We start from the raw sequence: 57,671 nt of genomic DNA, 5'->3' as shown, positions 1-57,671 counted from the left end.
ATCCTCACCAAGCACTGGATGAGAAACGATTTTTCTCAGATAGTGCGATCGCGTTTGCTAAAAATCAGGTGGATATTATTCGAAAGCTTGCACCAAATCAGTGGATTACGACCAATGGACTTTTTGGTCATTTGGATAGTCATAAGCTGGCTGATGACTGTCTTGATTTTATTTCTTATGACTCTTATCCACAGTTTAGCTCAATCTATCCAGACAAAGGACCCAATCCATTGTTAGACCGAAAATGGAGTTGGAATTTAAGTGTAGCACGAAGCATCTCTTCCAATTTTTGTATTATGGAACAGCAATCAGGTCCTGGCGGCTGGGTGAATCGGATGGATATGCCGGCTCCAAAACCAGGTCAGCTCAGGTTGTGGACCTATCAATCTATCGCACACGGGGTTGATATGCTGCTTTATTTTAGATGGCGTACGGCAGCTTTCGGGACCGAAATCTATTGGCATGGGATTCATAATTACGACAATCGTATAAATCGCCGTGTTTTAGAAGCTGAACAAGTGGGGAAAGAATTGAAAATGATCGGGAATGAGATCGTTGGCTCCAAATATCAAGCGGATGTAGCGATTGTTAAAGATTATGACAATGAATGGGATGGGGAGTTAGATCGGTGGTATGGTCCTTTCAATTCTCAGAGTGAGATGGCATGGTTTAAAGTCCTTCAACGTCGACATATTCCTGTTGATGCGTTATTCCTAACTAAAAGCTCCACTATAGAGGACCTTTTAAAATATAAGCTCCTTGTTTACCCTCATCCAGCTGTTATGCCGGAAGAGAAGGCGAACTTACTAAAAGATTATGTTAATAGAGGCGGCCAGAGTGTATTTGGCTGCAGGACAGGTTATAAGGATAATTCTGGTCATTGTTATTTAACACCAATGCCAGGGCCCGTTGCCGAGCTTTGTGGAGTGACAGTCGATGACTTTACGATGATTGGTCCTAACGAGGAACCACCGAAAATCTCTATTCAAGGTGTAGAGGAACATCAGGAAATTATAGCAGAATCTTTCAACGATATATTACATGTTGAATCAGATCAGGCCGAGGTGCTGGGGACTTATAAGAATGCATATTATGATGGACAGCCTGCACTTGTAAAAAATACTCTTGGGAATGGTGATGTCTACTATTACGGAGCTGTTTTTAACCAGGAGATCGTAAATCTTTTGGTAGATAGAACGCAGTTGAATTCACCTGTTTCAGATTTACTGAAGCTTCCAGAAGACGTTGAACTCTCTATACGTAAGCATATTGATACTGAAAAGGCCCTAATTTATTTGCTAAACTACAACAAAGACCCAAAAGAAATCAATTTGAGCAAACCTATAAAAGAAAAATTAACAGGGCAAACTCTTAACGGAAAAATAGCTATTGAAGGCTATGGGGTTATGATACTTGAAGGGTAAGCAAGGGGACGGTCCTCTTGCTTTTTTTTTGTGGAAACAAAAGTTGAATTATTGAGGTTTCCAAGCTTACACCATTTGACAAAAGCTCAATTAATCAATAGTATCACTATTAATTCGAACTTCATTACAGGAGAGATTCAGATGAAAGTTTATGTAGATGCAGATGCCTGTCCGGTAAAGGATATTATTATTGCTGAAGGAAGGAATGCAAACATCCCTGTGATCCTAGTAACAAGCTTTTCCCATTTTTCCAATGTGGAACAGCCATCAGGGGTAGAAACTATTTATGTGGATTCTGGTGCGGATGCTGCTGATTACCGAATTATGAAATTAGCAGAAACGGGAGATATTATTGTGACGCAAGATTATGGTCTTGCATCGCTAGGATTAGCAAAAAGATGTATAGTCCTTCATCATAAAGGGTTCAGCTATACAAATGAAAACATTGACCAATTATTACAAACACGGTATTTAAGTGCAATGGCTCGAAAAAGCGGCAAGCGAACAAAGGGGCCCAAGCCTTTAACTGAAGAAGATCGGGAGCAATTTAGGAGGCTTTTTAAACAAGTTATCCCGCATTATGAATGAAACATGGAAACATGGGGACGGTTCTCATGCTTAAAAATAAGCATGAGAACCGTCCCTATGTTATGTGGAGCAGTAGAAAAGCCGGAGATTACATCAATCGCTTACCTATTGCTAGTTTACTTTATCGTATGCTTCGGCACTATGAGAAAAAAAAACAGGGAGAAATGTCTATCGTCAATCTCCATCAATTTAAAAATAATTTATATTCACCTTTTTCGGATCCCATTTTGCCTGTTTTTAAGGCTAAGCCAACCGATTTCATATATGATGGAACTGCTATTTTTAAGGATGACTATTTTAAAGTCATTGCCCATGGGATAGATGATGAAATCTTTCAGCTCATCGACAACGATCATTACCTTAAATATCTTTCAATACCAAAATACTCTGTAGTTTTTGGTCATGTTCGTTCACATGTACATAAAAAATTGGATTAAAACAATTCTAAACTATCCATTAAAATTGATGTAAATGGCCGCATCGAAGAGTACAGCGGTGATAAAAATATACAAGATCAAATTGTTTTAGAAGATTCAATAAAAAGATCGAAACATTTTTAGAAAAAAAGACATTGGAGCTTATTAATAACCTGCAGCAATTAGAAGTGGATCCCTTTAAAATCGGTACTCTTACACTTGGCCCTTTTACCAAACCAATGAGTGAAAAAGAGTGGTTAAAACATTGGAAGACATTAGTGGTAAATGTTGATTATAATATCAAAATCCAACCCTTAACAAGTGTTCATGAATGAAAAGAAAAATGTTAATATTATAAGACAAAATATTAAAAGTGCATTAAAAAAGCTTATCGACGAGTCTATTTCTTAGACTTAATCGACAAGCTTTTTTTGAACTTTTATGTTACCAGAGTATAAATATTTATACCTTTTACGATATTACCTTGTATAACATGACAATATTCTTATCTCGATCTTATGTGATGACAAGATCAGTCATTCCGACAAATAATCCATTTTCTAAAACTCCCGGAATCATGTTAAGCTTTTGTTCTAATTTTTCAGGTTGAACATTATCTGGAAAATGGCAGTCAAAAATATAGTTACCATTTTCTGTGATAAATGGAGAAATTGGTTAGACGAATTTCTGGAACTAAGCCAATTGCTCTAATATGTCTTTCCGTCATTTCAAAGCCAAACGGTATAACTTCAACTGGAAGTCGAAACGCCCCTAATTTCTCTACCATTTTTGATGTATCTGCTACAACAATAAATGTCTTGGCCGCTTTCGCTATGATTTTCTCTCTTAATAGTGCACCGCCTCCACCTTTAATTAGTTCCAATTTGGAATTGACTTCATCTGCCCCATCAATAGCAATATCTATCCTTTCGATCTCACTGAATCTCGTAAGTGGAATGCCCAATTCTTTTGCCACTTCTTTCGTTTGAACGGAAGTTGGAATACCTTTAATGGAAAGACCCTCCTTAACTAGCTGTCCAAGCTTTTGAATTGTATAGAAAACGGTCGAGCCCGTACCAAGCCCCACAATCATTCCATCTTTTACAAACTCTGCTGCTATTTCACCGACAATTTGTTTTTCATACATATTGACACGTACCTGTGTATTTATTTAACATTACATAATTAGTTTGTGCAGTACTGGGGGTTTCGTTTTTTTACATAATAGTAATTTTCTTCAAAATGAATGATCAAAAAAGAGGCAATGTGAATGATCACCTTGCCTCTTTTTTATATGGTTTGTTATGGTCTATATAATAGAGAGTTTTACTTAATTGACTCCTGTTGTTCTGAATGATTCAACCCGATCGTCTCCATATAATCTTTACCCCATTTATACATTGCATCAAGAATCGGCATCAAAGTTCTTCCTTGTTCAGTGAGGGAATATTCCACTTTTGGCGGAACCACTGGGTAGACTTCTCGTTTAACAATCAAGTCTTCTTCCAGTTCACGCAATTGGTTAACAAGCATTCTTTGAGTGATCCCTGGCATTAGAGCCTTCAATTCACCAAATCGCTTTGTTCCTTCTTTGCCTAGATGCCACAAAATAAGCATTTTCCATTTACCACCGATAACGGAAAGGGTTAATTCCTTTTCACAGTTAAACATCTTATCCTGCATTCGTGACATTCCAGTTCACCTCCAAGGCTATTATAACCCATAGTATACTTTTTAGCACTATGTAAAATAAAAGTGCGTACTTTTAATATAATACCATACATTGTATACTTGCAATTGTTCAGCGACAAGGAGCATCATCAATCCCTACTGCTGGTACAGATAATATCCAATAAGAAAATATTACTGTAAAGGTACTTTTACACTTTCGAGATATTATTACTGTACGACAATCTATAAAAATTATTAGGAGTGAATATAGATGGAATTACAATTAGCTTTAGATTTAGTAAATATTCCAGAAGCAATTGCGTTGGTAAAAGAAGTGGAGGAGCACATTGATATCGTAGAAATCGGTACGCCGGTTGTGATCAATGAAGGTCTCCATGCAGTAAAGGCTATAAAAGAAGCATTCCCTAATTTAAAAGTATTAGCAGATATTAAGATCATGGATGCTGCTGGTTATGAAGTGATGAAAGCTTCTGAAGCAGGTGCAGATATCATCACTATTCTTGGAACTGCTGAAGATATGTCTATTAAAGGTGCTGTAGAAGAAGCGAAAAAACAAGGTAAAAAAATCCTTGTCGATATGATTGCAGTAAAAGACCTTGCTGGACGTGCTAAAGAAGTGGATGCAATGGGCGTAGATTATATTTGTGTGCACACTGGCTACGATCTTCAAGCAATTGGCAAAAACTCTTTTGAGGATCTTCAAACCATCAAAAGTGTTGTAAAAAATGCAAAAACGGCCATCGCAGGCGGTATTAAATTAGAAACACTTCCTGAAGTCGTTAAAGTACAACCAGACCTTGTCATTGTAGGTGGCGGTATTACTGGACAAGCTGATAAAAAAGCTGCTGCTGCTAAAATGCAACAAATGATCAATTAAGGGTAATGAACAGCATGAATACGACTCAATATTTAGCTGAAATTATAAAAGAGTTATATCGATCCGTAAACTTAATTTCGGACGATGAAGCTGAAAAATTAGTAAATGGGATACTTGAATCAAAGAAAGTCTTTGTTGCCGGCGCAGGTAGATCTGGATTTATGGCTAAATCTTTCGCAATGCGAATGATGCACATGGGTATAGATGCCTATATTATAGGCGAAACAGTAACCTCTAACTTTGAAAAAGATGACATATTGATCATCGGATCTGGTTCTGGAGAAACAAAAAGCTTAGTTTCCATGGCTGAAAAAGCAAAAAGTATAGGTGGGACGATAGCAGCTGTAACTATTTTCCCTGAGTCAACTATTGGAAAATTAGCTGATATCACCATTAAATTACCTGGATCACCAAAAGATCAGTCCAAAGGTGATTATACAACCATTCAGCCAATGGGCTCATTATTTGAGCAAACTCTTTTAGTATTCTACGACGCAGTCATTCTGAGGTTCATGGAGAAAAAGGGTTTGGATACCGATAAGATGTATGGTAGACATGCCAATTTAGAATAAAGAAATCTAAATAGGAAAGACCGCAAACTATTCCAATGAAAGATTGCGGTCTTTCTGTTAGTATTCAATTACTTCAATTTGTTATTATTTAAATGCTTTTTATTTTTTATAGGAGTGATAAAATGAGTTCTTTAAATGGAAAAACTGCTCTAATTACTGGAGCAGGAAGAGGTATTGGACGAGCTACTGCTATCGCCTTAGCAAAAGAAGGAGTTAATATCGGAATGATTGGATTGAACATGACCAATCTTGAAAAGGTATCTGCTGAACTAGAACAATATGACGTAATAGTATCAGCTGCAACAGCAGATGTTACTGACCTCGAATCAGTTACTCATGCTCTTGAACATATCAAATCGGACCTAGGACCGATTGATATCTTAATCAACAATGCAGGTACTGCTAAATTTGGCGGTTTTCTTGATTTAACTCCTGAAGAATGGGAGAAAATCATCCAAGTAAACTTAATGGGTGTATATAATGTAACAAGAGTTTTATTACCTGGCATGATTGAAAGAAAATCAGGTGATATCATCAATATCTCTTCATCTGCTGGCCAAAAAGGTGCTCCTGTAACAAGTGCTTATAGTGCTTCTAAATTTGCTGTTATAGGACTAACAGAATCACTCATGCTGGAAGTAAGAAAGCATAATATCCGTGTAACAGCTTTAACACCAAGTACGGTCGTAACAGATTTGGCAATTGATACAAACCTTGTTAGTGGCAATGAAGAAAATGTTATGCACCCAGAAGACCTGGCTGAATTAATCGTAGCCGGATTAAAACTTAATCCAAGAGTATTCGTAAAAACTGCAGGACTATGGTCAACAAATCCATAAAGAAACATAAGCAGATCCATTGGATCTGCTTGCTTTTTGTAAAGACCTTATTTACCTTCAATTATACATGGACATTACTCTCTCTAAATCACAAATTAACTGGTTAATTTCCTTTTGAGATATTCGTATAGGCATTTGATCGTATAGGGTAATAACTTGCCCATCATCTTCATGCTGATGTTCTTTTAAATAATGATAGATATTATTTATTTGGTTATCTTTAAGGACCGATTCTGTGTTGAAATTTTTAACTTTCTGTAAGGAAAATTCATTCATACTTGAATCAAATTCACCTGTAATAATGGTCCCTTGCAAGAACATAATCTCACTCCTCCAAGTCAGTATATGTCAGTTTAACCCTAAAACAAGGTACAAATTGCACGATCTTTATACATTGAAACCACATTGCTTATTTTGATGCCAACATTAGTCCTCTTTGAATCAAAACTGGGTATTCCTCATTCAATTTCTTCGAGTTGATTTAAAAGAATCTCTTGTTTTTCTAGTAAAAGATTATGTTTTATTAATAGCTCTAGGATTTCAATTATTAATAACCAATCCTCATGAAATTCACTTGTTAAAGTATTGATTACATCTAGGAAACATGGAAAACAAATAGTAGTTCCGGAAACACAATTTTCATCTTGTATTTGGGGCTACTTGTCGTTTACTTTTCTTTAAAGTCGATAAGGCGGTCAAGTACTTGGTTACAGCAACCTTATTCAATTATTTTGCTTCTGGTTTCTCTTTTCCCATAGAGTCAAATAATTGTGTAGATGATAAGGCATTGAATGGTAAAGTTACATTGTGTTTAAGCCCTTCGTTATAAGCTGCCTTTAAGTCTTTAAGTAAAACAGCCAAGGCAGTGTCTGCTGTCCATTCAGAAACATCGCTCCAATTTCTAACTACCCAGCTATCACCTGTACTAACTTGTAACAAGTTTAATACCTCTTGTTGAGGTAAGTTATAGTGTTTTCCTAATTTAAGTCCTTCAGCTAGAGCATTCATGTTAATACCTAGAATCATATTATTAACTAATTTTGCTACTTGGCTGTTGCCTGGCTCCCCGCCATAGTAGAAAATATTGGACCCAATCGCATCAAAGTATGGTTGGAAAGATTTCACAATGTCTTCTGAACCGGATGTCATTATCGATAATGTTCCAGCTTGGGCACCTGAAGCACCACCACTTACCGCAGCGCTAATTAATTTCAAATCACTTTCTTCTTCGACTTTTTTGCCTAATTGATTCATGGTATCAGGGTCAAGTGTACTCATGACAATGATTGTTTTATCTTTAGGTTGAGCAGATAATAGACCGTTTTCACCAAAAATAACGTCAACATTTTGGGCATAGTCACGAACCATTGAGATAATCGCTTCGTCAGCTTGTTCCGACACTTCTTTTAAAGTTTCTACCATTGTTATTCCAGAAGCTTTTGCCTTCTCATAACCACTTTTAAAGGCATCATAACCGATTACTTCAAAACCAGCTTTCTTTAAATTAACTGCCATCGGGAAACCCATTGTTCCTAATCCTACAAATCCAATTTTTTTACTCATGATTAATTCCTCCTATAATACCTTGTTGTTTGTAATTTTTATATTTTTGTTCACATTTTGTTCACACTTAGTATACATCGCCTTTTTATATGAGTAAAATGAATAATATGAATAAAACATATGTATATAATTCATAGATTGAAGAATTCATTCATGGAGCGTAAGGGGATCGCTAAATGATTTATCTAGCCCACCTATATGAATGAATGAACTTAAAAAAGGAAAAATTTCAGTTGAATTACCTCTTGAACCATGAAAAAAAGGAATGCACCTTATGAGTTATATGTATTTTACGAATAACTAAAACAGCGTTATAGTTATTTCTGTCAAATACAAATGATGTTTTAGGAGGAAAATAACATGGAAAAAACTCGATACCAACAAGGTTTAGATATTATAAAGGAGTATACTTTAACAGATAATAAGGAAATTGGAACACACATGAATATTGTAGACGAATTTAAAGAACTTGCACCTGATTTAGAGAGTTATATTGTTGAATTTGCTTTTGGAGATATTTATTCACGAGAGGGCTTAACTAATCAGCAGCGTACGATTGCCACAATCGCTTCTCTTGTAAGTCTAGGTACAGAGCCGCAATTGGAATTGCATATCAACACAGGACTTACAATTGGATTAACTCCAAAGGAAATTGTTGGGACTGTTGTGCACTTGATTCCTTATACAGGCTTCCCACGTGTCTTGAATGCTCTAAAGGTGGTAAAAAAGGTTTTTGCTCAAAGAAATGTAAAAATTAACAATTAAGAAAAGCAGCCACATTAATAAAACTGTTCACACGCCTTAAACGCCACCTGCTAACGCAGGTGGATTTATTTTTTTGAGATTGTGAATAAATGCACATAGATTTAGAAAATACAGCAGAATTTAATTAAGAGATCAGGAGGATATTAAGTGAGGAATCCAAGTGAAAAACTATGGACAAAAGATTTTATTATTATGTCCATCATTAACTTCATCATTATGATTATTTTTTATTTATTAATGGTTACAATGGCATCATATGCTGTAAAAGAGTTTCATGCTTCTGTTTCACAAGCTGGTCTTGTAGCCGGTATTTATATTGTCGGAACATTATTAGGTAGAATCGTTACAGGCCGGATTATTAATAAAGTCGGCACGAAAAAAATATTAATGATTGGTTTAATTCTATTCCCTATAACAATGTCATTATATTTGATTCAAGCGGGGATTATCGTATTGATCATGAGCCGCCTGGTAAATGGTTTTGCAGTTGGGATTGCTTCTACCGCTACAAGTACAGTCGTAGCGCAACTTTTACCAGTTTCTCGTAAAGGTGAAGGAATTGGTTACTTCAGTATGAGTTCAACACTTGGAACAGCCATTGGACCGTTCTTCGGTTTGTTGTTGAGCCAACATACTACTTATTTTGTTATTTTCATGTTGTGTATGGTTTTTGCCATTTTAGCGCTAGTCAGCACCTTATTTACAAAAATATCGAAAATCCAAGCACATATCGTTCAAGAAGAAAAAGGCTTTCATATTTCTCAATTTATTGATAGAAAAGCACTTCCTATCGCAATTTTGATGTTATTATTTGCATTAGGCTATGCAAGCCTTATTGCTTTCCTAAATTTCTTTGCAGGAGAACGTCATTTACTTAGTGCATCCAGCTTTTTCTTCTTAGCATACTCTATAGCAGTTCTTCTCACACGTCCATTTACAGGTCGTATTATGGATACAAAAGGTGCTAACTATATCGTATATCCATGTGCCATTTTCTTTGGAGCAGGTTTACTTCTTTTAAGTATCTCGCATAGTGACTTCCTTCTATTACTTTCAGGCGTTATCATTGGTATTGGTTTTGGTAATATTTCTTCTGCCTTTCAAGCTCTTGCAATTAAAGTCACAACTCCAGAAAAAATGGGATTAGCTACCTCCACATACTTTATTGGTTTAGATATAGGTCTTGGCTTCGGCCCTTATTTCTTAGGATATTTAGTACCGGTCCTTGGCTACAGCAATTTGTATGTATGGTTAGGTATTTTAATGTTTGTCCTCATTATTTTTTATCTATTCTTACATGGTCGGAAAGACCATTTAGTATTAAATAAGAATGAAATTCGTTTAAAAGAGATAGCGCCTAATTAATCGCAAAAGTTAATTTGGAATAAAGTTTGATTAAAAATAGATCCCTAGTCGCGATTTACTTTCACATTGAAAGCTCCCGTTTTGAATAATCTTTATTCAAACGAGAGCTTTTTCGATCTATTATTGAATAGATTTTTATAAAAAGTTTACTGACGGATAGAATGCACCACCGAAAAACTAGTAATACATTTATGATTTTCATGATTCAGGAGGTAATTCAGCTGAAATATACTGGATAAATTCACGAACTGCAGGTGAAGCGTACTTCTTTTTTTTGGAAATAAATCCTAAATCCCAAGGGAAGCTTGGATTGACGATGGGAATTGCCTTGATTAAATCTTGATTGACTTTTTTGGCAATGGGTCTTGGGAAAATCGAAATCCCTAAGTTTTCGCCAATCATTCCACTAATAAAATCCCACTCAGAACTTTCATAAGCAATATCCGGACGAAAACCAGCTCGTTCGCATTCTTGAATAATGAGTTCATGAATAGCAAACTCTTTCTTGAATAGAATGAAGGTTTCATTTTGTAACTCTTTCATTTCAACTTTTTCCCTCTGCGCTAATGGATGGGAATGATGGACGAAGAGAGACAGTTCATCATAAACTAAGGGAACAACATCAAACTCCTTTTCATCCACCGGCAGCATAACCACACCAAGGTCTAATATTCCATCTCTGACTTCCTGTTTAACCTTTCTTGAATCATCTTCAAAGAGTTTTATTTTGATATCGGGGTAAAGATTATTGAACCCTTTAATGATTCTTGGGAAAAATAAAAAACCAATTATTGGCGGTATGCCGATTTTTATTTTGCCTTTTTTTAAGTTCATTAAATCATATAGGTGGATAGATAAATCATTTAGTGATTCCATTATCTTTTCCCCCTCCGCTAAAACGATTTCGCCTGCTTCCGTTAACTCAATGTACTTTGCGGAACGGTCAATCAGTTCTACATTTAATTCTTCTTCTAAACTTTTGACTACTTTACTTAGTGTAGACTGTGACAAATGGAGGGATCTCGAAGCATTAGTAAAACTTTTGTATTTGGCTACTTCAATATAGTAAGTGAGGTGACGTATGTCCACGAATGTAATCTCCAATCTATGAAATATATACATATGTTGTATTCATATAATTCATTTTACTCATATAAATAGACGCTGTATACTAAGTGTGACAAAACGATAAATTATAGGAGCGAGTTCAATGTTAAATAAATACTACCGGGCAACTTATAAAATGGTTTTGTAGGCTTAGGTAAACAGGATTACCTATGGCTTTAAATTTACAATTAACTGAAGTAAGAGATGTAATTTTACAATCTTGGAATCGGAGTAAGCAATATAAGGATCTGAATCCGATGATTCAAGGGTCAGTAAAAATATCTCGGATGAAGAACTCAATGAAATAAAGGGAAAAAATGAAGTTTTTCATCTAGCGCAGCCAGTACTTAAACAGGTGGGGCAAGAACTTTCTGATGATAAACATGTACTCATGTTTTGTGACAGTGATGGCATAATTTTAGATCATTATGGGGATCCGCCTGTAGCTCGTCAGATAGTAAATGCGAATAAGGGGGCTCAGTGGTCAGAGCGATGGGCCGGAACTAATGCAATTGGTACCTCAATCATTTTAAAACAGACTGCTCAAATTTTTTCTTCCGAACATTTTTCTCATAGTTGCCATGAATGGGTATGCTCAGCAGCCCCTATTTTGGATCCGCTTACAAGTGAGTTGTTAGGAATAATCAACCTCTCTACAACTAGTGATAGTTACCATACTCTTAGCATGATGAAAACTGTCGGAATCGTGAATCAAATAGAAAGGCTCCTATTTCACAATTACTACCAAGCTGATGCAAAACATTTATATTGAAGCGATTAGTAAATGGAAAAACCAGATCGTTATTTTATGTAACTCAAAAGGGGAAATTTTAAGGATCAACAGTGATTCTCAGGTCGAAGAGTTATCAATATTAATGTCACGTACAGTAGAAAACAATGAATTAACATGAAAAAGGAATGGGAGGATGAAGTAACGGTTCATGGCAGTCCATATCGGGCAATATACAAAAAATGCTTTGGTACGATAGATTCATAGGTTTAATTTGTATTTTAGAGAAAAAGAATAGAATAAGTCATTCAACTGCTAACCATAATCACTATGCAAAGTACTCTTTACAAAGCTTAGTTGGCAAATCAGAAGCATTTAAGAGACCATTCAATTAGCTCGAGTTGCGGCCTCAAGTGATTCTAATGTTTTGATTACTGGAGACAGCGGCACGGGGAAAGAGTTAGTTGCCCGTGCTATATATCAAGCAAGTAACAGATCTGATTATCCTTTTATTGCTTTGAATTGTGCTGCTATACCAAAGGATTTGCTTCCTAGTGAGCTTTTTGGATATGTGGCTGGTGCCTTTACAGGTGCTAATCCGAAAGGAAGCATAGGGAAGTTTGAATTGGCGAATAAGGGAAGACTTTTCCTGGATGAATTAGGTGATATGCCTCTGGATTCACAAGTACAACTGCTTCGTGTGATTCAGGAGCAAGAAATTATCCGAATCGGGGATAAAACACGTATCCCTAGAGATGTTCGCGTCATTGCGCGACCAATAAAAATCTTCCTGAAGAAATATCAGCGGGAAAATTTCGTAAGGATCTTTATTACCGGCTTATTGTTTTTCACATTGAATTACCAGCATTACGTCATCGTTCAGAAGATGTTCCATTACTAGATGAAAATTTTGTGCAAAAGTTTACCATTAAGAAACACCACGGTCCATACCATCTAACTGACGAAGCTATGGGAATATTAAGAAATTATTCTTGGCCTGGAAATATCGTGAGTTGGAGAATGCGATGGAATATGCAGTCAATTTTTCAGCCAACGGTATCATTCCCCCTGAGAGTCTACCAAAACATATCCATAAACAACAGACCTTACTTATTAATACGGTGAAAATAAATCCCGTCAATCAGGCTGAATTAGACTGGATTAAACAAGCGTTAAAACGCTCACAGATGAACGTCACGGATGCAGCGAAAGAATTAAACATGAGCCGCAGCACCCTTTATCGAAAATTAAAAAAATTGGGTTTTGATATCAAAAATCTAAATTAACAAAAAGGAGGCCTTTCTAAAGCCTCCTTTTTGTTATTGTATGAAATTTTTCTTATACAGAATCTACCACTTCAAACAGCCCGCAATTAGGTCAAAGTTTAATATAATACTGGTATCGGAACTCTAGGGAACATATGATTTAAAAAGGGAATTGGACGAATCCAATTCCCTTAGTGTGGTACCGTAATATATTTGCAGAAATTAATTTCGAATCAGATAATCAAACGCACCTAATGCTGCGGTAGCACCAGAACCCATCGAAATAATGATCTGCTTATACGGGCTATTCGTACAGTCTCCTGCAGCAAATACTCCAGGGATGCTTGTTGCAGCATGATTATCTACAACAATCTCACCCATGCGAGTACGTTCAAGTGTTCCCTCTAACCAATCTGTATTTGGTACAAGACCAATCTGAACAAACACACCTTGCAATTCAACGTGATGCTCTGCTCCAGTTTCACGGTCAATATAAGAAATGCCGTTTACCTTGTCAGTACCAGTAATTTCTTTTGTTTGAGCATTCTTAATAACTGTCACGTTAGGAAGGCTGTTTAGACGGTCTTGAAGAACAGAATCGGCTTTCAATTCTGGCGCAAACTCAAGAACAGTTACGTGATTTACTATACCTGCAAGATCAATCGCTGCTTCAATACCGGAATTACCACCGCCAATAACAGCAACGTCTTTTCCGGCAAACAATGGACCATCACAGTGCGGGCAGTAGGCAACCCCTTTGTTCTTGAACTCTGCTTCGCCAGGGACACCAACATTACGCCAACGGGCACCTGTTGAAAGAATGACCGTTTTACTTTTTAAAATCGCACCGTTTTCGAGTTCGACAGCAATAAGTTCCTTTTTCTCTAAACGTTTCGCACGCTGTAAATTCATGACATCGACATTGTATTCTTTTACATGTTCTTCAAGACTTGCAGCAAGTTTAGGGCCTTCTGTATATTTCGTACCGATAAAGTTCTCAATGCCCAGGGTGTCCATGATCTGGCCGCCAAAGCGTTCGGCCACAATACCCGTACGAATTCCTTTACGTGCCGCATAGATCGCTGCACTTGCACCAGCAGGGCCGCCCCCGATAACAAGTACATCAAATGGTTCCTTATCAGATAGCTCTGATGCATCGGAACCACTGCCCATCTTGGCGAGGATTTCTTCAAGCGTCATCCGGCCGCTGCCGAAGGATTCACCATTTAGGAATACAGTTGGTACGGCCATGATGCCTTTGCTTTCAACTTCTTCCTTAAATGCACCACCATCAATCATCGTATGTGTGATGTTAGGGTTCAGAGTACTCATTACGTTTAAAGCTTGTACCACATCTGGACAGTTGTGGCAGGTTAAGCTGATGTAAGACTCGAAATGATATTCGCCTTTGATGTTTTTGACTTGATCAATCAGCTTTTGATCCACCTTAGGAGCTCTTCCGCTCACCTGCAACAGAGCTAAAACCAATGAAGTGAATTCGTGTCCAAGAGGAACACCTGCGAAAGTGATCCCAGTGTCTTCACCAATGCGGTTCACACTAAAGCTTGGAGTTCTTTCTAATTCAGTCTTCTCTACTTTAATGTGGGAAGACATGTTGGCTAATTCGTCTACTAAAGCTAGTGTGTCACGAGAAACGTCATCGGAACCTGCGCTGACTTTAAGCAGTACATCGCCCTCCATCAATTGAAGATATTGGGCTAACTGTGCTTTTATATCTTTATCTAATATCATTAATCTCTCACTCCTTAAATTTTTCCTGCGAGTCAGTTGATAATTCCATTAATAATAATAATTCTAATTCAATAATTATTATCATATAAAATTTATTATCAGTCAAGTGAAAAATACCTATAACTTTGGGCTTAAAAAGAAGAGTGATGCCGTAAGATTCAAAATAGTCGTTTTCATTATGTACTGAAAAAGGGAATTGGAAGCTTCCAATTCCCTTAGAATGTTAAAAGTACTGCTTAGATTTTACCTACAAGGTCAAGGCTTGGCTTAAGTGTTTCTCCACCTTCTTGCCATTTAGCTGGGCAAACTTCACCTGGATTGTTACGAACATATTGTGCTGCTTTAATCTTGTTAACGATAGTGCTAGCGTCACGACCGATGCCATCTGCATTGATTTCCATAGCTTGGACTTTACCGTCTGGATCGATGATGAAAGTACCACGCTGTGCAAGACCTTCTTCTTCATCTAATACATCAAAGATGCGAGAAATCTTTTGATTAGGGTCACCAACCATAATGTATTCAATTTTGCTGATCGCTGGTGAGTGATCGTGCCATGCTTTGTGAGTGAAATGAGTATCTGTTGATACAGAGTAAACTTCTACGCCAAGATCTTTTAATGTTGCGTATTGGTTTTGAAGATCTTCTAACTCAGTAGGGCATACGAATGTAAAATCTGCTGGATAAAAGCAAACAACATTCCATTTACCTTTGAAGTTTTGTTCAGATACAGTGATAAAATCACCGTTATGGTAAGCTTGTGCTGTGAATGCTTGTACTTCTTTTCCGATTAATGACATAATCAAAATTCCTCCTAGATATGATTTGATAGTTTTTGGTAAACTATAATAATTCTAATTCAATAAGTATTATCATATACAACTTATTGTATTGTCAAGTAGAACGACTCAACTTCTTTACTTTGTTATTAATAGCAATACAAGAACGTTTGTGAAGTTGATTAAATTGGAATCACCAATTAAATTTCAGTGTGATGAAAGTTACTTTATCAATAAGATTCTCTATTATTCATTATAATTCTCATTTAGGTATTTGTCTGCATCTTTGAACTATCCTTAAATGAAATCTCATTATTTATTCTCTAGATCCACATTGTTTCTTTTTCCACATAATCGCTTTAAATATTCTCAAAAAATAAATAAATCTATATCAGTAAGGTATATTTAAACATTTACGGAAGAAAATAATTGTAAATGGGGGATATGGAATATGCGATTTTTTTTGAAAGCAGAACAATGATATGACCCTACCTCTTGATTGTAATGTAAGTTTTCCCTCTCTGAGGATAGATTCCATCCGTTTGAAACCAATTCCAAGTTAAATCTATGCTTTTCTTAGCAATAATGCCGCTCATGATCATTCCTATTTCAATTAATTTATAAGGAAGGCCCCTTATATAATAAGTATAGTTGGTTTCAAATTCACTCAATAAAAACGTGTCCTCAATGATACTCGTAACTTCGAATATACTATTAAGTCGATCCGTGCATTGTTTAAATTTGTGATTTATCTTGTCAATGTCTTGCTCTGGATCCCAGTCAGTTTGGTATATGCATGGAAAGTCGTTTAAAAAGAGGCCATTAAGCAGGTGTTCACAAGCTTTAAGTTCTGAACTGGCAATAAAGGTATATTCCTCAACGATCAGATACCAGTAGGTGCCAACTCGTTTATCAAGCCACTTTACAAAGTATCTTAACTGTGACAAAAAGGTTTCTACTTCTTTTTCTTCTGTTGAGATATGCATGCAATGAGGATAAAAGGTAAAGATGAGTTCTTCCCAAAAAGAGGGCCGACATTGTTGCCAAGAGGATGGACAATTGTCTTCTAAAAATTCTGTCATAAACTTTGAAATAATACGAAGAAATTCATTGCGGTTTTTGTCTGTGGGTTTTTGCTTTTAATAGTCGATAAACTCTTTTCCATAGTAATCTAAGGTAAACCGCGGTATCTCATCTCAAATTCAGAACTAATCGCCAATTACTTCAAAAATTCCTGACGTTCATTGGGACTTTCGAAATGATGTACCCGCATTCGAACCTCGGGCTGGGTTTCTATAGGACGAGGCTTGGTATGACTTCTTTTTTTCATAAATCAACCTGCTTTCATTTTTTTGAGGGTGTTGGAAATAACAAATGAGGTTGAGAGAAGATTATGTCTTATACTATTCGTAGTATACAGCCTAAAAGAAGAGAAAAATGTATTATTTATGGAATATTTGTGAAATATGGAAAATATTTGAGTGGTGAGAGTTTTATATCATTCGTGAAGCTTCTCACCGATAGGATTTGCAATATATAGATTTATTTAAATAAAGATTATCCATGCTATACTTGTGGAACGGATTGGCGTTCTGAAAGGAGGTAATTATTTTGAAGTATTTGAAATCGCAAATGCAGCAGCTAATTAAGGATAATAAAGAATTGCATACACGTTTAAAAGAGTTGAAGGCAGAGCACGGTCTTGAAAAAAACAATGCCCTCAAGGCTTTATACCATTCAGAGGTGGCTGATGGAGGAAAGTACCAGTTAGCTTACCAAGCACTTGATCAACCCAAAAAGTAGTATAAATACTCCAAATTTCTACCACTATGTTAGAGGATCGCTTGGTTCTCTTCCTTTACTCCCCCCAAGCAACTTTATACCAAAATTTAAAAATCCTTTATTAAAGTATTATTCCGTTAAAAAGGAAGTCTTCATCTGTAATAAAGGGCACTGGCTTCGATACTTCTAAATGATCTTCGTTAACACAAAATTCACCACATTTATCGCAGCTGATAAAAGTATCATTTAAATGATAATCAACATACCCATGGGTGCATTCCTGAATGGCCCATATCATTTCCCACTCAACTTCTAACTTGTAATTACATTAGGCACAGTAAAATCTGCACTGCCGAAATCTTCTTTTTTCTTCTGTTTAGATTTTTTCTTCTTCATTTATTAAAGTAAAGGAACTGGCGACCTTATCCGCGGTGAAAATGCTGTTAGATTTTCTTACGGAAAAGTTAACAGCAAGTTTACAATGCTGTATAGTCGATTCATAGAAGTCCCAAATGCTAATCAATTTGCTAATTCAAGGAGGTCTTTCAATGAAATTCCATACACATGATAAAGTCATTAGAAAAGGTCGTTTGGATGGAAATATCGGAGTGGTAATTCATCCTTGTTATTTGAAAACTGGTTTAGTGCTTGTGCGGTTTGATCGAGGGGTATTCACCGCAAATGAACGGGACTTGGTTTTATTTCATTAAAAATAGAGCATCCGTAAGGGTGCTCTATTTTTAATGAGGTTAAGACTCTGTTAAAATTAAGATTTAAAACAATAAAACGCTAAATGTTAGATTTCCTTAGTACACTAATTATTGACATACTAGCAGATTAATTGCTATGTGCATGCAGCTCCTAAATAGTTATACTTTTGGGACAGCCTCCGATGTCTCAATAAATAACCACCGGCTCATAGGTGCTGAGATTATTATACACGGTTTTCATAATGCTTGGCGGAGTGTTGACACAGCCATGCGATCCTGAAGTAAGATAGGCATTACTTGACCAATTGCCTCGCCAACTGGCATCGTGGAACCCTTGGCCATCATTTGTAAAAGGAGCCCAATAATCAACATTGACCTGATAAGTGATTTTTCCGTTTTCTCGGCCCGTTAGTACGGAAGGTGTCTGTTTATAGAGAATATACCATACTCCAGGTGATGTATCATGTTGAGTACTATGTGTGCCGGTAACAACATTCGTTGTGACGACTAATTTCCCATTTTTGTAAATCCAAATGCGTTGCTCTGCAATGGAGACCTCAGCATACGTATCGCCAATACCATTATTCGTAATCGCTTCATATCCGTAGCTTTCACCCTTCCAGCCATTTCCGTAAATATTCGAGGCGGAAACCGATTTCTCTCCATTTTCAAAAGCTTCCTTAATACGCGGTACTTCTTTATCAACATCTATGGCCCAACCATAGCCTTTTCCTTTAACAGATATCACCGAACCTGAATGGGTCTTAAATTTGAAATCCTTATTTAATGTGGATTGGGAATTGTTAATTTCAGCAACCTTCTTCTTAATATCAACCGCATCATCAATCTTAATCTGCGAATCTTTTGAAATAGATGCATTCTTAACTAATTCGCTGGCGTTTAACGTAGAAACTTTATCCTGCACCTTATAATCGACGGTCTGTGCAAGAAATTCTTCCAGCTTTTTCTGTTGATTTTTTACAAACTCGCTGTCTTCTTTAATTGGCTGTATGTATACTGGATTGAGACGAATTTCACTAATAAATTCGTGCTTGTCGTATCCTTTCAGAAGACTGGAGACATCATACTGCTCTCCGCTAATGCTGTTAGAGACAACAATTTTGCCTTGTTCCAAACGAACCACCGCATCTTGTGGCGCTTTTAAACTCTGATTGATGGCTAACAGCTTTTCTTCCACCTGTTTTTTCAATGTCTGGTTACGATACAGATTCTGATTGATGGGCTTTAATGAATAATCCTTAGCTTTTGAAGAAGGAAAAAAAGTCCACTGGCTCTTTAATAATTTTTTGATATCGGGCAGATCTTTATCCGTTAATCCCATCTTTGTATCTTTTCCATCTAAAATCTGTTGATCTCCGACATATACTTCATTTTTAAATACGGTTGTTTTTAATTTATTTAGTGCCTGATCAGCCGTCATTCCACCGACTTTGATATTATTAATCTTGATCTCTGAATTGAAGTGGTTTGCCTGATAGTAGCTGCCTGCTGCAATGATGAGTGCGATGATAAAGAGAATACTTGCTGTAATAAACTTCCAGTTCGCATGCCACTTAGCTGATTTTATGCGTTGTTTCTCAATTTCTTGAATATTTACCGTGCTTTCCATAAAAATTCCCCCCATACCAGATCATCCAGCTGTTAGCATTTTAAGATTGTCATATACTACCTATATTTTGAAATAGTAGTAAATTATACTAATATTCTACATAATGTCATCACCGAACATTGTCGTATTTTGTGCATAATTAAATTTTTAAATTATTTATATTCGCTGTGATTTCAAACTAAATGTTTGATTCATGTTCTCAGTGATTCCTAAGATTAATTGACATTTTCTTCGTTAAGTTTAATTTATGAAGTAAATTGTAAACATCCACGCCAAACCATCCCAAAATGTGTCCGTCCAATCTGGTAAACTCTCCAGTAACTGCCTACTTACAATTCATTTGTTACATATGGCTTTTGACTGTTTTGTAAAAAATTACTAAAAATGGTCTTTCTTTTTGGAAGGCATTGGAATATAATCAAACTGTACTACGAATAGTAGTACACTTAGTACAGATTGGGGGCACCCCGTAATGTTTGAGCTAGACATAAGGAGCCGAAAGCCGATTTATGAACAACTAGTGGATAAAATGAAGGAGCTTATCATGAATGAAGTATTAAAACCGGATGAACAGCTGCCATCAGTAAGAACATTAGCTACCGAACTCACGATCAATCCGAATACGATTCAAAAGGCATATCGAGAATTAGAAATCCAAGGATTTATCTACTCCATTAAAGGAAAAGGCAGCTTTGTCCATCCAAACAATCAAATAAAGGACTTAGAGAAAATAGAGGCTGTACGAAAGGAACTTGAAAAACTGGTCTTGGAAGCTTTGTATCTGGGAATCCCAGCGAGTGACATCACCAATTTAATTCAAGACCTGGACAAAGCAAAAGGGGGAGGCGAAAGCAATGATTGAAATGAAAGGTGTTAGCAAGAAATTTGACCGTTTCATCGCACTGGAAAATGTCAATCTATCCATCAACAAAGGCTCCATTTACGGTCTTATCGGATCAAATGGTGCCGGGAAAACCACACTAATTAAACTACTGGCAGGGATATATCGCCAGGATTGCGGAGAAGTAACCATTAACGGTGAAAGTATATTTGAAAATATCAACCTAAAGCAAAAAGTCTTTTACATACCAGATCAGCCCTATTTTTTCTCGCAATATACAACAAAGCAAATGGCCCGTTTTTATAAAAGCTGCTACCCAACCTGGGCGGAAGAACGGTTTCAGAAACTGGCCGAGCTTTTTGATTTGAATGTGAATAAAAAAATCCATACCTTCTCAAAGGGGTGGCAAAGACAGATTGCCTTCATTCTCGCCCTTTCTGCCAATCCGGAGATTCTCATTTTGGATGAGCCATTGGATGGCCTCGACCCTGTTGTCCGGAAAAAAGTCAAAAATCTGTTGATTCATGATGTCGCCGAAAGAGACATGACAATTCTAGTATCATCACATAATCTGCGTGAGATTGAAGACATTTGCGATCATATCGGGATTATCCATAAAGGCACACTCTTAATCGAAAAAGAATTGGATGATCTGAAAGCCGATATTCATAAAATACAGGTTGCCTATAAAAATGGTACTCCTCCAGACAAACTGCTATTAAATCTCAATCCTCTTCACACAGAAAAAAGAGGTAGTGTGTTCCTATTCATTGTCAGAGGTGATGAGGAGGCAATAGAGAGACAAATTCTTCAGACAAACCCTGTCATTTTTGACTTGCTGCCTCTTACGCTTGAGGAGATCTTTATATATGAAATGGGGGATATCGGTTATGCCATCAAGAATGTCTTGGTTTAATAAAGAAATACTGCTTCAAATTGGACGAAGTACTGGCTGGGTTTCGATTGTTTACTTTCTAGGCTTGCTATTTATTCTGCCAATTCAATTATTAATGATCTATTCTGACGAAACGAAAAGTTATTATCCAGAACCTAACAATCTTTTTCTCGTTAATTTTACCTTTCAAATTGGGCTAATTGTTATTGTCCCAGTCATCCTGGCAGTTTTCTTATTTCGCTTTCTTCATGTAAAACAAGCAGCAGACCTTATGCATAGTCTTCCGCTTAAAAGGGAAAGGATTTTTCATCAATATGCTCTGACCGGTATGGTGTTTTTAATCCTGCCTGTTTCCGTAATTACATTCATCATCCTTCTAATGCATAACACACTAGACTTCAGTAACTTGTTTAGTGAAAAGGATATATTCTATTGGGCTGGGACGACATTGGTCATCACGTTGCTTTTATACACAGCCGCTTTGTTTATTGCCATGATGACAGGAATGTCAACTGTCCAGGCAGTTCTAGCCTATGTTTTTCTCTTTTTCCCAATCGGAATGACAATGTTGGTGATTTTTAATTTAAAGATAGTACTCTATGGTTTTCCAGGCGATTATTTTCTAAATCGACAGCTTGAAAAATTGTCTCCCATTTCGTATGCGGCTGTCCTCGACAGCAGAAAGTTTCAATGGAATGACGGGATGGTTTACATACTCTTAATCATTGTGCTCTATGGGCTTTCAATATTTTTTTATAAAAAAAGAAACCTAGAAGCAGCGTCAGAGGCGATCGCCTTTCCAAAAATACGTTCCGTTTTTAAATATGGGATTACATTTTGTATGATGCTGCTTGGCGGTTCGTACTTTCAGGAAGTTTCCTATGGAAGCTTTAGCTGGACCATTTTCGGTTATGTCATTGGGGCCGTGATTGGCTATTTAGGAGCTGAAATGATTTTAAGAAAAACTTGGCGGGTTTTCGGGCGTATTAAAGGATTAATCGTTTATTTAGCAGTTACCGCTGTCCTTGTTATAGGAGTTCACATTCTAGGATTCTATGAAAATAAAGTTCCTGAAGAAGAACAAATCAAAACCGTCCTGTTCTCCAATCAATTTGGTTTTTATACAAAAGATGATATTTATGGAGAATACTATACACCAATGCCAATGAAGGAAAAAGCAAATATTGAGGCCGTTCGCAGGCTTCACCAGCAACTTCTTTCTGATAAAAAAATCAATCAGCAGAAGGAAAACTACCAATCAGAAAATTTCTATATTCAATATGAATTGAAAAATGGGAGCAAAGTGACAAGGGAATACAGTGTCAATGAACGTCTTTATGAAGATTTTTTCAAACCAATTTATGAATCAAAGGAATATAAGCTTTCAACAAAAGAGATTTTTAAATTAAAGCAAAATAAAATTAAAACCCTCACTATTGGGGGAAACGGGCCTGTTTCTCGGGGAGTTACCTTGTCTAATTCCAACGATATAAAAGAAGTGATTGGGGCTTTAAGGAAAGATGTACTGGCTGAATCATATGAAGATAGCCGTTACTTCAAGGGCTCAACGATTGAAGTTTATCTAGGTAATGACCACTTTCTGAGCTTTGAATTTAAGCCAATCAATCAAAATTTGACTGAATGGCTAAGGCAAAAGGAATTGCTTAAAGACGCAAAGCCAAGCTCCGATGATGTTACTCATGTACTTGTAGCCAAAGCTGGAACTGAAAATACGGAAGATATCGAAATAATTAAAAGTGACATAGAAAAAAGCAGAGATACCTTGGATGTAACCAATAAGGGTCAAATAGAACAAATGCTAAATAACGCAAGCGCTGACCCGCATCACGAATACATGGCTGTCTTTTATTTCGGCTCTGCCCATTATTACGAAGTCATGTTTTTTGATGAAAAGCATGCTCCGGATTTCATTAAGGATCATTTTAAGTAGGATGGTGGGGAATTGAGAACGATTGATTTTAACCAAGTATATTCTGAGTACGCAAATCGTCTGCTCCATATTGCCTTTAGGTACACTCATGACAGGCTTTGGGCCGAGGATATCGTTCAGGAGGCGTTTCTAAAAATATTTAAAAAAATTGATACAATCGAAGATACAAATAAATTAGGTGCCTGGTTGTCTACCGTTACAGCCAGGACTGCCATTGACTTTTTAAGATCAGAAAAAAGAAATAGATGGATGACAGTTGACTTTGCCCAAATGGAACCAATGATGAGTCATAAGACAAATGGGATGGATACCGAGGAATTGGCAGGCATACGGCTTTTTCAAGAGGACGTAGACAGGTCAATGGAAAGCCTATCAAAGGAATTCCAAGAGGTGCTGACCCTTAAAGTGAAATATGGTCTAAAGGAAAACGAAATCGCACGCCTGCTCGGTTTGAAATCGGCTACGGTTAAGACACGGCTATATCGGGCAAGAAAACAACTAAAACAGGCCTTTGCATAAAAGGAAGTAGCATTAAAAACACCTTGGTCTTCAATAAACAATATGGCCGCCAATCGATTTAAATACGTGATCGGCAGATAAAAGGCGAAAAGTGACTAGCACTTTTTGCCTTTTAGTTGCAAAACAATATATTATAAAATTAGTATCATCAACTAGCCATTATTAAAAAGAAAGTTCTTACAAGAATCTTTTAGCCACTTCGTTTAGTTTATCTTTATGAAGCGAGATATCAGAAACCTTATCAATATTTACAGAAGGTTTACCATCGTCATTAAATTGTATGAACTTTTGGGATTGGTTAAACCAAAGTCGGCATACCCATTTTCGAATACTGTTATCTACAAGAATATTAAAGTAGCTTAGGTTATCTCGATAACATATACGTTCTTCTGCTATGGTGTCTTTAATAAGGAGCTTTACAATGGCGTACCCCTCAATTTCCTCTTCTGTAGTTACGATTTGTGGCTCATCTTTGGTATCGGTTGTTTCTGTTACTAATGCCACACTTGCTTCTTGACGTAGATCATCTTCAGAGTTTGTAGTCTTTAAGGCAGCGTTTATTTTATCGTTCACTAATTCATTAATAAACTGTTTAAAGGCCTTCTTAATGATGGGTTCGAATTTTTCGATTGTATTCTTTGTTTTCACACCCTCATAAATTTGACCTAACATGAAACGTACAAAATCTTCTGATGGAGTTTCCCATTGATCATTTAGGAAGTTCTTAAGTTTATTGAGGTATTTTAATTCTGAGGCTGCAGTGAAGATCTTTTCTAAATCAAAACTAGTTTTCTTGAATTTAGCAAGCTCTTGTAAAGAACTATCTTTTATGTCGAGGATATTAAATTCAAAGAATGGAGAGACATCCATTTTGTTTTGTTCTTCGAGATCGGTATAAAATCTGTAAATAATTCCATTAGTTAAGATTGCGAATTTAGCAGGGGTTGTTCCAAAATATCTAAAAAGCTGTGAGTCATGTTTTTGCAGTTTTTCGTTAATTGATTTTGCTTCGATTAAAATAATCGGATTACCGTCACTCATGATGGCGTAATCAACTTTTTCCCCTTTTTTGATCCCTACATCAGCAACAAATTCGGGTGTGAATTCTTCAGGATTAAAGATGTCATAACCAAGTATTTGAAAGAAAGGCATAATAATTGAGGTCTTAGTAGCCTCTTCAGTTGCAACTGAGTTTTGAAGTTTCTCAACACGGTTTGATAATGACTTAATCTGTTCTACGAAATTTTCCATTTGAAACCTCCTTGTATAGGTCATGAAAAGATAATGAATTATGTAAAAAGTGTAAGTTGATTGATAGTTATATATTATTTATGTTATGAAGTTTTTAGAAAAAATAGTAAATAATAATGCGTGTGATTCCTAAGATTTATTGACATTTTCTTCGTTGAGGCTAATTATGAAGTTAATTGTTGAAATTAGTCGGGGAAATTCGGTGGATGATATAAACAATGAAGAGGTTAAGGCTAGTATTTCAGAAGAAATCCTTAAAGTAATATCAGATGTTATGAAAGATTCTTACTTAGAAAATAACTTTAAAGGTTCTAGCACTAGACCAGAATTATTAATTGATACATCAAATAAATTGTTTGAAAAATTTGCTGAGAGTAACCTCATTTAGATACACCACGAGAACCTAATCATAAGTTCGAAAGATTACTTTAAAAGGCTGCAAACCTATTAAGGTAGAAAATTTTAGGAAAAGATCCTCAACTCAAATCTTGACGAGAGGATCTTTTTATTTACCACGAAATATAGTAGAATTTTCACAAGCATCCAATAAATAACAGTATAAACATAATGGTGACATATAGTCAGGAGCATACTATGGAATCGGTAGAAAAGAAACTAATCGTAAACTCTGAAAAGGGTAATTTGTTAAGAGAGTTAGTCAAATCAATGAGCGAGTGTGAGAGGTTCTATTTTAGCGTCGCATTTATAAATTTTAGCGGGCTTCAACTCCTTCTTGATCCTTTAAAAGAGGCAGAGAAAAAAGGGATTAAGGGTAGAATCATCACATCTACTTATCTTAATTTTACAGATGCAAAGGCACTAGAAAAAATTAAAGAGTTTCAGAATGTAGATTTAAAGGTGTTTGTTACTGACAAAGAAATTGGTTTCCACACAAAAGCATACATATTCGAGTATAGAGATAGCTATAAGGTGATTATTGGTTCATCAAATATTACTCAAAGTGCTTTAAAAAGCAATATTGAATGGAATGTTGAAATTATTACTAAAGAGAATGGCCGTTTTATACAGGATGTATTAAATGAATATGATTACCTTTGGAATATGAGTGAGAATGCCGATGAGGATTTTATTAAGAGATATGAGGATTTCCTTAAGAGCTTTAAGAGCACTCAGATCACGCATCAAATGATTTATGAAAATAAACAATATATTGTTCCCAATAGAATGCAAAAGCGAGCTACCGAAAATCTCGAGAGACTAAGAAGCTTTGGTGAATCAAAAGCACTAGTCATTGCTGCAACTGGTACAGGAAAAACGTATATGTCGGCATTTGATGTAAAAAGCTATAAACCTAAGAAACTCCTTTTTATTGTACATAGAGAAGAGATTTTAAAGAAAGCAAAGGATACTTTTGAAATGCTCTTACCGAATGAGGGGCTTTCTTTTGGCCTACTAACCGGTAATCACAAGCAAAAGAATGTAGATTATGTGTTTGCCACCATTCAGACTATTTCCAAATGTTTTCATGAATTTGAAAGGGAAGAGTTTGAATATCTGATTATTGACGAAGCCCACCATGCGACAAGTCCAACTTACCAAACTGTACTTAATTACTTTAAGCCAGAGTTTACCTTAGGTATGACCGCAACCCCAGAACGTAGTGATGGCTATAATGTGTTTGACCTCTTTGATAATAATGTAGCACTCGAGGTACGTTTACATGAGGCTTTGGAGGATGAGTTGGTTATTCCGTTTCATTATTTTGGAATAACGGATATTGAAGGCATCGACCTAAGTGATGTAGATATTGATGATATCACGGAAATCACCAAGAGGTTAAAGGTTAATGAACGGGTTGATTTTATTATTGAGAAAATGGATTTCTATGGACATGATGGTGAGAAACGAAAAGGGTTAGGTTTTTGCGTAAGTATAGAGCATGCACAATATATGGCAAGTGAGTTTAAAAAGAGGGGCTATAATAGTGTTTGTTTATATGGTGCCGATTCACCTGAGACACGTGAACGGTATATTAACAGATTAGAAAGTGATCATGATGACCTAGAATTTATTTTTACCGTTGATATTTTTAATGAGGGTGTAGATATCCCTTCTGTTAATACTGTTTTAATGCTGAGACCCACCAACTCTCCTATTGTGTTTATTCAACAATTAGGAAGAGGATTACGTAAGTATGCAAATAAAGAGTTCTTAACGGTTCTTGACTTTATAGGGAACCATAATAAAACGTTTTTGATTGCTTTAGCTCTAAATGGTAGCAGGTACTATGATAAAGAAAGCTTAAAAGTAGCAGTTGCAACTGGGTTTGCGAATATTCCAGGGTGTACTCATATACAAATGGATAAGATTTCGGAGGAAAGGATCTTAGCTCAGATTGATAAGGAAAACTTCAATTCCATGAAGTATTTAAAGGAAGAGTATTTTGAATTTAAAAAGCTAAATCAGGGTCGAATTCCAATATTGTTAATGGATTTCATGAAATATGATGGAGCACCAGATCCAATTAAATTCATTGATCGAGAAAAAACATACTTACAGTTCCTCGCCAAAGTTGAAAAGGACGACTATTTAAAGAAGCTTTTACAAAATGAAGATTTTGAAGGGACTTTAAAGGAACTATCAAGTAAACTTCCGATTAAAAGGATTTATGAGTTTGTTATCATAAGGTATTTGTTAGACCACGAGGAAATAAATTTAGATATCGCTAAACATCAAATCCTAAAAATGGTTAGTAATGTTGATGATGATAGTGTTTTTCATGCTTTTGAATGCTTAAATCAAAACTATTACGACAGTGTCCAGATAAAGAATAAGCCGAAGTTAGTTCATTATATCAATGGGGAACTCATTAAAACGCCACTTTTTAAAGCGGTATTAGAAAATGAGGATTACAGAAGGTTTATTGAAGATATCATCACTTATGGGGTTTTCCGGTACGAAAAGGAATTCAAAGCGGACTACTACAGTGTCCCACACTTTAAATTATTTGAGCAATACCAAATGGTGGATGCAGCTTTGTTATCGAATTATCGTAAAATCCATAGTTCCTTTAGGGGTTCAGGGCTTCTTACGAATGGGAATAATTATTTCTTATTTATCGATCTCCATAAGGAAGAGGATATTAAGGAAACCATTAATTATAAGGATAAATTTATCGATGAGCGTTATTTTCAATGGCAAACTCCAAATAGTACTTCCCAAAATACAGAGAGAGGGCAAAATATTATTTATAATGAACGTCAGGGAATCAATCTTCATCTATTTGTAAGAAAGTACAGAGAAATCGACGGAAAGAATGAGCCTTTCATTTATATTGGAAAAGGGAATACAGTTAAATTTGAAGGTGAAAAGCCAATCACGGTAATACTAAAATTAGAAAACGAAATTCCTTCAACTTTATTTACGGAATTTACAAAAAAAGTATAGTCTTCTCATTGTGAGAAGACTATTTTTCTTGAATTAGTTGTTCCACCGCAGGAATATCAGCTGGGGCCCATTTTAGTGACTCAAGGTTTTCTCTATTTAGCCAAATTAGCTTAGAATGTTCACTTTTAGTGGGAATTCCTTCAACCACTCTACACTTGATAGAGATTAAATTAATAATGAATGTTTCATATTCATGAGTGTTGTCATTAAATACTTCTTTAAATGTCTCAATCTTACAGTTTAACTCTTCAGTAATTTCTCTTTCTAAGGCGGAATAAATATCTTCGTTTACCTCTACCTTTCCACCTGGAAACTCCCACCTATTTGGAATAGACATTTCAGGAGATCTTAGTGCACATAAAATTTCTTGCCTTTCGTTTTCAATAATTGCTGCAACTACTTTAACTAGCTTCTTCATGATAGCCTCCTACAAGGTGATATGTTAGTGATAATGATATCATCTTTTATTAGAAAATTCTCGTTAAGGACAGTTAAAGAGAAAAATCATATAGTTAAGAGAGTAGTACGTAGGTATCTATTACACTCAAATATTATTAGTAGAAAATTAACCAAACGTTTTATTAAATTGCTGAACCCCTTGGTACATATGGTATAGAAAATCCAATCAAACGTTTGAATAGTTTTCTATTCTTGATCTTATTAATTAAAAAAGGGAAGTCACATTTTATTGATGCATTCTCCTCTTTCGACAGACTTCATTGAAATTGTAGCAAGAATGAGAATAGGAATAAGTATATATGCCACTCCACCAATAAAACCTAACAAACGAGGCACAACAAATTCCAAAGCCACCCCAGCTAAAAACATCGACAGCCCCAATATCGTGTTTCCAAGCGTTGCTAACAGCCCAAACATCACTCCCTGATGCTCCTCAGGAATTTCCTTCATCAGTACGGTATCAAAGCATGCATTCCCAATTCCCGACACAAAAGCAACAAGACAAAATAGAAGAAACGCAAAGACGACTAAATGGGTTCTGCTTAATAATAATAGAAATGTTCCCTCCAGCATTAAACAGACTAAACCAGTTACCAAGAAATTTTTCCTAAGCCGGTTGGCAACGGAATAGCTTAACGTTAACCCAATCCCTAATGCTCCATAAAAAAGGCCAACACCGATATCCCCCAAATGGTATTCATAAACGGCATACACACTTATAAGGACATTATCGATTCCGTTTATGAAAGCAATTAAAACCTCACAGACCAAAAGAATTAGCACCGGAGCAGACAGCAAAATGACTTTTTTGAATATAACAGGCATAGATTCCTTTATAGGCTGACTGCTTTCATTCACTCGTATATCAGGGAACCTAATCGTTGAGATAATAGCAGCTGCCACTAAGAATGATGCCGCATTGAACCAAAACGTTACATGTGCTCCAAACATAAATGACACGATTCCCCCAGAAAATGCACCGCCAATTAAAACAATACCGATCAACACTTGTTCCAAACTATTCACTTTCATAAGCTTATCCTTACTGATCAGAAGAGGGATAGATGATTTTCTCGCGGGACTATAAATTGCTTCTCCGGCAGCTAAAAGGAATGTACTAAGATAAACAATCCAAAGATCCTCCTTACTGTTAACCAGTAAAAAAGATAAAGCAAAAATAATTCGAATGAAATCTGTTGCTACTAATATGAATTTTCTCGAAAACCGATCAGCCAGCCAACCTCCTAAAGGTCCAAAAAAGACAAAGGGGATTAGCCTGATGGCTAAAGTCATACCCACTGCGAAACCTGATCCTGTTAACTGCAATAGCATCGCTAATACAGCAACGGAACTAAAGCGTTCCCAAATCCCATTGACTACACCGGCTAGAAAGAGCTTTCGATACTGTTTCTCTTCTCGTAAAAATAACCACAGTGATCACCTTCTTTTATAAAATATCTAATTAGTTGTGCGTAAAAAGCGGGCGCCGGATGACGCCCTTAACTCAACCACCATAATTCCACAGGATTTAACTCATATTGATTATTTTCTCGGTACATATACTGACACATGATGAGCTCACGTCGTAAGGTGGCATAGTCCTCATGATATTGCTTTAAATATTCATTGATCTCTTTTTCTGGATACACTTTTCCAAACTCTAACCCTTTGACCATATGTGCAAGAACCACGAGCTTTTTCTTACGTTGAGCAGGATAATTCTTCAGTTTTCCGTCTTTGGTGAAGAAGTTATTGATAATAGCAGTCCGTTCTTCTGCTGTAACCGACATTTCCATACTTGCTTTTCCTCCTGTACCAACTGCTAGAATAGCATTTGCGCTGCTTTCTAATACTTTGGTGTTAAGCGAAAAATAGATGGTGTTTTTATCCCGTTTTTCTTTGATCAGTCCAACTTCTCTTAACTTCGACATATGGTGGGTAATCGTTGGAGGTTTAAGTCCAAGCTTTCCAGCAATCGCCTGGCCGTGCAAAGTACCTTGTTGGAGAAGTGCAATAATACGAATCCGTGTAAGGTCGCCTAATGCTTTATGAAATTCAACTATTTTATTTAATTGCATTCTGAAATCACCTACTTTAATTATCATCTAATTAGATAATAATTGAACTTCTTTTTAGAAGCAATGGGTAAATATCTTTAGGGAAACTTCTATTTTCTTGTAATTACTTTTCTAAAACCTTTTGGAAGTTTCTTGACGCTAATGGAGGCTGCTAAAGGCTAAAGAATATATACATATCACAAATTTTTTGAAAAATTATTGCATTTACATTAATTGGATTAAAAAAATCACCTCTTTATCAAAATCCATACTTTCTGCACAATTTTATAGTAGGATATATTTTGTAACAATGTTTAGGAGGGTTAATATGAAAAGAAAAAAATGGTTGATTGGTGTTTTTTCCTTAGTATTAATGTTAGCAGCGTGTTCTAACAACGGTAATGATAACAGTACTGACAAAAGTTCAAAGACGGACCATGAAAATATGAAGATGGACGATAACAAAAATATGGATATGGGTGATATGAATCATGCTGGTTCAGGTGAAGTTCCTGAAGGACTAAAAGCAGCTGAAAATCCAACCTATAAAGTAGGAAGCCAAGCAATCATAAAAGCAGATCATATGGAAGGCATGAATGGTGCTGAGGCGACGATTGTAGGTGCATATGATACAATTGCTTACGCTGTTACCTATACACCGACTACAGGGGGAGAACCGGTAAAGAATCATAAATGGGTGATTCAAGAAGAAATTAAAGATGCTGGTGATCAAGCATTAGAACCTGGAACAAAGGTTACCTTAGAAGCAGACCACATGGAGGGTATGAAAGGAGCAACTGGAACCATTGATTCAGCTGAAAAAACAACAGTATATATGGTTGATTACACTTCAACTACCGGTGGAGAAAAGGTGACAAATCATCAATGGGTAACAGAAAGTGAACTTTCTGCTAAATAATCAGAAACGTATAAAAATATTAATAACATAAATTAGAGCTTAAAGGGATTGAGTTACAATCCCTTTTTATTTGCGAACAATTGCAATCAATAATTATCATTCTCCACAATTTCTGCATTTTTTTATGTTAATCTATTTCTATTAAAATAGTGATGTAAGGTGATTTTATGTACAATTTATTAAGCCAAATAAGTGCAGTATTAAGCAAACCATTTTTTAATATGGCAAATAGCTTAGAATCCTGGCCCATTGTCTTTGCATTAATTTTGGGATTAGTAGGAGCACTGGCACCTTGTCAGCTTACAGGAAATATTAGTGCAGTAACCCTTTATGGCAACCGATCTATACAAAGGGAAATTGCATGGAAGGATGTTACTTATTTCACACTAGGAAAAGTAGTTGCTTTTTCTTTATTAGGTGTTTTGGTTTGGATGCTAGGAAGAGGATTTGAACAAAATCTACCTTTATATTTTCCTTGGCTCCGGAAAATAATGGGGCCTTTATTAATCTTTGTTGGTTTGTTTATGTTGGGGGTTATCAAATTAAAGGGATCATTTAATTTATTAAAGCTTTCGAAAGAATACAAGCATGAAAGTCCATTTGCTTCTTTTATGTTAGGACTTAGTTTTTCACTTGCATTCTGTCCAACTATGTTTGTCCTATTTTTTGTGACCTTAATGCCAGTAGTTCTTACTAGTCCATACGGTTTTATTCTGCCTCCTACTTTTGCTCTGGGAACAGCCATTCCATTATTGTTCGTGATTTTCGTTATTTGGTACCTTGGTGGAAGTGGAGTGATTATGAAAAAGGGAAGAAAGTTGGGTATGGTTATTCAAAGAATTGCTGGTGTCCTGATGCTACTCTTAGGAATTTTTGATACGGTAACTTATTGGTCCTTATAGAGGAAAAAAAGAGATGGATCATCACCTATAAAAATTAAAAGAAGGAGGATATCCTTCTTTTTTAATTTGTCTATAATTTATTTTTAAACAGCCCAGTAAGAAAGTTTAATTGATCGAGATAACTATTAGGCCTTTTTTTACTGTTGTAAATTAATTGTAAAGCTTGTTCCATGTCCAACTTGGCTTTCAACAGAAATTTCTCCTCCGTGAGCTTCAACTATTTGTTTAACAATAGAAAGGCCCAATCCGAACCCACCGGTAACTCTTGAACGGGATTTTTCCACTCTATATAAACGGTCAAAGATATAAGGAAGATCTTCTTGCGGGATGCCTATTCCCTGATCTTTTATTGTAATTTTAATTGTTTCATTCCCCTCACTTACTCTTAAATACGTGGTTGTATTCTCTTTTGAATATTTAAGACTGTTATCTAACAAATTTAATATTACTTGTTCAAAGCGGGAAGGGTCTATATTCAAATCAATGGTTTGGTGACAGACTAGCTTTAGTGCTACTCCTTTATTTTTAAAAGCAGGTAAAACCTTTTGATAAATCGACTTTAAAAAAACACATAAATCGACTTTTTCTTTAAAGATTGAAAACGTATTTTGGTCCAATTTTGCCAGATCAAATAATTCTTTAAGTAATTCGCTCACACGTTGGGATTCCTCACGAATAATTTCGAGGTACTTAAATCTATCAGCTTCATCAAGTTCCTTCCTTTTAGCTATTTCAGCATACCCATTAATATAAGTTAAGGGAGTTCGAAGTTCATGAGAAATACTGGCCAAAAATTCATTTCTCTCTTGTTTTAAATAGTTTAAGTCTTTTGCAAGTGTCTGTATCGATTGGGACAATTCACCAAGCTCATCTTTAGAAGGAGGTGGAAGTGTTACGGAAAAATCCCCTTTACTCAGCTTTTTGGTTGCTTCTTTCATTGAAATAAGAGGCTTGGTTAGTGCTTTGGATAAAAAGAAAACCGTAATTAACATAAAGATAAGGATTAATAATGAGGCCAAAAGAAAATGTTTATTCAACTGCGAGATTAACTTTTGAACCTCATCCGTTTTTCTAAACATATACACGTAACCGGCTTTTTTTCCATCCTTATTATTAAATGCAGTAACGGTTGCGATATATTTTTCGTTTTGCCAATCTGGTTGAAGAATTCTACCATTTCTAGGAAGGTTATTGATACGTTTATTTAATAAGTTCTCCATGTTTTTATTGATTTTAGTGGAAGAAACCAAAATTCCCCCTTTAGTATTTGTAATTACCACTTCTGTATCAGTCTGTGACTCCATTAAACCAATGTGATGCAGGGTTGCTGAATCTGAATTAATTTCTAATACAGCACGGTGACTATTGCCTCTTGCTTGAAGTGCTTGCAGCTCCTGATGAACTTGTGAGTGTACCAATTTCTCATGTAAGAAAATCATAGAAAAGGCTTCGATAAAAACTATACTAATAAAAAACCATAAACCTAACTTAATGGATATTTTCATGCCTTACACCTCTTGTTTTAATACAACCATTTTAAATTATTTATGTGAAGAAAGTTTGCAGAAGATGTGAATGATTTAAGGTTAATTTATCCCTTACTCTATCCAAACAATAATCTACAGTTCTATAAATTGTAATAAAATCTTGTCACTTTCTGCAAACTTATTTACTAAACTCAAAGCGGATAAAGATGCTGTATGATTATTAAGGAATACTAAGGAGGATCCTTATGTGTCAGAAACCCATGAAATTTACTCTCCACCAAATGGAGATGGAAAGAAAGACTGTATTAAAAAGAAATAATCAATCACAAAACTTTTTAAGTAAGTTATTTAAAACATTTAGTGTTATTAATAAATCAAAAGTTTTGCTGAAAGGTGGAGTGAAAAATGATTAATTGGATTATTGGTATTGTTATATTTGCAGTAGCGGGTTTAGTCTTATATAAAAATATTCAAAAATCCAAACAAGGGAAATGTCCTTCTTGCTCTTCGGATTGCTCTTGTAACGGAGAAAATTGTCAATGCCATTAGCAGCTAGGGAAAAGTAAAGAATCGTTTCCTTTGGGAAGCGATTTTTTAACAGATTAAGAAAGTATAAAAATCGACTTTGAGAATTGTCCAGCTCCAGGCGCNNCTTTCAGCCGGCTCGTCTTGCGCTTGTCACCGATAGGCGGGCGCCTTGAGCTTTTCTTATGTAGGGGTTGTCGGATGAATTTTGTGAAATGATAGAAGACCAAATGATGACAATAATCAAAAATGCACAGTTTCTTGATATTTAATTGATATATTATTTACATAATCAATATAAATTTGTTTGTAAAAAGAATATTTTGAGGTGGGTCATGAAAAAGGTATTGGTATTATCAGTATTGTCTTTGAGTTTAATTCTTTCAGCTTGTAGTTCAAAAGAGGATTCAAAGATAACAGCAGTAAAGAGCGGGAAAAAAATTGAAGATATTCATGGAGTAGGTATTACTAACGATGGGACAACCTACATAGCAACTCATGAAGGTCTTTTCTCAACAAAAAATGCAGGTGAAACTTGGAATAAAGTGGGTTCCGCAAATGATGATTTTATGGGATTCCATTTACGTTCTGACGGTACAATGTTAACAAGTGGACACCCTGGTACGAACTCTGAATATCCGAACCCAATGGGAGTATTAATCAGTAAAGATAAAGGGCTGCATTGGGAAGAGGTAGAGTATGTTGGTAAAATTGATTTCCACACTTTAACAACATATCATCATGATCCAAACGTCATTTATGGACTAAATGATATGGGTACAGGGCAATATGGTGCTGGGATTTATAAGAGTTTTGACGGTGGGAAAAAATGGGCTAAGATAGAACCAAAAGGATTACCAAGTGACCTGATGAAAGTTCACTCGCTACTTGTTCTACCGGAAGATAAAAATACCTTGCTGGCGGGTACAGAAAATGGAGTTATGATTTCAAAAGATGGTGGAGCAAATTGGCAAATGTTTGACGATACCCGTCTAATTACAGCTATGACAGTTATGCATAATGGAAAAGACATTATTGCTTACTCAATGGACAATGTGGCCGCAGGGGTAATGATTTCTAAAAATGGAGGACAATCTTGGAAAAGTATAGGTTTAGATCTTGGTCAGGATGTGGTCTCTTCTATATCGGTAAATGAAAAGGACGAAAAACAAATTGTGGTTTCCACATTTTCAACATCTTTGTATGAAACGAAAGATGGCGGGGATAATTGGGAGCAAATTATCACATCTGGAAAATTAAAATAACGATAAAAAAGCAGTGATTATCAACTAGATCACTGCTTTTTTAGTGGATAAAAGTTCATTAAAAGGAGCATGTTTAAATTCAATTATTGCATTTACCTGTTCTTTTCAGAATCTTCCTTTACCCATTTGTATCCTATACCCCAAACTGTAAAAAGGTGGTTATCTATAGGGAATCCTGCATTCCTTAACTTTTCACGTAAATTCCTAATATGGGAATCAATAGTTCGATCATCTATTTGCGACTGGAGCCCCCATATAGATGACAATAAGTGTTCACGAGAGTAAACTTTTTGAGGATTTTTTATAAACAAACCAATTAAAGCAAATTCTTTCGGTGTGACCGAAATGACTTGGCCTTTATATTTTAATTCCATAGATTCCTGATTCCATTCTAGGCCATTGAAAACTAGAAAATGCTGATTTTCTGTTGAAGTTCTCGTTCTTCTTAGCAATGCCTCGATTCTGGCTAATAACTCCTCTTCATTAAAAGGTTTTGTCACATAATCGTCAGCCCCAAATTTTAGACCCTTTATGATGTCTGGCGTTTCACTCCTGGCTGTCAGCATAATAATGGGGACCTCTGAAAACTCTCTTATTTTTTTGCAGGTTGCCCAACCGTCCATTTCTGGCATCATAATATCCAAGATTATCAGGTCAATTTTTTCTTTTTCAAAATAAGTCAGAGCGACTTTTGCTGAGTTAGCCTTAACACATTTATAACCGTGAGGAGCTATATAAAGTCCTAAAAGGTCAAGCATTCGAGTTTCATCATCGACAAGTAAAATTGTTTTCATATCGCCACCACCTTATCAAAGTTTATACCTTAATAATAGAAGAAGATTTTGAAGAAACTTTGCAGATTTAATAGATTTCTAAAAAATTCCCACCATAAAAATTATAGGTTAATAATACTTTATTCCAATTTTGTGTCAAATCAAGATGTTTTTGCAAATGACATATTTTATACAAGAAAAACTCAAAGTTTCTGCAAACTTTTCTATTAAAGTTTAAGTTGTTAAGCAATTATCGTACGTTACACTAATTTGAAATGAGGTGAAGGCTTTGAAGGGAAAATGGTTGTTAATCATTATCCTTGTGGTTGTATTTTCAGGGGGAAGAATAGCTTTCGCGGATGGAGATCATGGTAAAGTTCCATCCACATCTAGCCTGAATGGCCAATCGGAACATGATATGGAAGGCATGGACATAAGTGGGGACAACTCAAATAGTCATCAAACTAAAAGCGTGAGTAGTGATCATAACTCCAGTAATGGTCATGATATGGAAGGAATGACTGAAGGGGAAGACATGGAAGGTATGGATATGGAGGGCAGTGGCGGTCACAGTCATGAGCCTGTCAAAGAAGAACCGGCAAACCTTAAGGTTTTAGGAACGTTCGGTGCGGTTAATCTTTCCTTTATAGTAATTGGTGTTTGGAACAAGTGGTTTAGAAGAAAGGATGGTTCCAGTGGCAATTCCAAAAGACAAGTTATTTAAAGAGAAAAAACAATTGGAGGAAAAAAAGCCTTATAATTTATTATCAATACCTATCGTTAAGAAATTTATACAAAGTAAATGGTATCCGGGGGTTTTTCAATGGATAGTCCTTGCTGTTTTTTCCGTTATTGTCTATGAATTGGTGGCTGGAACAGTTGATCCCTCCCGAAATGCTGGAACATCCCTGACTTGGGTTTTATGGTGGCCTTTAATACCAATTTTCTTCTTAGTAATCGGAAGATTTTGGTGTACAATATGTCCGTTTGGTAAAGTAAGCGACATTATTCGCAAAACGATCGGTAGTAATCGGCCCATGCCAAAGTTTTTAAGAAAGTATGGACTTTGGATGATTGATTTTTTCTTCATCGCCATTACGTACAGCGATCATATTTGGGGGATTGTTGAATCACCAAGAGGATCGGGTTATTTACTTCTTTTACTTGTAACCATGGTAGTTGGGACTTCTATCTTTTACGAAAGAAGATCATTTTGTAAAACTTTATGCTTTCTAGGAGGACTTTCAGGTAACTATTCGCGTTCCGGGTCATTAGAACTTCGCGGCACACCTGAGATTTGTAAGACATGTAAAACTCAATCGTGCTATAAAGGAAGCGAAAAAGCTGAAGGTTGCCCAATGTTTCAATTTGTAAGAACTATGGATACCGCAGCTGATTGTAACTTATGTGGAAACTGTGTAAAAAGTTGTCCAAATAACTCAATTCGTATTTCCCCTCGTGTACCAACATCTGAATTATGGGGAATCAAAAAACCAATGGTGGAGCATACATTCTTAGCAGCGGTTATTATGGGTATTGTATTTGTTCAAAACATCACAATGGTAGCAATATGGCAGGATATCTTAAACGCAATTGGATCTGTTACAGGAACGGATAATTATAATGTAAACTTTACTGTCGCCTTCATTATTGCAATGGCAATCCCAGTAGCGCTCTTATATGGAACAGCTAAACTTGCTACCATAACAGGTGGATCTGTAGAGAAAGTTAAGAAAAACTTTGTTCGTTTCGGTTATGCGATTATTCCATTGGATTTAGCAGGCCACCTTGCTCACAACTTGTTCCATATTATTACTGAAGGAAAAGCAATCTGGTACAACTCTGCTGCATTATTCGGTATGAATGTAACAAGGGGTGACCTTGCATTTGCTCCAGCTTCATCTGTTCAAATGTTGCAGTATATTATTATTGTAATAGGGATGATTGGTTCCATCTATACGGCATACCGTATCGGTAATAAGGGATCCTTTAAAGCATTAGCTCCATATTATGTATTAATGGTACTGCTTGCAGTAGCAAACATTTATTTGTTCTCACTTCCAATGATGCACCGTGTCTAATAAAATAATGTAAATTGAAAAAAGACTAGATTTTGCAATTCAAACTCTAGTCTTTTTTAGATGTTACCGAGTTAGTGAGCAATTAAAAAAACCCCTATCGATAAGATAAGGACTTTTAAAACTAGAATTGTCTTGCCCCAAGATAACGAGATTTCCAGTAAGAGATATTCATGTCGGAAATTTGAACTCCCTGGGACCCAGAATGAATGAACTTACCATTCCCTACGTAGATTCCCATATGCGAAGGACCTTTTTTATACGTTTCGTAATAGACAAAATCGCCAACGGATAAAGTAGACACAGGTTTCATCATGTTCCAATATCCAGCAACAGTCGAACGAGAGACGTTTTTTTGTTTGTTGACTACATAGTAAATAAATCCACTGCAATCAAATCCGCTTGAAGTAGTTCCTCCCCATTTGTAGGGGCTGCCAACCACTGTTTTTGCGTCTTGAACCAATTTGGCTTTATTAATGGAGGACACTGCAGGTTTAGTAGCCGAAGGAGTCGGAGCAACTGGCGATGTCACAGTACCACTAGTAACTTTTAATTTTTGACCTATTCTAATTAAATCCGATTTCAATCCATTCCACGATTTTAGTTGTGTCACTGTTGTCCCATATCTTTTGGCGATTAATGACAAGCTATCACCAGATTTTACTGTATATACTACTGAAGATGGACTGGTGCTAGTTTTAGCCACGACCTTGCCTTTCTCAGGTATGTATAAATTCTGGCCAATATAGATTCTATCACTTGATAATTTATTAGCAGTCTTAATTTCTGAAACTGCTATATTATATTGTTTAGAATACTTAGATAAAGTATCCCCGCTTTTAACTTTGATTGTCGCAGCCATGGCTGTCGTACTATATAAGGATGTCCCGAATACTGTAGCTGTAAATAATGCTATAAACTTCTTTTTCATTTGTTTCCCCTTACTAATTAATTTTCTATATATACCTTTAGTTTACTACCGTTTAGATAAATTGATATATTATGCCGAAAATCGTAATCTAACTGTAAGGAATTTGTAATATCTTGTAGTTTAATATAATGATGGTGTGTTGAAAGGAATAGAAAGTCATAAAATGGTAGTTTTTGGTTAAGACCACTCTTTGTTCATTATGTTAATTCAAGTTAAATAGACTAGCTTGTGTACAACTTGTGAATTTTCAGTGAAAACTAAAAATTTTTCATCAACGCCTATTTACATAGGGTAGGGGGGTATGGTAAATTTAAATCAAAGGAGGGATGGTAATGAATAATCACGATCCTGTTAACCTGAATCATTCTAATGAACACTGTGCTCCTTTAACGTCAGAACGAAAAAGTCATCATTCAGATAAAACGAAGCAAAATCTTGTTTCAAGATTAAATAGAGTTGAGGGACAGATTCGTGGTATTAAAGGTCTGATTGAAAAAGACACCTATTGTGATGATGTTATTACGCAAATTGCAGCCACCCAAGCAGCTTTAAATAGTGTTGCGAAAGTTCTTTTGGAAGGCCATATGAAAAGTTGTGTGCTCGAAAGAATTCAAGAGGGCGACCATGCAGTTGTGGATGAACTGCTAACTACTATACAAAGACTAATAAAAAAATAAATGAGAGGGAGTTTTAAAATGGAAAAGGTAACATTAAATGTTCAAGGAATGTCTTGCGGTCATTGTGTGAAAGCAGTAGAAGGAAGTGTAGGTGCACTAAACGGTGTTAGTTCCGTAAAAGTTGACTTAAAAGCAGCTAAAGTGGATGTTGAGTTTAATACCCAAGAGGTTTCATTAGATAAGATTAAAGAAACCATCGATGATCAAGGATACGACGTGAAGTAAATAGTGAAAGTGACGTGCTAGTAATAGCACGTTCTTTTCACAAAAAAATATACCTCTATAGGGTATAAGGAGTTGGCTTTTATGAGTCAAAATGTTAAAGAAACAAATTTCCAAATCTCAGGTATGACCTGTGCCGCCTGTGCGGTAAGAATTGAAAAGGGTCTTAAAAGATTAGAAGGCGTGGAAGAAGCAAATGTTAATCTTGCTTTAGAGCGATCAAATGTTAAATATAATCCAGAAAAAATAAATATTGAAGAAATTGAAAAAAAGATTAAAGATCTTGGTTACGATGTTGTTAATGAAAAAACGGAGTTTGACATAACCGGTATGACCTGTGCTGCCTGTGCTACACGAATAGAAAAGGGTTTAACTAAATTAAATGGTGTCGTAAAAGCAAATGTCAATTTGGCACTTGAAAAAGCGACTGTAGAGTACAACAGTGCAGTCCTAAACCCAAGTGAAATTATTAATAAGGTAGAAAACCTTGGTTATGGTGCTCAAATAAAGGAAGATGCAAAAGAAACAAGTGACCATCGTCAAAAGGAGATTGAAAGACAAACTGGGAAATTTATCTTTTCAGCCATCCTTTCCTTGCCGCTTTTATGGGCCATGGTGGGCCACTTTTCATTTACCTCCTTTATATGGGTTCCAAAAATGTTTATGAATCCATGGGTTCAATTAGCTTTAGCTACCCCAGTACAGTTTTATATTGGTAAACAGTTTTATGTTGGAGCTTATAAAGCATTAAAAAATAAAAGTGCCAATATGGATGTTCTCGTGGCTTTAGGAACATCGGCAGCTTATTTTTACAGTTTATATTTATCATTGATGTCTATCGGAGGTATGAACCATTCCGTAGAACTTTACTTTGAGACTAGTTCCATTCTTATTACTCTGATTATTCTTGGAAAGCTTTTTGAAGCAAAGGCTAAAGGAAGGTCATCAGAAGCGATTAAAAAACTGATGGGCCTTCAAGCAAAGACAGCCATTGTTGAAAGAGATGGTGTAGAACAAGAAATCGCCATTGAAGAAGTAATGGTTGGTGATATCGTTCATATTAAACCTGGTGATAAGATACCGGTCGACGGAAAAATATTGGAAGGTCGCTCCGCTATCGATGAATCAATGCTCACGGGTGAAAGTGTCCCGGTTGATAAGACCATTGGTGATGAGGTAATAGGAGCTACTATAAATAAAAACGGATTTTTATTAATTGAGGCAACAAAAGTAGGCAGAGATACGGCTTTAGCCCAAATTATAAAAGTAGTAGAAGAAGCGCAGGGCTCTAAGGCACCGATACAACGTCTTGCGGACAAGATTTCTGGTGTGTTTGTTCCGATTGTTGTTGCCCTAGCTGTAGTAGCTTTTATCGTTTGGTATGTTTGGGTGTCTCCTGGCGATTTTGCGGAAGCACTAGAAAAATTGATAGCAGTTCTAGTTATTGCTTGTCCTTGTGCATTGGGATTAGCAACGCCAACGTCTATAATGGCGGGTTCAGGTCGTGCAGCGGAATATGGAATTTTGTTTAAGGGTGGAGAGCATTTGGAAATGACCCATAAAATTTCTACGGTTGTATTAGATAAAACAGGTACCGTTACAAACGGAACACCTGTTTTAACAGATGTATTCACTGCCTCAACTCTAACAGAAGATGAATTTTTATCATTTGTTGGATCCGCTGAAAAACAATCAGAACATCCACTAGCACAAGCAATTGTTCAAGGAATTAAGGATAAGGGGATTTCTTTAAAGGAAGTTAAGGATTTCGAGGCAATACCCGGATTTGGTATCAAAGCAAAAGTTGATGGAAAAGAACTATTAATTGGTACTAGAAAATTAATGAATAAATACAATGTTGCTGTAGAAAATGGTTATGATCAAATGAATGATTTAGAAAAGGTTGGTAAAACAGCAATGCTCGTCGCTATCGACTACCAATACGCTGGGATGGTAGCTGTAGCGGATACCATTAAAGAAACATCCAAATCAGCCATCAGTCGCCTTAAGGATATGGGAATAGAAGTAATTATGATTACTGGGGATAATAAACAGACAGCTAAAGCTATAGCCTCACAAGTAGGTATAGAAAAGGTTATTGCTGAAGTTCTTCCTGAAGGAAAGGTCGATGAAATAAAGAAATTGCAGGCAGAAGGGAAGAAAGTTGCAATGGTTGGTGATGGAATCAACGATGCTCCAGCCCTTGCAGTTGCAGATATCGGAATGGCTATTGGAACTGGTACCGATGTTGCAATGGAAGCAGCCGATATCACCCTTATTCGTGGAGATTTAAATAGTATTGCCGATGCGATTTATATGAGTAAAAAGACCATTCGTAATATTAAGCAGAATTTGTTCTGGGCCCTTGCCTATAATACCCTTGGTATTCCTGTTGCTGCTCTTGGATTCCTGGCACCTTGGTTAGCAGGGGCAGCAATGGCATTCAGTTCAGTATCGGTTGTTATTAATGCGTTACGTTTACAAAAAGTAAAATTGTAGAGGTGAGCATCATGTGGAAAAAGTGGGCACTTTCAGCAATTGCTTATTTATTAATAGTGATGGTTGGTTATGGAATATATGTATCAATTGCCGGATCCGATTCTAATCCTTCTCATCAAGAGCAAATGAATGTAAAAGGGCATTAACCATAAAGTGAACTTCCCAATTCGTAAAATTAAAGTAATTGTTAAAGCCGTATCCTTGTAGGTTACGGTTTTTTTGTTAGCCGATAGTCGAAAATCTTTTTATTTCTAAGTTTATAAAGCAGGCTTTGTCCAAACTGTGAATGTATAGATGTTATTCGACATTTTACACATTTTCTTCAAGGTTTCTGCTAAATTTCTGCATACTTTTTTCCTATATTAAGAGTATCAGATAAATAGAGGAGAGTTAGACATGAATATGACGCATTACATGGGTTTACTTGCAGACAATCAGCCTTGGAATTTATTAATTTTTATGGCGGTTCCGGTTATTTGTGCCGAGATTTTGGCGATTACAGAAATTGCTATCTTATTCACACGAAAATTAGATGGTGCGTTGAAAAAATTAAATAAAGTAACAGGTATTTTTGCGGGGACCTATTTTACAGGTGTTTTCATTTACCTAATGAAAAACGCTTATATTCCGCTCACTGTTCATGGTGAATGGAAGGGCTGGATTGACGTTGTTGCTGTAACTTTCTATCTGCTCGGTATCGTACCTTTCCTAGGAATGGCATTACTTGATTTAGGACTGATTTATAGACACAAAACGGTAGAAGAGAAGCTGAAAATCCATGCAATCTTTGTTAGTATTTTCTTAATCATAGCTCACATTGCGATGATCTTCGGAATGATTGATCCTTCCTTAGGCTCAGGTTCTTCAGGAGGTCATGATATGATGAATATGTAATTTAAAACAAGGCTGGTTGTAGTCTCCTTTTGTTTATCCCGGGTTCTTTGGCAATACTCAAATCATAGGTTCATATATTCACTCACATATAGGCTTACTGTTCCGGGCAGTGAGCCTTCCATATTCATTAATAAACTTACAAGCCGACCTCGATATTTCCGGTAATCATAATTGGCAATGAAATTTTACATTAAACCAATACCTTCCATTTGACATTTTTAACTGTAAAGATTAAAGTTACAGTATAGGGAATGAAAATGAGTTAGGTGATAGGTATTACTCGAGCTAAACTGTAATTTTTTTTATTACATTTTAAGGATGTGTAAAGTTAGGATCTATAAAATAAAGCTATGTTTAATCCAACTCACAATGGGGTACCTACCTAACTGATATCTCATGTATACCAAATTATATGTAAGGAGTGTTTAAAGCATGGTGACTCTTTATTCGACTCCAAGCTGTGGTTCTTGCCGTAAAGCAAAAGCGTGGCTTGAGGAACATCATATTGACTATATCGAAAGAAACATATTATCTAATCCCCTTACAGTCGATGAGATTAAATCGATTCTTCGCTTGACTGAAGAGGGAACTAGCGAAATTATTTCAACAAATTCGAAAGCCTTCCAGGAATTAAATATAAATATTGAATCTCTTCCGCTTAATGATTTTTACAGATTAATCATGGAGAACCCAAAAATGTTGCGCCGGCCGATTATCATGGATGAAAAAAGATTACAGGTAGGCTATAACGACGAGGAAATCCGCAGCTTTCTTCCCCGTAAACTTCGCACATTCTTGAGTACTGAATTACAAAGAATGGCCAATTAAAGAATAAATAATGAAGGAGGAAAAAGAAATGATTGAAGTATTCGTAACAGTTAATTATAAAGAAAGAAATTATCATACAAATGTCCTTGTGAAAAAAGAATTGCCATGGGAAAAAATTAAAATGATAGCAGAAGAACAAGTTAAAAAACAATGGAATGTTTAAATTTATACTTGCTTGAAGGAGATAGTTTAGCACTAATTATCTAGATATTTGACAAGCTAATCTGTAACGTTTAGTATTACAGTGCGTTACTAAATAGTATTAATGATGCTAAAAATAAATGAAATAATAAGGTGATTTGCAGTTTTTATTTCTTAGGAGGGCAGGCCATGAATAGTGATTTTACACTAGCCATTCATAGTTTAACTTTTCTTGCGCTGCAGCCCGACCGGATGTCGACAAGTGATGCTATTTCAGCGAGTGCCTGTGTACACCCTGTGCGGATTCGTAAAGTGCTAAGTTTGTTAAAAAAACATGGATTTATAAAATCAAAAGAGGGACCTGGCGGCGGATTTTTGTTTGCTCTAGAACTAAATGAAGTTAATCTCTGGGATATTTATAAGATCACCTCTGAAGGTGCTCTGCAGCCGAAGTGTCCAGATTCAAATGAACGGTGTATTGTAGGTGCGAATATGCAAAGAGTCCTATTTTCTATCTTCTTAGGTGCTGAAGAACATTTGGGTGAATATTTAAAGGACTATACACTGAAAGAAATTATCGACCTTGTTAATAAAGAAGAATAAGCGTTGTAGCTGATTTTTGGTCGCAGATTTCTTTTTAGATAAATTGTAATAAAAAAAATTACAGATTAAAACTAACAGGCATAAAAAGACTAAAATATTTAGGAAGGTGAAAAGAATGTTGTTACAAACAGGTGATTGGATTAAGGGAACATTACGGGATGGGGAATTAGTCATGGGGTTTATTGAATCACTTGATACTTCAGGAATCGTTAAGGTAACTGTTGTTACGAGTGACAATAATGAGATCATTGGAAAAAAGGTTTCAATGTTAAGTGAACGAGTGAAGAGACTGCCTGTTTCTAACGTGTCAAACAAGGCGCAAGTTCAATTTTTAATCGACTTGGCATTATCAACTGGGGATGAAGAGTGGTTTATTGAGTTGTCATCGAAATTAAACTCAATGAACCAACTGGTGAATCAATTATAAATAGAAACCTTAATATAAATGAGAAAAAATCCTTAGGTCAACCAAATTGCTGGTTGACCTTTCTTTGTTGTATAGGTCTTAGCAAATTGGTAATCGGGGTAGCACCTTACAGACTGTAGGGATTATTTCTATAAACTAACCTATTCATTTCTATTGTTGTCTTAAAAAAATTAGTGATATATTTAGTAGGTTTATTTATCGTTATTACCCTAATAAATCCACATTCTTATTCTGCCAAAACTTTTAGGACAGTTAAATGGAGTTTAGAGGTTGTAAAAGTTTGATACAAGCCAACAGTTGACTTAGATTAGAACCCTTAAAAAGAATGGTAATATTTTTACTAAATTTTCTAAAAATAATATTGAAAACCCTTTCATTAGTTGATATCATAAGGTAGAACATGGTAAATGATTTAGTGATATTTTATGGAATATAAGTAAATTTATTAGTGGAGAGGTTTAAGATGGTGACAATAAAAGATATAGCAAATATGACAAATGTATCTCCCACAACTGTTTCAAGAGTGTTGAATAATGATCAGACCATATCGGTTTTAGAGGAGACCCGACTACGCATATTACAATCTGCAAAGGAACTCGGTTATAAGACGATCCTCGAACGACAAGCCGAAAAACATTTGGAAGCTGCAAAAAAAACACCCCATGTTGGGATATTACTATGCCAAACACTAGAAGAAGAAATGAGTGATCCTTACTTCTTGTCGATTCGCCAGGGAGTAGAGGAAGAATTATTAAAGCAAGGAATTACGTCAAGCAGTATGTTTCGGCTTCATGAAACAGGCTCTAATCAACTAATCCATGATTTTGATGGTTTGATTGTAATTGGCAGAATTAGTGAAACAGCTTTAAAAAAAGTTAGTGATTGTATTCAAAACGTTGTGTATATTAACCATTCTCCAGATGATGCCCTTTATGACTCAGTGGTAATCGATTTTGTTAAGTCAACAGAATTAGCAGTGAATCATTTATTGAACGTGGGTTACAAACGGATTGGGTACATTGGCGGAGAAGAAAAGGAACATGTAAATAGCGGGAAAGTTAGGATTGAGGATGAACGTCTTACAACCTTTGAGAAGATGATGAAGAGAGAGGAATTATACAATCCGAGTTGGACATTTATCGGAGAGTATCAAATGGCCCAAGGTTACGAATTAATGAAGAAGGCGCTTAAACTGGGGGAATTTCCGGAAGCATTCTTTATCGCGAGTGATCCAATGGCTATTGGTGCATTAAAAGCATTACAGGAAGCTAAGCTTTCAGTTCCAAATGATGTCGCCATTGTAAGCTTTGATGATATCGAAATTGCTCAGTTTACAAGTACACCGCTAACTACTATAAAAGTCCATACAAAAGAAATGGGTCAAACAGGAGTAAAACTATTAATGGATCGATTGAATGGAAGAACACTCCCATTAAAAGTGATATTGCCTTCTGAATTGGTAATTAGACAAAGCTGCGGTGCTGTAAGATAGGCTGTCTGCATGCTTAAATATCTTTTTAAAGGGGGTGATGCCATAGAAAAACAATCGAAATATCCTGAAAAATGGTTCTATGAAACAAATGAAAGAAAGATAGGAAGAGGCTTATTCATCCGTAATCTACTTTAGAGTTTTATAGATTGTTATTTGTGACGGCCAATCACATATTACGCAGATGAATAAACCCCAGACTCCCTCCAGAAAAAGGAGTATCTATATTATATAGTGCCTCCTTCCTATGCTCAAGTGAACTTGTCTAGTAATTATTGTTATTTTGAAAGTAGTTTTTGATAACAAATCGGCAATAAATCCATTACATTTGGAAATCCAGGGGGTATTTATATGAGGAAAGTATTAAAAGTTTTAGCTATTGCTGCTTCTCTTACCACCATCATTGCGGGCTGCTCTAGTAAAAGTTCTTCATCAAGTGAAGGCGGCAAAGTAACATTATCACTATATTCAACTGTAACAAATGAAGCTGACCAGAAAACACTCACAAATGTCATCCAAAAATTTGAGAAGGAAAATCCTAAGATAGATATTAAATATAATTATCCTGCTGATGGTTATGAAGGTATGCTGCGTGTAAAAATGGCGGCCAATGATATGCCGGATTTATTTGATACCCACGGCTGGGCCCAAAAGCGATACGGAAATTATGTTGAAGATTTAAGTGATATGGATTGGGTAAAGAACCTTGATCCAGCATTAGATCCCATCCTGAAAGATGACAAAGGGAAAGTTTATGCCTATCCATTAAATCAGGCGAAAGACGGAATTACATATAATAAATCACTACTAGAGAAGTACGGAATTCAGCCTCCAACTACCTTTGATGACTTTATGACCGCACTTGAAACGATTAAAAAGAAAAGTAAAGGCGAAGTCACTCCATTGTGGTTCGCTGGTTCGGATAAATCGTCATTTGGTCAATACTTTGACCAGTTTTTGACACCTTTATTCGTTACAAAATCGAATCCTGATTCCGAGAAACAATTATTAGAAGGAAATATTAATTGGTCCGACTACTCCTTCCTCCCTGAAAAACTAAAGGAAATGAAGGATAAAGGCTTATTGAACGAGGATGTATTAACCGCTCAAAATCAACAAATGACAGAACTAATGGCTCAAAATAAAATTGGGTTTATTATCGGTGGTGGGATGTTAGGACCATCTGTAGAAGAGTTAAATCCTGAAGTGAAATTAGGGGTTATCCCAATGCCTGTCATTCATAAAGGCGACGATCCGGTTTGGATCGGCGGAGAACGCCATACACTTGCAGTATGGAAGGATTCAAAACACAAGAAAGAAGCCAAAAAGTTTCTAGAGTATATTTCACAGCCGGAAATTGTAAAAGAAATTGCAGAAGGTACATCCTTACCTGCAGGTTTGACAAATACAGATGCCAAAAACTATTACTCTGAGGACTATGAAACATTTAAAAATGTTCAAGTCCAGCCATATTTTGACCGTATTTATTTACCAAGCGGTATGTGGGATGTTCTTGGTGCAACTGGACAAGAATTATTATCCGGTAAAATGTCACCAAAAGAAGTATCGAAAAAAGTGGGCGAGGAATTCAAGCGTCTAAAGGATCAGAAAAAGTAGAAGAACTTGGTATGAGATATAGGGGCAGACAAGCAAGCTGCCTCTATATCCTCCAACTGTAAAAGATCTTTTATAGGAGCTGAATACTGATGATTGAAGTGGAAACTCAAAAAGCTGCACCCACGAAGACTAAAGAAAAAATAGTTAAACTAAAAGTTCATAAAGAATCCTCCCTATGGTGGATGTATCTTCCGGCTCTTGCCGTCATATGCTTTTTCATTGTTTATCCTTTCCTTATGGGGATAAAAATATCATTTACCAACTGGGATGGTTTTTCTCAAACCTATGATTATGTTGGATTTAACCAGTATACGAGGTTACTAAAAGACCCAGATACCTGGCTTGTTGTCGGGAATACATTAATTTTCGGTATTGGCAGTACAATTTTTCAAAATATTTTAGGGTTGCTCTATGCATTATTACTGAACCAGAGTATTAAAGCGCGGGCTATCACACGGACGATTGTGTACCTGCCGGTCATCATTAGTCCTTTAATTATGGGTTATATCTGGTATTTCTTCTTTGCTTATCAAGGAGGCGCCTTAAATGATCTATTGCAATTTATCGGTCTAGATAAAATCAATGCGTTAGCCGATCCGAATATGAATAAATGGATCATCGTGTTTGTTAATACTTATCAATTTGTAGGGGTAGCGATGATTATTTATTTAGCAGGCCTGCAAAGTATTTCAAAGGAATATTACGAGGCTGCTCAAATTGATGGTGCTTCAAGCTTTCAGCAGTTTAAAAATATTACATTACCATTATTAATGCCTTCGATCACGATCAATATGGTTTTAAATATTATTGGCGGGTTGAAATTATTTGATGTGATTATTTCGCTAACTGGCGGCGGACCGGGGAATGCCTCGCAATCCATGTCTACCTTTATGTATGACTTATATTTTAATAGACAGGATGCAGGTTATGCAGCAACGGAGGGTGTTTTAATGGCAGTCATCATCCTCATCATCAGCTTGGCCACATTGATTTTCTTTAAACGCAAGGAGGTCGAGGCATAATGAATTACCTGAATAAACGAAATAAGACTGTTTTAACACTGATTGCTCTTGCGATTACCTTATTTCACTTAATACCCTTTTATATACTAATTACAACCGCGTTTAAAGCAAGAGGGGATTTCAGCTCCAAGTGGGTTTTTCCTAAACAATGGTCATTCACCAACTTTTCCGAAGCATGGGAAATGGCGAATTTAGGAAATGCGTTTATCAATACAGTCATTATTACTTTTTTTTCCGCGCTCTTGCTGATTGTATTTGGATCTTTAGCTGCTTACCCGCTTGCCAGACGGCAAACGAAACTAAATAAATATATGTATATGGTTTTTATCTCTGTAATGGTCATCCCGCCATTAACCGCTTTAGTTCCTTTATATAATTTGGTCGTGGACATGGGGCTGATGAATACCCATCTTATCGCCATTTTGAATAACGTCGCTTCTTTTATGCCATTAACGATTTTCTTATATGCAGGCTTTATCCGTTCTACCATTCCAAAAGAATTGGAAGAAGCGGCTAAAATAGATGGGGCCAGTACAATCGGAACCTTCTTTAAAGTGGTGTTTCCATTGTTAAAACCAGTAACAGCCTCTATTTTAATTATTTCTTGCGTATATATTTGGAATGACTATCAATTTGCGATTTTCTTCCTGCAGGCGGATGAAGTGAAAACTATAACAGTAGCACTGTCAGGATTCTTTGGATCGAATACAAACAACCTGAACCTGGTAGCAGCAGCCGCAATTTTAGCTGTACTGCCAATGGCCGTTCTCTTCTTATTCTTACAAAAACACTTTATTCAAGGTTTATCTGCCGGTTCAGTGAAAGGTTAATAGTTTGGAGGAATAACACAAATGCCCATTTACTACAATGAAGACTCAAAGGAATTTCACCTTCGGTCTGAAAAAATTAGTTATATCTTCAATATTTTAAAAAACAACCAATTAGGACATTTATATTTCGGGAAAAAGCTTCGGCACAGAGACTCCTTTTCTCACCTTTATACAAGTGAGGCAAAGGCGAATGTTGCTTGTGTGTTCGAAGGTGATTTGTCCTTTTCGTTAGATACCTCAAAACAGGAATATCCGGCTTATGGAACTACTGACTTTCGTGAACCTGCTTTTCAGGTTTTGCAGGAAAATGGCAGCAGGGTGACCAACTTTGTCTATAAGGATCATAAAATATACTTTGGTAAACCAAAGCTCGAAGGACTTCCAGCCACCTATGTAGAGCAGGAAAATGAAGCATCAACATTAGAAATCTCCTTGTATGATGATCTAATTGATGCCGAATTAATTTTGTTCTACAGCATTTTTGAACAGTTCAGTGCCATCACCCGCAGTGTGAAATTTGTGAACCATGGTAAAGAAAATTTAAATCTCACAAGAACCATGAGTGCGAGCGTGGATTTCTTTGATGCTGATTTTGAGATGGTTCAATTATCTGGAGCATGGGCCAGAGAGCGCCATGTAAAAACGAGAAAGCTAGAGTCTGGAATTCAAAGCATCTCCAGTTTAAGAGGAACCAGCAGCAGTCAGCAAAATCCATTCCTAGCGTTAAAGCGTCCTGATACAAATGAACATCAAGGGGAAGTGTATGGTTTTAGTTTGGTCTATAGCGGTAATTTCCTTGCCCAGGTAGAAGTGGATTATTATGATGTTTCCCGGATTACGATGGGGATCCATCCATTTGATTTCAATTGGCTGCTTCAAAGCGGCGAAAGTTTTCAAACGCCGGAAGTGGTCATGGTTTACTCAGACAGTGGATTAAATGGAATGAGTCAAACATATCATTCATTGTACAGGTCAAGACTTGCCAGGGGGAAATGGCGTGATCAGGAAAGACCGGTATTAATCAATAACTGGGAAGGCACGTATTTTGATTTCAATGAGCAGAAAATTCTTGAAATGGCGGAAGCCTCTAAAGAATTAGGTGCTGAATTATTTGTATTAGATGATGGTTGGTTTGGTAAGCGTGATGATGACACCACCTCCCTTGGAGATTGGTTTGTTGATAAACGAAAGCTTCCAAATGGAATCACTGGCCTTACGGAAAAAATCAATGAATTAGGCTTACAGTTTGGATTGTGGTTTGAACCCGAAATGGTATCGAAAATTAGTGATTTGTACAGCAATCATCCGGACTGGATTCTTCACGTACCAAATAGACGGCAGTCGCACGGAAGAAATCAATATGTTCTCGACTTTTCCCGGAAGGATGTCGTGGATTACCTATATGGAATGATGGCAAAGGTCTTGGGTGAAGCGCCGATTTCTTATGTGAAATGGGATATGAACCGGTATATGACGGAAATCGGATCAGCATTGCTTCCTGCTGATCGGCAGCGGGAAGTGGCGCACCGTTATATTTTAGGTGTTTATGATTTATACGAAAGACTGACTACTGAATTTCCTGATGTCCTTTTTGAATCATGTGCGAGCGGAGGCTGCCGCTTTGATCCGGGACTTCTTTATTATGCTCCACAGGCTTGGACGAGTGATGATACCGATGCTGTTGAGCGCTTGAAAATTCAGTACGGTACATCCTTTGTATATCCATTAAGTTCGATGGGGGCCCATGTATCTGCAGTACCAAACCACCAGGTTGGCAGAGTGACAAGCCTTGAAACAAGAGCGAATGTTGCTTATTTTGGTGCATTTGGCTATGAATTGGATGTAACAAAAATGCCTGAGGAAGAAAAAATGAAAGTAAGAGAGCAAATCAACTTTTACAAAGAAAACCGCAAACTGCTACAGACAGGCACTTTTTACCGCCTGCTTAGTCCATTCGAAAAAGATGGCAATGTGACGAGCTGGATGGTTGTGTCTGAGGATCAGAAGGAAGCCATCGCCGGGCGTTATCAGGTACTCGGAAAACCAAATTCAGGCTATGAACGCCTCCTATTAAAAGGCCTTCGTGATGATGTGGAATATAAAATTGAAGGTTTACATGGCTCTTTTTATGGGGATGAACTGATGAATGCTGGTATTCAACTGGATCAAGCTGTTTCTGGGTCCCTGCAATGGGGGGACTATACCTCGCAGATTTTCATACTGACAAGCTTATCCTAATAAAATAGTAAATTATAGAAGATAGGGAGGAAAAAACATGTCAAAGATTACATTTTTAGGTGCAGGAAGTACGGTATTTGCAAAAAATGTTCTTGGGGACTGCATGCTTGTTCCAGCTTTAGAGGGATTTGAGTTCGCCCTTTTTGATATCGACGAACAAAGATTAAGAGATTCTGAGAATATGCTCCAAAATTTAAAGGAAAGTTTAAACAAAAATATTGAGATTAAGTCTTATCTAAATCGTAAGGATGCCTTAAGGGGGGCCAAATACGTCATAAATGCCATTCAAGTCGGCGGATACCGTCCAAGTACCGTAATCGATTTTGAAATCCCTAAGAAATACGGGCTTCGCCAGACCATAGCGGATACGGTAGGCATTGGCGGTATTTTCCGTAATCTTAGAACAATCCCTGTGATGCTTGATTTTGCAAAGGACATGGAAGAGGTATGCCCGGATGCTCTTTTCTTAAACTACACGAATCCGATGGCCGTTTTAACAGGTGTGATGAACCGTTTTACGTCAATAAAAACAGTCGGCTTGTGTCATAGTGTTCAAGTGTGTACAAAAGATTTATTCAAGTCGCTTGAAATGGATCCTGAAGGGATTCAAGAAAAGATTGCCGGAATCAACCATATGGCGTGGCTGCTGGAAGTGAAAAGAAATGGGGAAGACCTTTATCCTGAGATTAAGAGAAGGGCAAGAGAAAAGCAAAAAACGAAACATCATGATATGGTGCGGTTCGAATTGATGGATAAGTTTGGCTACTATGTAACGGAATCCTCTGAACATAATGCTGAGTATCATCCTTACTTTATTAAATCCAGATATCCGGAGTTAATTGAAAGATTTAATATACCGCTTGATGAATATCCGCGCCGCTGTGAAGAACAAATCCAGCGCTGGGAAACGATGAGAGAGGATTTAGTAAACAATAAGGCATTAGATCATGTCCGTTCTAAAGAATATGGTTCCCGAATTATTGAAGCCATAGAGACTAACATTCCATTTAAATTCGGCGGCAATGTTCTGAATACGGGCAGATTAATTAGCAATCTTCCTGAGAAAGCCTGTGTGGAAGTTCCATGTATTGCCGACCGAAGCGGCATCACTCCAACGTATGTAGGGGATCTTCCGGAGCAGCTTGCTGCCTTGAATCGCACGAATATTAATACACAGCTGTTAACCATTGAGGCGGCGATTACACGGAAGCGGGAATATATTTATCAAGCAGCCATGTTAGACCCGCATACGGCAGCGGAATTATCGCTCGATGATATTGTTTCACTTTGCGATGATTTAATTGAGGCACATGGGGAATGGCTACCGGAATTTAATAAAGGTGAAGATGCAGCCCTAAAGGTTTAAAGTGGCTGGGGAGGATTTTTTTTGGAGGAGTTCACAAAGATTCTTGGTTGTTTAGCGGCATTTCTAACGACTATTTCATTCCTTCCGCAAACGATCAAATCGATTAAAGAAAAGAATACGGAGGGAATTTCGCTAGGGATGTATAGCTTATTTACTTTAGGTGTGTTCTTTTGGCTGGTGTATGGTCTATCAATAAAAGATATTCCTATGATGGCGGCTAATAGTGTTACATTTGTGTTTGCGCTTATCATTTTGGGTTTAAAAACAAGGTATAGTACTAATGTTAAAATCGATGATAAGAAACATTTTTAAGAAACACATAGAAACCTTGCTGATTTGGCAAGGTTTTTTTATACGGAACAAACTAATCAAACGTTTGATTTAATAAAAGCCACTCAATATGGGTATCGGGTATCGGTAACTATTTCAAACACAAAAAAATGTAGAATGGTTATTTTATTGTCTACCCTATTACCTCAATACTTGGCATAACGGTCGTCAATACGGGCTATTATCGACCCTGATGCCTCAGTTTTTTGAATAACAGTCGTCAAGACCATTTCACCGAAGGGGTTATCTATCTAATTTAAATAATGTGATTATATTGAATAACTCAGATAAATAGGCGGACCTTTTTCACGAATACAAAAAGCACCGCAAAAATGCGATGCCTTTGTCAATTGTTTCTTACTAAAAATACTAATGATACCTAAAGTTTTACGATAGGAGAAGACTGTTGGCTTATTATACATACCGATTCCGTCCTGATATCATACCAAAAACTGTAAGAACGACAGAAACGACCGTTAGTGCAATAAGTGGAATAGTCCATAAATGGGTCATATCATACAAGTAGCCTATAAGCAAAGGGCCGATGGCGGCAAGAATATAACCAGTTGATTGAGTCATACCAGATAACTCTACAGCGCGCTGAGCGTTCCGCGAGCGAAGACCAATATAGCTTAGTGCCAATGGGAAGTTACCGCCCAATGCAACCCCAATAAAGATAATACTTATGATTAAGACGGGATAGGATGAACCCAATAATAATCCAGCATAGCCGATAATAGACAACAGCCCTAAAACGAAAGCAATCCATATCTGTGAACGGTACCGTCCTGCGATAACAGGGATGAAGAAACTTGCGGGAATCCCGGATAGTTGAGTAATGGACAGCAGCCAGCCAGCGGTTCCTATACTTAGTCCATGACTCTGTAAGATTTCAGGTAACCATGAAATCGTTACGTAGAATAAAAAGGATTGAAAGCCCATAAATATAGCGATTTGCCAGGCAAGAGGTGAGAGCCACATTTCCTTAGAGCTTGATGCTGCCTTTTTGATTCCTGCATGCTCCGCACCTTGATTAAACCTTAGCAGATAAATCCATAATAATATCGCTATTACAGCAGGTATAGCCCATACGATAAGAGCTCCCTGCCAGCCAAGATCCAAATCTTTCGCGAGAGGAACACTCAATCCTGATGCTAATGATGCAACCAATCCCATTGAAGTAGAATAAACACTTGTCATTAGACCGAACTTTTCGGGAAATTTATCTTTTACCACGGCGGGCAGCAGCACATTTCCGACGGCAATGCCCACTCCAATTAAAAGAGTCCCCGTGAAAAGGAAGAACGTCATGGGGATGGACCGAATTGCTATACCAATAACTAGTGCAATCAGACCAACTAGTAACGTCATCTCATTTGATAAACGATTAGCTATCCTTGGAACAATGGGGGACATCGTCGCAAATACAAGTAATGGGAAGCTCATTAATAAACCTGCACTCCAATGGGCAAGTCCCACATCTTCTTGGATCATTCCCACTAACGGACCTACCGATGTAATGGCAGGACGCAGATTAAAGGCCACAAGTACTATTCCAGTAATTAATAAAAAAATATATGTCGATTTCGTACGTGCCGTTGATTCATGTTGTAACTCCACTAATAAGACTCCTTTCAGAAAACAAACCTTTACTAGTATATCATATTGGTTTGTGATGGAGTTAAAGGTTCTTTGACGCTGTTGATACAGGGACAGGCATCAAGTTTTAATTCTCTAACTCCTTAATAAATGCCTGATACTCCGGCCAATTTACAATCCTTGGCATATTTACATCCCGGTTATAAGATTGATCCTTCAGATAGACTTTTACAGCTTCTTCAGATAGAGTCATTAATATTTCAGGCTTATCATCAAAGTAAAAATCCAAATGTAATTGCTTAATAATGTTCACCTTTTCGTGGTCCTTCATTCCCCAGAAGAACCTTTCATCATGAACAGGGAAGCCGTGTTCTAGTAACCATTTTTTTGTCCGCTCACCATGCTCCTTAAAACGCGCGGTTATATAAAAAATTTCATGGCCTTGTCTATCCAGTTCCTGAAGCAGTTCCACCGCTCCTGGAAAGGCTGGACAATTGGTGTAGTAGACTTCTTCTAAAGTATTTTTCCACATCTGTGAGCCTTCTTCTGCTGTCATCCCAAATGGTTCATGAATCTCGACCTTTTTTAACGCATTGAAAACCTCGAGTCCGATTTCCTGGCCTAATATTTTATTATAAATGTGGAAAGCATGTTCTCTTAAATTAATCAGTGTATCATCAATATCGAAACCAAATCTCATTTTAGCACCTCTTTCAAATTGCTTATTTTTAATCTTTAAAAAACTCCATTATTCCCGTTACGGTAAATGAAG

At 36.5% G+C, this 57,671-nt stretch carries 60 protein-coding genes and 2 pseudogenes (1 of these 62 running past the window's edge); 44 read left to right on the top strand and 18 right to left on the bottom strand.

Going from position 1 to position 57,671, the window contains the following annotated elements:
• The 4 genes and pseudogenes from COD92_RS28435 to COD92_RS28420 form a co-directional block, all read left to right on the top strand.
• Positions 1 to 1,424, top strand: the 3' portion of a protein-coding gene (locus COD92_RS28435; RefSeq protein WP_098996746.1) for a beta-galactosidase. Its footprint begins 637 nt before the window's first position; only the last 1,424 of its 2,061 coding nucleotides appear in the window; its start codon lies beyond the left edge, outside the window; the stop codon is at positions 1,422 to 1,424.
• Between the two features lie 141 nt (positions 1,425 to 1,565).
• The gene (locus COD92_RS28430; RefSeq protein WP_098527050.1) at positions 1,566 to 2,012 is read left to right on the top strand and encodes a YaiI/YqxD family protein; all 447 of its coding nucleotides are present in this window, start codon (positions 1,566 to 1,568) and stop codon (positions 2,010 to 2,012) included.
• 26 nt (positions 2,013 to 2,038) lie between these two features.
• The gene (locus COD92_RS28425) at positions 2,039 to 2,449 is read left to right on the top strand and encodes a Ger(x)C family spore germination protein (protein ID WP_141561154.1); all 411 of its coding nucleotides are present in this window, start codon (positions 2,039 to 2,041) and stop codon (positions 2,447 to 2,449) included.
• A gap of 89 nt (positions 2,450 to 2,538) precedes the next feature.
• Positions 2,539 to 2,763: pseudogene (locus COD92_RS28420) on the top strand (Ger(x)C family spore germination C-terminal domain-containing protein); the annotation flags it as partial.
• Between the two features lie 181 nt (positions 2,764 to 2,944).
• On the opposite strand, the pseudogene rpiA reads toward COD92_RS28420, so the two are convergent.
• Positions 2,945 to 3,575, bottom strand: a pseudogene (rpiA, locus tag COD92_RS28415) (ribose-5-phosphate isomerase RpiA).
• Positions 3,576 to 3,754: 179 nt separating this feature from the next.
• Complete coding sequence (gene hxlR / locus COD92_RS28410) at positions 3,755 to 4,120, bottom strand: transcriptional activator HxlR (RefSeq protein ID WP_098527053.1); 366 nt, start codon at positions 4,118 to 4,120, stop codon at positions 3,755 to 3,757.
• 250 nt (positions 4,121 to 4,370) lie between these two features.
• Here hxlR and hxlA point away from each other — a divergent pair, with 250 nt between their 5' ends.
• From hxlA to COD92_RS28395, 3 genes are all read left to right on the top strand, one after another.
• A complete protein-coding gene (gene hxlA / locus COD92_RS28405) occupies positions 4,371 to 4,997 on the top strand; it encodes a 3-hexulose-6-phosphate synthase (RefSeq protein ID WP_098527054.1) in 627 nt (208 codons plus the stop codon).
• 14 nt (positions 4,998 to 5,011) lie between these two features.
• Positions 5,012 to 5,569 carry a 6-phospho-3-hexuloisomerase gene (hxlB, locus tag COD92_RS28400; RefSeq protein WP_098527055.1) on the top strand — a complete coding sequence of 186 codons (558 nt, stop codon included), beginning with the start codon at positions 5,012 to 5,014 and terminating at the stop codon, positions 5,567 to 5,569.
• A 122-nt stretch (positions 5,570 to 5,691) separates the two neighbouring features.
• On the top strand, positions 5,692 to 6,408 hold the full coding sequence (locus COD92_RS28395) for a 3-ketoacyl-ACP reductase (RefSeq protein ID WP_098527056.1): 717 nt from the start codon (positions 5,692 to 5,694) through the stop codon (positions 6,406 to 6,408).
• Between the two features lie 57 nt (positions 6,409 to 6,465).
• On the opposite strand, the gene COD92_RS28390 is transcribed toward COD92_RS28395, so the two are convergent.
• Together COD92_RS28390 and COD92_RS28385 are read right to left on the bottom strand one after the other, a co-directional pair.
• Positions 6,466 to 6,729, bottom strand: a complete 264-nt coding sequence (locus tag COD92_RS28390; RefSeq protein WP_098527057.1) for a hypothetical protein — start codon at positions 6,727 to 6,729, stop codon at positions 6,466 to 6,468.
• Positions 6,730 to 7,134: 405 nt separating this feature from the next.
• A complete protein-coding gene (locus COD92_RS28385; protein WP_098996745.1) occupies positions 7,135 to 7,971 on the bottom strand; it encodes an NAD(P)-dependent oxidoreductase in 837 nt (278 codons plus the stop codon).
• A gap of 360 nt (positions 7,972 to 8,331) precedes the next feature.
• Here COD92_RS28385 and COD92_RS28380 point away from each other — a divergent pair, with 360 nt between their 5' ends.
• Together COD92_RS28380 and COD92_RS28375 are read left to right on the top strand one after the other, a co-directional pair.
• Positions 8,332 to 8,736 carry a carboxymuconolactone decarboxylase family protein gene (locus tag COD92_RS28380; protein ID WP_098996744.1) on the top strand — a complete coding sequence of 135 codons (405 nt, stop codon included), beginning with the start codon at positions 8,332 to 8,334 and terminating at the stop codon, positions 8,734 to 8,736.
• 147 nt (positions 8,737 to 8,883) lie between these two features.
• On the top strand, positions 8,884 to 10,101 hold the full coding sequence (locus COD92_RS28375; protein WP_255295303.1) for an MFS transporter: 1,218 nt from the start codon (positions 8,884 to 8,886) through the stop codon (positions 10,099 to 10,101).
• 198 nt (positions 10,102 to 10,299) lie between these two features.
• Here COD92_RS28375 and COD92_RS28370 read toward each other — a convergent pair whose 3' ends face one another.
• A complete protein-coding gene (locus COD92_RS28370; protein WP_098996743.1) occupies positions 10,300 to 11,190 on the bottom strand; it encodes a LysR family transcriptional regulator in 891 nt (296 codons plus the stop codon).
• A gap of 409 nt (positions 11,191 to 11,599) precedes the next feature.
• On the opposite strand from COD92_RS28370, the gene COD92_RS33510 reads away from it, so the two are divergent.
• The 4 genes from COD92_RS33510 to COD92_RS28355 all read left to right on the top strand — a co-directional run bounded on the left by COD92_RS33510 (position 11,600) and on the right by COD92_RS28355 (position 13,224).
• Positions 11,600 to 11,980 (top strand): hypothetical protein, encoded by a 381-nt coding sequence (locus COD92_RS33510; RefSeq protein WP_098996742.1) that lies wholly within the window; start codon positions 11,600 to 11,602, stop codon positions 11,978 to 11,980.
• A gap of 343 nt (positions 11,981 to 12,323) precedes the next feature.
• Entirely contained in the window at positions 12,324 to 12,839 is a 516-nt protein-coding gene (locus COD92_RS28360; protein WP_098996741.1) for a sigma 54-interacting transcriptional regulator, read from the top strand.
• A gap of 11 nt (positions 12,840 to 12,850) precedes the next feature.
• The gene (locus COD92_RS33665) at positions 12,851 to 13,063 is read left to right on the top strand and encodes a hypothetical protein (protein ID WP_483295680.1); all 213 of its coding nucleotides are present in this window, start codon (positions 12,851 to 12,853) and stop codon (positions 13,061 to 13,063) included.
• A complete protein-coding gene (locus tag COD92_RS28355; RefSeq protein WP_098996740.1) occupies positions 12,964 to 13,224 on the top strand; it encodes a helix-turn-helix domain-containing protein in 261 nt (86 codons plus the stop codon). Before COD92_RS33665 ends, COD92_RS28355 begins: the two co-directional genes overlap by 100 nt.
• A 201-nt stretch (positions 13,225 to 13,425) precedes the next feature.
• On the opposite strand, the gene ahpF is transcribed toward COD92_RS28355, so the two are convergent.
• The 3 genes from ahpF to COD92_RS28340 form a co-directional block, all read right to left on the bottom strand.
• Positions 13,426 to 14,955: an alkyl hydroperoxide reductase subunit F gene (ahpF, locus tag COD92_RS28350; protein WP_098996739.1), complete on the bottom strand. Its 1,530-nt coding sequence runs from the start codon at positions 14,953 to 14,955 to the stop codon at positions 13,426 to 13,428.
• A gap of 236 nt (positions 14,956 to 15,191) precedes the next feature.
• Positions 15,192 to 15,755 (bottom strand): alkyl hydroperoxide reductase subunit C, encoded by a 564-nt coding sequence (ahpC, locus tag COD92_RS28345; RefSeq protein WP_098527060.1) that lies wholly within the window; start codon positions 15,753 to 15,755, stop codon positions 15,192 to 15,194.
• A gap of 467 nt (positions 15,756 to 16,222) precedes the next feature.
• Positions 16,223 to 16,681 (bottom strand): hypothetical protein, encoded by a 459-nt coding sequence (locus COD92_RS28340; RefSeq protein WP_141561152.1) that lies wholly within the window; start codon positions 16,679 to 16,681, stop codon positions 16,223 to 16,225.
• Between the two features lie 664 nt (positions 16,682 to 17,345).
• Here COD92_RS28340 and COD92_RS28335 point away from each other — a divergent pair.
• The gene (locus COD92_RS28335) at positions 17,346 to 17,537 is read left to right on the top strand and encodes a hypothetical protein (protein WP_098527062.1); all 192 of its coding nucleotides are present in this window, start codon (positions 17,346 to 17,348) and stop codon (positions 17,535 to 17,537) included.
• Between the two features lie 527 nt (positions 17,538 to 18,064).
• Positions 18,065 to 18,226 (top strand): hypothetical protein, encoded by a 162-nt coding sequence (locus COD92_RS32360; RefSeq protein ID WP_176541010.1) that lies wholly within the window; start codon positions 18,065 to 18,067, stop codon positions 18,224 to 18,226.
• A gap of 187 nt (positions 18,227 to 18,413) precedes the next feature.
• Here COD92_RS32360 and COD92_RS28325 read toward each other — a convergent pair whose 3' ends face one another.
• A complete protein-coding gene (locus tag COD92_RS28325; RefSeq protein WP_098996737.1) occupies positions 18,414 to 19,856 on the bottom strand; it encodes a L,D-transpeptidase in 1,443 nt (480 codons plus the stop codon).
• A gap of 472 nt (positions 19,857 to 20,328) precedes the next feature.
• Between COD92_RS28325 and COD92_RS28320 the strand changes: the two genes are divergently transcribed.
• From COD92_RS28320 to COD92_RS28305, 4 genes are read left to right on the top strand one after another with little or no spacing between them, the layout of a single operon-like run.
• On the top strand, positions 20,329 to 20,718 hold the full coding sequence (locus COD92_RS28320; RefSeq protein ID WP_098996736.1) for a GntR family transcriptional regulator: 390 nt from the start codon (positions 20,329 to 20,331) through the stop codon (positions 20,716 to 20,718).
• Positions 20,711 to 21,613 carry an ABC transporter ATP-binding protein gene (locus COD92_RS28315; protein ID WP_098527065.1) on the top strand — a complete coding sequence of 301 codons (903 nt, stop codon included), beginning with the start codon at positions 20,711 to 20,713 and terminating at the stop codon, positions 21,611 to 21,613. The genes COD92_RS28320 and COD92_RS28315 overlap by 8 nt, the downstream gene beginning before the upstream one ends.
• Entirely contained in the window at positions 21,588 to 23,543 is a 1,956-nt protein-coding gene (locus COD92_RS28310) for a DUF6449 domain-containing protein (protein ID WP_098996735.1), read from the top strand. Before COD92_RS28315 ends, COD92_RS28310 begins: the two co-directional genes overlap by 26 nt.
• Before the next feature lie 12 nt (positions 23,544 to 23,555).
• The gene (locus COD92_RS28305) at positions 23,556 to 24,062 is read left to right on the top strand and encodes an RNA polymerase sigma factor (protein WP_098996734.1); all 507 of its coding nucleotides are present in this window, start codon (positions 23,556 to 23,558) and stop codon (positions 24,060 to 24,062) included.
• A gap of 177 nt (positions 24,063 to 24,239) precedes the next feature.
• Here COD92_RS28305 and COD92_RS28300 read toward each other — a convergent pair whose 3' ends face one another.
• Entirely contained in the window at positions 24,240 to 25,313 is a 1,074-nt protein-coding gene (locus tag COD92_RS28300) for a type I restriction endonuclease (protein WP_098996733.1), read from the bottom strand.
• 166 nt (positions 25,314 to 25,479) lie between these two features.
• Between COD92_RS28300 and COD92_RS28295 the strand changes: the two genes are divergently transcribed.
• Together COD92_RS28295 and COD92_RS28290 are read left to right on the top strand one after the other, a co-directional pair.
• Positions 25,480 to 25,701, top strand: a complete 222-nt coding sequence (locus COD92_RS28295) for a hypothetical protein (protein ID WP_098996732.1) — start codon at positions 25,480 to 25,482, stop codon at positions 25,699 to 25,701.
• 206 nt (positions 25,702 to 25,907) lie between these two features.
• Positions 25,908 to 28,721, top strand: a complete 2,814-nt coding sequence (locus COD92_RS28290) for a DEAD/DEAH box helicase (RefSeq protein ID WP_098996731.1) — start codon at positions 25,908 to 25,910, stop codon at positions 28,719 to 28,721.
• 19 nt (positions 28,722 to 28,740) lie between these two features.
• Here COD92_RS28290 and COD92_RS28285 read toward each other — a convergent pair whose 3' ends face one another.
• The 3 genes from COD92_RS28285 to COD92_RS28275 all read right to left on the bottom strand — a co-directional run bounded on the left by COD92_RS28285 (position 28,741) and on the right by COD92_RS28275 (position 31,258).
• Positions 28,741 to 29,139, bottom strand: a complete 399-nt coding sequence (locus COD92_RS28285; protein ID WP_098996730.1) for a (deoxy)nucleoside triphosphate pyrophosphohydrolase — start codon at positions 29,137 to 29,139, stop codon at positions 28,741 to 28,743.
• Positions 29,140 to 29,399: 260 nt separating this feature from the next.
• On the bottom strand, positions 29,400 to 30,614 hold the full coding sequence (locus COD92_RS28280; protein WP_098996729.1) for an MFS transporter: 1,215 nt from the start codon (positions 30,612 to 30,614) through the stop codon (positions 29,400 to 29,402).
• 65 nt (positions 30,615 to 30,679) lie between these two features.
• Complete coding sequence (locus COD92_RS28275) at positions 30,680 to 31,258, bottom strand: DUF2087 domain-containing protein (RefSeq protein ID WP_098996728.1); 579 nt, start codon at positions 31,256 to 31,258, stop codon at positions 30,680 to 30,682.
• Between the two features lie 307 nt (positions 31,259 to 31,565).
• Here COD92_RS28275 and COD92_RS28270 point away from each other — a divergent pair, with 307 nt between their 5' ends.
• Positions 31,566 to 32,156 carry a DUF1541 domain-containing protein gene (locus tag COD92_RS28270; RefSeq protein WP_098996727.1) on the top strand — a complete coding sequence of 197 codons (591 nt, stop codon included), beginning with the start codon at positions 31,566 to 31,568 and terminating at the stop codon, positions 32,154 to 32,156.
• A 167-nt stretch (positions 32,157 to 32,323) separates the two neighbouring features.
• Positions 32,324 to 33,058, top strand: a complete 735-nt coding sequence (locus COD92_RS28265) for an urease accessory protein UreH domain-containing protein (RefSeq protein ID WP_098996726.1) — start codon at positions 32,324 to 32,326, stop codon at positions 33,056 to 33,058.
• A gap of 137 nt (positions 33,059 to 33,195) precedes the next feature.
• Here the strand turns inward: COD92_RS28265 and COD92_RS28260 are convergent, their stop codons facing one another.
• Positions 33,196 to 34,563 (bottom strand): sensor histidine kinase, encoded by a 1,368-nt coding sequence (locus COD92_RS28260; protein WP_098996725.1) that lies wholly within the window; start codon positions 34,561 to 34,563, stop codon positions 33,196 to 33,198.
• A gap of 227 nt (positions 34,564 to 34,790) precedes the next feature.
• Here COD92_RS28260 and COD92_RS32355 point away from each other — a divergent pair, with 227 nt between their 5' ends.
• The 3 genes from COD92_RS32355 (at position 34,791) to COD92_RS28250 (ending at position 36,335) form a co-directional block, all read left to right on the top strand.
• Positions 34,791 to 34,958, top strand: a complete 168-nt coding sequence (locus tag COD92_RS32355) for a hypothetical protein (RefSeq protein ID WP_176550486.1) — start codon at positions 34,791 to 34,793, stop codon at positions 34,956 to 34,958.
• Positions 34,951 to 35,094, top strand: a complete 144-nt coding sequence (locus COD92_RS33505; protein ID WP_098527084.1) for a FeoB-associated Cys-rich membrane protein — start codon at positions 34,951 to 34,953, stop codon at positions 35,092 to 35,094. The genes COD92_RS32355 and COD92_RS33505 overlap by 8 nt, the downstream gene beginning before the upstream one ends.
• Positions 35,095 to 35,405: 311 nt before the next feature.
• A complete protein-coding gene (locus COD92_RS28250; RefSeq protein WP_098996724.1) occupies positions 35,406 to 36,335 on the top strand; it encodes a F510_1955 family glycosylhydrolase in 930 nt (309 codons plus the stop codon).
• A 92-nt stretch (positions 36,336 to 36,427) separates the two neighbouring features.
• Here COD92_RS28250 and COD92_RS28245 read toward each other — a convergent pair whose 3' ends face one another.
• A complete protein-coding gene (locus COD92_RS28245) occupies positions 36,428 to 37,129 on the bottom strand; it encodes a response regulator transcription factor (protein WP_098996723.1) in 702 nt (233 codons plus the stop codon).
• Positions 37,130 to 37,397: 268 nt separating this feature from the next.
• Here COD92_RS28245 and COD92_RS28240 point away from each other — a divergent pair, with 268 nt between their 5' ends.
• Both COD92_RS28240 and COD92_RS28235 read left to right on the top strand, forming a co-directional pair.
• Complete coding sequence (locus COD92_RS28240) at positions 37,398 to 37,832, top strand: hypothetical protein (RefSeq protein ID WP_098996722.1); 435 nt, start codon at positions 37,398 to 37,400, stop codon at positions 37,830 to 37,832.
• Positions 37,804 to 39,189 carry a 4Fe-4S binding protein gene (locus COD92_RS28235; protein WP_255295302.1) on the top strand — a complete coding sequence of 462 codons (1,386 nt, stop codon included), beginning with the start codon at positions 37,804 to 37,806 and terminating at the stop codon, positions 39,187 to 39,189. The genes COD92_RS28240 and COD92_RS28235 overlap by 29 nt, the downstream gene beginning before the upstream one ends.
• Positions 39,190 to 39,310: 121 nt before the next feature.
• Here COD92_RS28235 and COD92_RS28230 read toward each other — a convergent pair whose 3' ends face one another.
• Positions 39,311 to 40,117, bottom strand: a complete 807-nt coding sequence (locus COD92_RS28230; protein WP_098996720.1) for a C40 family peptidase — start codon at positions 40,115 to 40,117, stop codon at positions 39,311 to 39,313.
• 332 nt (positions 40,118 to 40,449) lie between these two features.
• Between COD92_RS28230 and COD92_RS28225 the strand changes: the two genes are divergently transcribed.
• The 16 genes from COD92_RS28225 (at position 40,450) to COD92_RS28155 (ending at position 55,282) form a co-directional block, all read left to right on the top strand.
• Positions 40,450 to 40,794 (top strand): metal-sensitive transcriptional regulator, encoded by a 345-nt coding sequence (locus COD92_RS28225; RefSeq protein ID WP_098527090.1) that lies wholly within the window; start codon positions 40,450 to 40,452, stop codon positions 40,792 to 40,794.
• Between the two features lie 18 nt (positions 40,795 to 40,812).
• Complete coding sequence (gene copZ / locus COD92_RS28220) at positions 40,813 to 41,019, top strand: copper chaperone CopZ (protein WP_098527091.1); 207 nt, start codon at positions 40,813 to 40,815, stop codon at positions 41,017 to 41,019.
• 81 nt (positions 41,020 to 41,100) lie between these two features.
• Positions 41,101 to 43,515, top strand: a complete 2,415-nt coding sequence (locus COD92_RS28215) for a heavy metal translocating P-type ATPase (RefSeq protein WP_098996719.1) — start codon at positions 41,101 to 41,103, stop codon at positions 43,513 to 43,515.
• A gap of 11 nt (positions 43,516 to 43,526) precedes the next feature.
• Positions 43,527 to 43,661 carry a hypothetical protein gene (locus COD92_RS33105; RefSeq protein ID WP_255286474.1) on the top strand — a complete coding sequence of 45 codons (135 nt, stop codon included), beginning with the start codon at positions 43,527 to 43,529 and terminating at the stop codon, positions 43,659 to 43,661.
• Positions 43,662 to 43,911: 250 nt separating this feature from the next.
• A complete protein-coding gene (locus COD92_RS28210) occupies positions 43,912 to 44,409 on the top strand; it encodes a DUF6803 family protein (protein WP_098527093.1) in 498 nt (165 codons plus the stop codon).
• Positions 44,410 to 44,841: 432 nt separating this feature from the next.
• Positions 44,842 to 45,237, top strand: a complete 396-nt coding sequence (gene spxA, locus COD92_RS28205) for a transcriptional regulator SpxA (protein ID WP_098996718.1) — start codon at positions 44,842 to 44,844, stop codon at positions 45,235 to 45,237.
• Positions 45,238 to 45,265: 28 nt separating this feature from the next.
• Positions 45,266 to 45,400 carry a BA3454 family stress response protein gene (locus tag COD92_RS28200; RefSeq protein ID WP_098527095.1) on the top strand — a complete coding sequence of 45 codons (135 nt, stop codon included), beginning with the start codon at positions 45,266 to 45,268 and terminating at the stop codon, positions 45,398 to 45,400.
• A 167-nt stretch (positions 45,401 to 45,567) separates the two neighbouring features.
• Positions 45,568 to 45,981, top strand: coding sequence for an RrF2 family transcriptional regulator (locus COD92_RS28195; protein ID WP_098527096.1), 414 nt, complete (start codon positions 45,568 to 45,570; stop codon positions 45,979 to 45,981).
• Positions 45,982 to 46,096: 115 nt separating this feature from the next.
• Positions 46,097 to 46,408: an IDEAL domain-containing protein gene (locus tag COD92_RS28190; RefSeq protein ID WP_098527097.1), complete on the top strand. Its 312-nt coding sequence runs from the start codon at positions 46,097 to 46,099 to the stop codon at positions 46,406 to 46,408.
• 463 nt (positions 46,409 to 46,871) lie between these two features.
• A complete protein-coding gene (locus tag COD92_RS28185; protein ID WP_098996717.1) occupies positions 46,872 to 47,900 on the top strand; it encodes a LacI family DNA-binding transcriptional regulator in 1,029 nt (342 codons plus the stop codon).
• A 348-nt stretch (positions 47,901 to 48,248) separates the two neighbouring features.
• Positions 48,249 to 49,514 carry an ABC transporter substrate-binding protein gene (locus COD92_RS28180; protein WP_098527099.1) on the top strand — a complete coding sequence of 422 codons (1,266 nt, stop codon included), beginning with the start codon at positions 48,249 to 48,251 and terminating at the stop codon, positions 49,512 to 49,514.
• A 182-nt stretch (positions 49,515 to 49,696) separates the two neighbouring features.
• On the top strand, positions 49,697 to 50,536 hold the full coding sequence (locus COD92_RS28175; protein WP_446715849.1) for a carbohydrate ABC transporter permease: 840 nt from the start codon (positions 49,697 to 49,699) through the stop codon (positions 50,534 to 50,536).
• The gene (locus tag COD92_RS28170; RefSeq protein ID WP_098527101.1) at positions 50,536 to 51,366 is read left to right on the top strand and encodes a carbohydrate ABC transporter permease; all 831 of its coding nucleotides are present in this window, start codon (positions 50,536 to 50,538) and stop codon (positions 51,364 to 51,366) included. The genes COD92_RS28175 and COD92_RS28170 overlap by 1 nt, the downstream gene beginning before the upstream one ends.
• Positions 51,367 to 51,387: 21 nt before the next feature.
• Positions 51,388 to 53,604: an alpha-galactosidase gene (locus COD92_RS28165; protein WP_098996716.1), complete on the top strand. Its 2,217-nt coding sequence runs from the start codon at positions 51,388 to 51,390 to the stop codon at positions 53,602 to 53,604.
• Between the two features lie 37 nt (positions 53,605 to 53,641).
• Positions 53,642 to 54,970 (top strand): alpha-glucosidase/alpha-galactosidase, encoded by a 1,329-nt coding sequence (melA, locus tag COD92_RS28160; RefSeq protein ID WP_098996715.1) that lies wholly within the window; start codon positions 53,642 to 53,644, stop codon positions 54,968 to 54,970.
• 21 nt (positions 54,971 to 54,991) lie between these two features.
• The gene (locus COD92_RS28155) at positions 54,992 to 55,282 is read left to right on the top strand and encodes a SemiSWEET transporter (protein WP_218014492.1); all 291 of its coding nucleotides are present in this window, start codon (positions 54,992 to 54,994) and stop codon (positions 55,280 to 55,282) included.
• Between the two features lie 432 nt (positions 55,283 to 55,714).
• On the opposite strand, the gene COD92_RS28150 is transcribed toward COD92_RS28155, so the two are convergent.
• Together COD92_RS28150 and COD92_RS28145 are read right to left on the bottom strand one after the other, a co-directional pair.
• The gene (locus COD92_RS28150; protein ID WP_098996714.1) at positions 55,715 to 56,920 is read right to left on the bottom strand and encodes a CynX/NimT family MFS transporter; all 1,206 of its coding nucleotides are present in this window, start codon (positions 56,918 to 56,920) and stop codon (positions 55,715 to 55,717) included.
• A 106-nt stretch (positions 56,921 to 57,026) separates the two neighbouring features.
• Positions 57,027 to 57,632: a 5' nucleotidase, NT5C type gene (locus COD92_RS28145; protein ID WP_255295304.1), complete on the bottom strand. Its 606-nt coding sequence runs from the start codon at positions 57,630 to 57,632 to the stop codon at positions 57,027 to 57,029.
• Between the last annotated feature and the right edge of the window lie 39 nt (positions 57,633 to 57,671).

The organism is Bacillus sp. AFS037270, assembly GCF_002585305.1.
Note: the sequence above shows the minus strand (reverse complement) of the source record. Positions and strands in the feature narration are given on the sequence as shown.

Coding starts and splice junctions, on each gene's coding strand:
- COD92_RS28225 (WP_098527090.1), top strand. CDS start 40,450: ATGAATAATCACGATCCTGTTAACCTGAATCATTCTAATGAACACTGT.
- COD92_RS28285 (WP_098996730.1), bottom strand. CDS start 29,139: ATGAAGAAGCTAGTTAAAGTAGTTGCAGCAATTATTGAAAACGAAAGG.
- COD92_RS28380 (WP_098996744.1), top strand. CDS start 8,332: ATGGAAAAAACTCGATACCAACAAGGTTTAGATATTATAAAGGAGTAT.
- COD92_RS28325 (WP_098996737.1), bottom strand. CDS start 19,856: ATGGAAAGCACGGTAAATATTCAAGAAATTGAGAAACAACGCATAAAA.
- COD92_RS28310 (WP_098996735.1), top strand. CDS start 21,588: ATGCCATCAAGAATGTCTTGGTTTAATAAAGAAATACTGCTTCAAATT.
- COD92_RS28165 (WP_098996716.1), top strand. CDS start 51,388: ATGCCCATTTACTACAATGAAGACTCAAAGGAATTTCACCTTCGGTCT.
- COD92_RS28200 (WP_098527095.1), top strand. CDS start 45,266: ATGATTGAAGTATTCGTAACAGTTAATTATAAAGAAAGAAATTATCAT.
- COD92_RS28265 (WP_098996726.1), top strand. CDS start 32,324: ATGTACAATTTATTAAGCCAAATAAGTGCAGTATTAAGCAAACCATTT.
- hxlR (WP_098527053.1), bottom strand. CDS start 4,120: ATGTCACGAATGCAGGATAAGATGTTTAACTGTGAAAAGGAATTAACC.
- COD92_RS33105 (WP_255286474.1), top strand. CDS start 43,527: ATGTGGAAAAAGTGGGCACTTTCAGCAATTGCTTATTTATTAATAGTG.
- COD92_RS28195 (WP_098527096.1), top strand. CDS start 45,568: ATGAATAGTGATTTTACACTAGCCATTCATAGTTTAACTTTTCTTGCG.
- copZ (WP_098527091.1), top strand. CDS start 40,813: ATGGAAAAGGTAACATTAAATGTTCAAGGAATGTCTTGCGGTCATTGT.
- COD92_RS28395 (WP_098527056.1), top strand. CDS start 5,692: ATGAGTTCTTTAAATGGAAAAACTGCTCTAATTACTGGAGCAGGAAGA.
- COD92_RS28180 (WP_098527099.1), top strand. CDS start 48,249: ATGAGGAAAGTATTAAAAGTTTTAGCTATTGCTGCTTCTCTTACCACC.
- COD92_RS28385 (WP_098996745.1), bottom strand. CDS start 7,971: ATGAGTAAAAAAATTGGATTTGTAGGATTAGGAACAATGGGTTTCCCG.
- spxA (WP_098996718.1), top strand. CDS start 44,842: ATGGTGACTCTTTATTCGACTCCAAGCTGTGGTTCTTGCCGTAAAGCA.
- COD92_RS28390 (WP_098527057.1), bottom strand. CDS start 6,729: ATGTTCTTGCAAGGGACCATTATTACAGGTGAATTTGATTCAAGTATG.
- melA (WP_098996715.1), top strand. CDS start 53,642: ATGTCAAAGATTACATTTTTAGGTGCAGGAAGTACGGTATTTGCAAAA.
- COD92_RS28295 (WP_098996732.1), top strand. CDS start 25,480: ATGAAGTTAATTGTTGAAATTAGTCGGGGAAATTCGGTGGATGATATA.
- COD92_RS33510 (WP_098996742.1), top strand. CDS start 11,600: ATGTTTTGTGACAGTGATGGCATAATTTTAGATCATTATGGGGATCCG.
- ahpC (WP_098527060.1), bottom strand. CDS start 15,755: ATGTCATTAATCGGAAAAGAAGTACAAGCATTCACAGCACAAGCTTAC.
- COD92_RS28425 (WP_141561154.1), top strand. CDS start 2,039: ATGCTTAAAAATAAGCATGAGAACCGTCCCTATGTTATGTGGAGCAGT.
- COD92_RS28215 (WP_098996719.1), top strand. CDS start 41,101: ATGAGTCAAAATGTTAAAGAAACAAATTTCCAAATCTCAGGTATGACC.
- hxlB (WP_098527055.1), top strand. CDS start 5,012: ATGAATACGACTCAATATTTAGCTGAAATTATAAAAGAGTTATATCGA.
- COD92_RS32355 (WP_176550486.1), top strand. CDS start 34,791: ATGTGTCAGAAACCCATGAAATTTACTCTCCACCAAATGGAGATGGAA.
- COD92_RS28210 (WP_098527093.1), top strand. CDS start 43,912: ATGAATATGACGCATTACATGGGTTTACTTGCAGACAATCAGCCTTGG.
- COD92_RS28300 (WP_098996733.1), bottom strand. CDS start 25,313: ATGGAAAATTTCGTAGAACAGATTAAGTCATTATCAAACCGTGTTGAG.
- COD92_RS28430 (WP_098527050.1), top strand. CDS start 1,566: ATGAAAGTTTATGTAGATGCAGATGCCTGTCCGGTAAAGGATATTATT.
- hxlA (WP_098527054.1), top strand. CDS start 4,371: ATGGAATTACAATTAGCTTTAGATTTAGTAAATATTCCAGAAGCAATT.
- ahpF (WP_098996739.1), bottom strand. CDS start 14,955: ATGATATTAGATAAAGATATAAAAGCACAGTTAGCCCAATATCTTCAA.
- COD92_RS28245 (WP_098996723.1), bottom strand. CDS start 37,129: ATGAAAACAATTTTACTTGTCGATGATGAAACTCGAATGCTTGACCTT.
- COD92_RS28275 (WP_098996728.1), bottom strand. CDS start 31,258: ATGCAATTAAATAAAATAGTTGAATTTCATAAAGCATTAGGCGACCTT.
- COD92_RS28185 (WP_098996717.1), top strand. CDS start 46,872: ATGGTGACAATAAAAGATATAGCAAATATGACAAATGTATCTCCCACA.
- COD92_RS28175 (WP_446715849.1), top strand. CDS start 49,697: ATGTATCTTCCGGCTCTTGCCGTCATATGCTTTTTCATTGTTTATCCT.
- COD92_RS28290 (WP_098996731.1), top strand. CDS start 25,908: ATGGAATCGGTAGAAAAGAAACTAATCGTAAACTCTGAAAAGGGTAAT.
- COD92_RS28250 (WP_098996724.1), top strand. CDS start 35,406: ATGAAAAAGGTATTGGTATTATCAGTATTGTCTTTGAGTTTAATTCTT.
- COD92_RS28260 (WP_098996725.1), bottom strand. CDS start 34,563: ATGAAAATATCCATTAAGTTAGGTTTATGGTTTTTTATTAGTATAGTT.
- COD92_RS28315 (WP_098527065.1), top strand. CDS start 20,711: ATGATTGAAATGAAAGGTGTTAGCAAGAAATTTGACCGTTTCATCGCA.
- COD92_RS28190 (WP_098527097.1), top strand. CDS start 46,097: ATGTTGTTACAAACAGGTGATTGGATTAAGGGAACATTACGGGATGGG.
- COD92_RS28320 (WP_098996736.1), top strand. CDS start 20,329: ATGTTTGAGCTAGACATAAGGAGCCGAAAGCCGATTTATGAACAACTA.
- COD92_RS28230 (WP_098996720.1), bottom strand. CDS start 40,117: ATGAAAAAGAAGTTTATAGCATTATTTACAGCTACAGTATTCGGGACA.
- COD92_RS28270 (WP_098996727.1), top strand. CDS start 31,566: ATGAAAAGAAAAAAATGGTTGATTGGTGTTTTTTCCTTAGTATTAATG.
- COD92_RS28170 (WP_098527101.1), top strand. CDS start 50,536: ATGAATTACCTGAATAAACGAAATAAGACTGTTTTAACACTGATTGCT.
- COD92_RS33505 (WP_098527084.1), top strand. CDS start 34,951: ATGATTAATTGGATTATTGGTATTGTTATATTTGCAGTAGCGGGTTTA.
- COD92_RS28355 (WP_098996740.1), top strand. CDS start 12,964: ATGGAATATGCAGTCAATTTTTCAGCCAACGGTATCATTCCCCCTGAG.
- COD92_RS32360 (WP_176541010.1), top strand. CDS start 18,065: ATGAAATTCCATACACATGATAAAGTCATTAGAAAAGGTCGTTTGGAT.